Annotated in this window: 47 protein-coding genes and 1 pseudogene (2 of these 48 cut by a window edge); 24 read left to right on the forward strand and 24 right to left on the reverse strand. The window is 70.9% G+C overall.

Annotated elements, in window-relative coordinates; all coding sequences use genetic code 11:
- A protein-coding gene (locus tag ACH49X_RS29590; protein WP_357207807.1) for an AAA domain-containing protein crosses the window boundary here: on the reverse strand, positions 1 to 1,881 show its 5' portion. Its footprint begins 1,482 nt before the window's first position; only the first 1,881 of its 3,363 coding nucleotides appear in the window; the start codon lies at positions 1,879 to 1,881; the stop codon falls past the left edge of the window.
- Between the two features lie 116 nt (positions 1,882 to 1,997).
- The gene (locus tag ACH49X_RS29595) at positions 1,998 to 3,788 is read right to left on the reverse strand and encodes a DEAD/DEAH box helicase (protein ID WP_195082078.1); all 1,791 of its coding nucleotides are present in this window, start codon (positions 3,786 to 3,788) and stop codon (positions 1,998 to 2,000) included.
- Between the two features lie 62 nt (positions 3,789 to 3,850).
- Here ACH49X_RS29595 and ACH49X_RS29600 point away from each other — a divergent pair, with 62 nt between their 5' ends.
- Entirely contained in the window at positions 3,851 to 4,705 is an 855-nt protein-coding gene (locus tag ACH49X_RS29600; protein WP_357110034.1) for a carbon-nitrogen hydrolase family protein, read from the forward strand.
- 12 nt (positions 4,706 to 4,717) lie between these two features.
- On the forward strand, positions 4,718 to 5,341 hold the full coding sequence (locus tag ACH49X_RS29605; protein ID WP_357207809.1) for a phosphoribosyltransferase family protein: 624 nt from the start codon (positions 4,718 to 4,720) through the stop codon (positions 5,339 to 5,341).
- Here ACH49X_RS29605 and ACH49X_RS29610 read toward each other — a convergent pair whose 3' ends face one another.
- The 5 genes from ACH49X_RS29610 to ACH49X_RS29630 all read right to left on the reverse strand — a co-directional run bounded on the left by ACH49X_RS29610 (position 5,342) and on the right by ACH49X_RS29630 (position 9,291).
- Entirely contained in the window at positions 5,342 to 5,866 is a 525-nt protein-coding gene (locus tag ACH49X_RS29610; protein WP_195082075.1) for a gamma carbonic anhydrase family protein, read from the reverse strand.
- A gap of 136 nt (positions 5,867 to 6,002) precedes the next feature.
- Positions 6,003 to 6,824, reverse strand: a complete 822-nt coding sequence (locus ACH49X_RS29615; RefSeq protein WP_357296721.1) for an ESX secretion-associated protein EspG — start codon at positions 6,822 to 6,824, stop codon at positions 6,003 to 6,005.
- Entirely contained in the window at positions 6,806 to 8,119 is a 1,314-nt protein-coding gene (locus ACH49X_RS29620) for a WXG100 family type VII secretion target (RefSeq protein ID WP_357207814.1), read from the reverse strand. Before ACH49X_RS29620 ends, ACH49X_RS29615 begins: the two co-directional genes overlap by 19 nt.
- Positions 8,112 to 8,546, reverse strand: a complete 435-nt coding sequence (locus ACH49X_RS29625) for a hypothetical protein (RefSeq protein ID WP_323124380.1) — start codon at positions 8,544 to 8,546, stop codon at positions 8,112 to 8,114. Before ACH49X_RS29625 ends, ACH49X_RS29620 begins: the two co-directional genes overlap by 8 nt.
- A gap of 34 nt (positions 8,547 to 8,580) precedes the next feature.
- Positions 8,581 to 9,291, reverse strand: a complete 711-nt coding sequence (locus ACH49X_RS29630; RefSeq protein ID WP_195082073.1) for an alpha/beta hydrolase — start codon at positions 9,289 to 9,291, stop codon at positions 8,581 to 8,583.
- A 108-nt stretch (positions 9,292 to 9,399) separates the two neighbouring features.
- On the opposite strand from ACH49X_RS29630, the gene ACH49X_RS29635 reads away from it, so the two are divergent.
- Positions 9,400 to 10,311 carry a hypothetical protein gene (locus tag ACH49X_RS29635; RefSeq protein ID WP_357207817.1) on the forward strand — a complete coding sequence of 304 codons (912 nt, stop codon included), beginning with the start codon at positions 9,400 to 9,402 and terminating at the stop codon, positions 10,309 to 10,311.
- A gap of 266 nt (positions 10,312 to 10,577) precedes the next feature.
- Here the strand turns inward: ACH49X_RS29635 and ACH49X_RS29640 are convergent, their stop codons facing one another.
- Positions 10,578 to 11,549 (reverse strand): YafY family protein, encoded by a 972-nt coding sequence (locus ACH49X_RS29640; protein WP_357207821.1) that lies wholly within the window; start codon positions 11,547 to 11,549, stop codon positions 10,578 to 10,580.
- A gap of 98 nt (positions 11,550 to 11,647) precedes the next feature.
- Between ACH49X_RS29640 and ACH49X_RS29645 the strand changes: the two genes are divergently transcribed.
- Positions 11,648 to 12,787 (forward strand): epoxide hydrolase family protein, encoded by a 1,140-nt coding sequence (locus ACH49X_RS29645; protein ID WP_195082070.1) that lies wholly within the window; start codon positions 11,648 to 11,650, stop codon positions 12,785 to 12,787.
- 7 nt (positions 12,788 to 12,794) lie between these two features.
- Here the strand turns inward: ACH49X_RS29645 and ACH49X_RS29650 are convergent, their stop codons facing one another.
- Positions 12,795 to 13,505, reverse strand: coding sequence for a hypothetical protein (locus ACH49X_RS29650; RefSeq protein ID WP_195082069.1), 711 nt, complete (start codon positions 13,503 to 13,505; stop codon positions 12,795 to 12,797).
- A 204-nt stretch (positions 13,506 to 13,709) separates the two neighbouring features.
- Between ACH49X_RS29650 and ACH49X_RS29655 the strand changes: the two genes are divergently transcribed.
- Both ACH49X_RS29655 and ACH49X_RS29660 read left to right on the forward strand, forming a co-directional pair.
- Positions 13,710 to 14,882, forward strand: a complete 1,173-nt coding sequence (locus ACH49X_RS29655) for an acyl-CoA dehydrogenase family protein (RefSeq protein WP_195082068.1) — start codon at positions 13,710 to 13,712, stop codon at positions 14,880 to 14,882.
- A gap of 9 nt (positions 14,883 to 14,891) precedes the next feature.
- On the forward strand, positions 14,892 to 16,016 hold the full coding sequence (locus tag ACH49X_RS29660) for an acyl-CoA dehydrogenase family protein (protein ID WP_195082067.1): 1,125 nt from the start codon (positions 14,892 to 14,894) through the stop codon (positions 16,014 to 16,016).
- A gap of 39 nt (positions 16,017 to 16,055) precedes the next feature.
- Here ACH49X_RS29660 and ACH49X_RS29665 read toward each other — a convergent pair whose 3' ends face one another.
- Positions 16,056 to 16,484, reverse strand: a complete 429-nt coding sequence (locus tag ACH49X_RS29665) for a hypothetical protein (RefSeq protein ID WP_195082066.1) — start codon at positions 16,482 to 16,484, stop codon at positions 16,056 to 16,058.
- A 349-nt stretch (positions 16,485 to 16,833) separates the two neighbouring features.
- On the opposite strand from ACH49X_RS29665, the gene ACH49X_RS29670 reads away from it, so the two are divergent.
- Both ACH49X_RS29670 and ACH49X_RS29675 read left to right on the forward strand, forming a co-directional pair.
- Complete coding sequence (locus ACH49X_RS29670; RefSeq protein ID WP_195082158.1) at positions 16,834 to 17,058, forward strand: hypothetical protein; 225 nt, start codon at positions 16,834 to 16,836, stop codon at positions 17,056 to 17,058.
- A gap of 90 nt (positions 17,059 to 17,148) precedes the next feature.
- Positions 17,149 to 17,979, forward strand: coding sequence for a GNAT family N-acetyltransferase (locus ACH49X_RS29675; RefSeq protein WP_195082065.1), 831 nt, complete (start codon positions 17,149 to 17,151; stop codon positions 17,977 to 17,979).
- A gap of 24 nt (positions 17,980 to 18,003) precedes the next feature.
- Here ACH49X_RS29675 and ACH49X_RS29680 read toward each other — a convergent pair whose 3' ends face one another.
- The 3 genes from ACH49X_RS29680 to ACH49X_RS29690 all read right to left on the reverse strand — a co-directional run bounded on the left by ACH49X_RS29680 (position 18,004) and on the right by ACH49X_RS29690 (position 22,670).
- On the reverse strand, positions 18,004 to 19,590 hold the full coding sequence (locus tag ACH49X_RS29680; protein ID WP_195082064.1) for a serine/threonine-protein kinase: 1,587 nt from the start codon (positions 19,588 to 19,590) through the stop codon (positions 18,004 to 18,006).
- 3 nt (positions 19,591 to 19,593) lie between these two features.
- The gene (locus tag ACH49X_RS29685; protein WP_357207824.1) at positions 19,594 to 21,402 is read right to left on the reverse strand and encodes a protein kinase; all 1,809 of its coding nucleotides are present in this window, start codon (positions 21,400 to 21,402) and stop codon (positions 19,594 to 19,596) included.
- 125 nt (positions 21,403 to 21,527) lie between these two features.
- Positions 21,528 to 22,670, reverse strand: coding sequence for a protein kinase (locus tag ACH49X_RS29690; RefSeq protein ID WP_323124381.1), 1,143 nt, complete (start codon positions 22,668 to 22,670; stop codon positions 21,528 to 21,530).
- A gap of 123 nt (positions 22,671 to 22,793) precedes the next feature.
- Between ACH49X_RS29690 and ACH49X_RS29695 the strand changes: the two genes are divergently transcribed.
- The 8 genes and pseudogenes from ACH49X_RS29695 (at position 22,794) to ACH49X_RS29730 (ending at position 32,653) form a co-directional block, all read left to right on the forward strand.
- Entirely contained in the window at positions 22,794 to 23,564 is a 771-nt protein-coding gene (locus tag ACH49X_RS29695) for a deoxyribonuclease IV (RefSeq protein ID WP_067804414.1), read from the forward strand.
- 276 nt (positions 23,565 to 23,840) lie between these two features.
- Positions 23,841 to 24,770 (forward strand): TauD/TfdA family dioxygenase, encoded by a 930-nt coding sequence (locus ACH49X_RS29700; protein ID WP_357110063.1) that lies wholly within the window; start codon positions 23,841 to 23,843, stop codon positions 24,768 to 24,770.
- Between the two features lie 319 nt (positions 24,771 to 25,089).
- Positions 25,090 to 26,310: a CaiB/BaiF CoA-transferase family protein gene (locus ACH49X_RS29705; protein WP_195082062.1), complete on the forward strand. Its 1,221-nt coding sequence runs from the start codon at positions 25,090 to 25,092 to the stop codon at positions 26,308 to 26,310.
- Between the two features lie 160 nt (positions 26,311 to 26,470).
- Positions 26,471 to 27,391, forward strand: a complete 921-nt coding sequence (locus ACH49X_RS29710; RefSeq protein ID WP_195082061.1) for a hydroxymethylglutaryl-CoA lyase — start codon at positions 26,471 to 26,473, stop codon at positions 27,389 to 27,391.
- A 55-nt stretch (positions 27,392 to 27,446) separates the two neighbouring features.
- Positions 27,447 to 28,223, forward strand: a complete 777-nt coding sequence (locus ACH49X_RS29715; protein WP_195082060.1) for an ABC transporter ATP-binding protein — start codon at positions 27,447 to 27,449, stop codon at positions 28,221 to 28,223.
- A gap of 34 nt (positions 28,224 to 28,257) precedes the next feature.
- Positions 28,258 to 30,786 (forward strand): ABC transporter permease, encoded by a 2,529-nt coding sequence (locus ACH49X_RS29720; protein ID WP_195082059.1) that lies wholly within the window; start codon positions 28,258 to 28,260, stop codon positions 30,784 to 30,786.
- Positions 30,787 to 31,087: 301 nt separating this feature from the next.
- Positions 31,088 to 31,405, forward strand: a pseudogene (locus tag ACH49X_RS29725) (haloalkane dehalogenase); the annotation flags it as partial.
- 417 nt (positions 31,406 to 31,822) lie between these two features.
- Positions 31,823 to 32,653, forward strand: a complete 831-nt coding sequence (locus ACH49X_RS29730; protein WP_357110071.1) for a phosphatase PAP2 family protein — start codon at positions 31,823 to 31,825, stop codon at positions 32,651 to 32,653.
- Positions 32,654 to 33,178: 525 nt separating this feature from the next.
- Here the strand turns inward: ACH49X_RS29730 and ACH49X_RS29735 are convergent.
- The 5 genes from ACH49X_RS29735 to ACH49X_RS29755 form a co-directional block, all read right to left on the reverse strand.
- The gene (locus tag ACH49X_RS29735; protein WP_357207828.1) at positions 33,179 to 33,940 is read right to left on the reverse strand and encodes a dienelactone hydrolase family protein; all 762 of its coding nucleotides are present in this window, start codon (positions 33,938 to 33,940) and stop codon (positions 33,179 to 33,181) included.
- 271 nt (positions 33,941 to 34,211) lie between these two features.
- Positions 34,212 to 35,369 (reverse strand): VWA domain-containing protein, encoded by a 1,158-nt coding sequence (locus ACH49X_RS29740; protein WP_195082056.1) that lies wholly within the window; start codon positions 35,367 to 35,369, stop codon positions 34,212 to 34,214.
- A 427-nt stretch (positions 35,370 to 35,796) separates the two neighbouring features.
- On the reverse strand, positions 35,797 to 38,148 hold the full coding sequence (locus ACH49X_RS29745) for a DUF5682 family protein (protein WP_397071486.1): 2,352 nt from the start codon (positions 38,146 to 38,148) through the stop codon (positions 35,797 to 35,799).
- A complete protein-coding gene (locus tag ACH49X_RS29750; protein WP_195082054.1) occupies positions 38,127 to 39,227 on the reverse strand; it encodes an AAA family ATPase in 1,101 nt (366 codons plus the stop codon). Before ACH49X_RS29750 ends, ACH49X_RS29745 begins: the two co-directional genes overlap by 22 nt.
- A complete protein-coding gene (locus tag ACH49X_RS29755) occupies positions 39,224 to 42,094 on the reverse strand; it encodes an SWIM zinc finger family protein (RefSeq protein WP_357207833.1) in 2,871 nt (956 codons plus the stop codon). Before ACH49X_RS29755 ends, ACH49X_RS29750 begins: the two co-directional genes overlap by 4 nt.
- A gap of 437 nt (positions 42,095 to 42,531) precedes the next feature.
- Between ACH49X_RS29755 and ACH49X_RS29760 the strand changes: the two genes are divergently transcribed.
- The 4 genes from ACH49X_RS29760 (at position 42,532) to ACH49X_RS29775 (ending at position 46,372) form a co-directional block, all read left to right on the forward strand.
- The gene (locus ACH49X_RS29760; RefSeq protein WP_357110083.1) at positions 42,532 to 44,976 is read left to right on the forward strand and encodes an AAA family ATPase; all 2,445 of its coding nucleotides are present in this window, start codon (positions 42,532 to 42,534) and stop codon (positions 44,974 to 44,976) included.
- A 7-nt stretch (positions 44,977 to 44,983) separates the two neighbouring features.
- Positions 44,984 to 45,472: a hypothetical protein gene (locus ACH49X_RS29765; protein WP_195082051.1), complete on the forward strand. Its 489-nt coding sequence runs from the start codon at positions 44,984 to 44,986 to the stop codon at positions 45,470 to 45,472.
- A 216-nt stretch (positions 45,473 to 45,688) separates the two neighbouring features.
- Entirely contained in the window at positions 45,689 to 46,078 is a 390-nt protein-coding gene (locus tag ACH49X_RS29770) for a YchJ family metal-binding protein (protein ID WP_357110086.1), read from the forward strand.
- An 18-nt stretch (positions 46,079 to 46,096) separates the two neighbouring features.
- The gene (locus tag ACH49X_RS29775; protein ID WP_067804457.1) at positions 46,097 to 46,372 is read left to right on the forward strand and encodes a SelT/SelW/SelH family protein; all 276 of its coding nucleotides are present in this window, start codon (positions 46,097 to 46,099) and stop codon (positions 46,370 to 46,372) included.
- Positions 46,373 to 46,387: 15 nt separating this feature from the next.
- Here the strand turns inward: ACH49X_RS29775 and ACH49X_RS29780 are convergent, their stop codons facing one another.
- Entirely contained in the window at positions 46,388 to 46,609 is a 222-nt protein-coding gene (locus ACH49X_RS29780; RefSeq protein WP_357207835.1) for a zinc ribbon domain-containing protein, read from the reverse strand.
- 471 nt (positions 46,610 to 47,080) lie between these two features.
- Between ACH49X_RS29780 and ACH49X_RS29785 the strand changes: the two genes are divergently transcribed.
- The gene (locus ACH49X_RS29785) at positions 47,081 to 48,676 is read left to right on the forward strand and encodes a carboxylesterase/lipase family protein (protein WP_357207837.1); all 1,596 of its coding nucleotides are present in this window, start codon (positions 47,081 to 47,083) and stop codon (positions 48,674 to 48,676) included.
- Positions 48,677 to 48,696: 20 nt separating this feature from the next.
- On the opposite strand, the gene ACH49X_RS29790 is transcribed toward ACH49X_RS29785, so the two are convergent.
- The 3 genes from ACH49X_RS29790 to rfbD form a co-directional block, all read right to left on the reverse strand.
- A complete protein-coding gene (locus ACH49X_RS29790; protein ID WP_195082047.1) occupies positions 48,697 to 49,776 on the reverse strand; it encodes a sugar phosphate nucleotidyltransferase in 1,080 nt (359 codons plus the stop codon).
- Positions 49,777 to 49,820: 44 nt separating this feature from the next.
- The gene (locus ACH49X_RS29795; RefSeq protein WP_195082046.1) at positions 49,821 to 50,717 is read right to left on the reverse strand and encodes a glycosyltransferase family 2 protein; all 897 of its coding nucleotides are present in this window, start codon (positions 50,715 to 50,717) and stop codon (positions 49,821 to 49,823) included.
- Between the two features lie 227 nt (positions 50,718 to 50,944).
- The gene (rfbD, locus tag ACH49X_RS29800) at positions 50,945 to 51,814 is read right to left on the reverse strand and encodes a dTDP-4-dehydrorhamnose reductase (protein WP_323124385.1); all 870 of its coding nucleotides are present in this window, start codon (positions 51,812 to 51,814) and stop codon (positions 50,945 to 50,947) included.
- A 243-nt stretch (positions 51,815 to 52,057) separates the two neighbouring features.
- Between rfbD and ACH49X_RS29805 the strand changes: the two genes are divergently transcribed.
- The 3 genes from ACH49X_RS29805 (at position 52,058) to ACH49X_RS29815 (ending at position 55,614) form a co-directional block, all read left to right on the forward strand.
- A complete protein-coding gene (locus ACH49X_RS29805) occupies positions 52,058 to 53,482 on the forward strand; it encodes an LCP family protein (RefSeq protein WP_195082149.1) in 1,425 nt (474 codons plus the stop codon).
- Positions 53,483 to 53,485: 3 nt separating this feature from the next.
- Complete coding sequence (locus ACH49X_RS29810; protein WP_195082045.1) at positions 53,486 to 54,208, forward strand: TIGR03089 family protein; 723 nt, start codon at positions 53,486 to 53,488, stop codon at positions 54,206 to 54,208.
- 104 nt (positions 54,209 to 54,312) lie between these two features.
- On the forward strand, positions 54,313 to 55,614 hold the full coding sequence (locus tag ACH49X_RS29815; RefSeq protein ID WP_195082044.1) for a cytochrome P450: 1,302 nt from the start codon (positions 54,313 to 54,315) through the stop codon (positions 55,612 to 55,614).
- Here the strand turns inward: ACH49X_RS29815 and ACH49X_RS29820 are convergent, their stop codons facing one another.
- Positions 55,615 to 56,316 carry a response regulator gene (locus ACH49X_RS29820; protein ID WP_195082043.1) on the reverse strand — a complete coding sequence of 234 codons (702 nt, stop codon included), beginning with the start codon at positions 56,314 to 56,316 and terminating at the stop codon, positions 55,615 to 55,617.
- Positions 56,313 to 57,671: the 3' portion of an ATP-binding protein gene (locus tag ACH49X_RS29825; RefSeq protein ID WP_397071454.1), read on the reverse strand. It continues 213 nt past the right edge of the window; the window shows 1,359 of its 1,572 coding nt (coding positions 214-1,572); the start codon falls outside the window, past its right edge; it ends in the stop codon at positions 56,313 to 56,315. The genes ACH49X_RS29820 and ACH49X_RS29825 overlap by 4 nt, the downstream gene beginning before the upstream one ends.

Consider the following 57,671-nt stretch of genomic DNA (forward strand, 5'->3'; position numbering starts at 1 on the left):
GGTGGCCCGCCGCCCCGCGTCGGTGACCATGCCGTCCGGCATCGGCTGTTCGTAGAAGGTGTAGACAGCGGTGCCGGGGGTGAGCGCGCTCGGGCCAGGGGCGCCGCTGGGACCGGTGCCGATCCGTCCGGTCAGGGTGAGATAGCGCCGCATCGCCGGGCGGTCGGGGCGGCGATGCCATTTGGTGTCGACGGTGCCCCAGTCGGCGACCAGCACGCCCGGCGCGTCCGCCCATTCCTCCACCGGGTGAGTGAGCCGGTCGGCGTGCGCCCACCACAGCGGCTGCCGCTCGCGGCGGTGATAGCCGAGCGTCGCGGCCATCAGCGCGGCGGGATGCAGCGGATCACCTTGCGCGGCGGCGTATTCCGCGAGCGCGGCCTCCAGCGAGGACGGCCGCGACGCCGGTGGCGAAGGGTCGCCGGTGGCGCGCCGTGCGGCCGGTGTCCCGGTCCGGGTGGCGACTGGTTGTTCGGCCGCGCGATCGAGCAACCAGTCGCGCAACCGCAGCACCGTCCGGCAATCATGTTCGTCGGCCGCGCCGGGTCCCGGCAGCAGGCGGCGCAGCCCGTCGAGCCGGTAGGAGGACTCCCCGACGAGCAACGCGCCGCGGACGATCGGATACAGATCGACCAGCACGCCCTCGCGCAGTAGCTCGTCCACCAGTTCCTCGTTGACGCCGTGCCGCCCGGTGCAGCGCAGCAACGCCGTCCGCACCGCCGAGGAGTAGTGGTAGACGTGCAGATCGGGGTCGATCCGGCGGCGTTGGGTCAGGTAATCCAGCACCTGCTCGAGCACGCGGCGTTCGGCGGTCGCGGCACGGCCGGGTTCACTCGAACCGATCGGGCCGCGCAGCGAGAGACGCACGGCGTCGGGGCCGCCGACCTCGACGACGAGCGGGGTGCGCCCGCCGCCCGCGATGGTGAGCGACAGATCGCCGGGGGAGGGCGCGGGCAGCGCCGCGAGCACGGTCGCGTCGAGCACCGCGTAGGTCGGCTCGCCCGAAACTTCGCGCCGCAGCTGGATTGCCGCCTGGTGGCGCAGCGCGGAGACAGTGCGCGGCGGCACGCCGGGAACCGTGATCTCGGTGGTGGCCAGCCGATCGATGGTGTTCACTCCCGCTTCGCGCAGCCGGGCGCGGGCGGCGGGCCGCATGCCGGCCACCAGCAGCAGGTCACGCGCGGCGAAGAGGGCGTCGGCGCAGGTGCGGCAGCGGCCGCAGGCCAGGTAGCGGGGATCGCCCCACTGCACGGGCAGCAGTTCGCCCAGCTTCTCGTCCACGATGCGGTCCACCCGGTCCCTGCGCGCCCGGTACAGCGGGAGCAGTTCGCTCAGCGCCCGGGCGCTGCTCTGCGCGCCGAGATGCAGCCGGACCAGCGGCGCGGTGAGCGCGCCCGAGTGGTCCAGCGCCTCGGCGCAGGCGGCGAGTTCCAGCGCGGCGGCCACCCGGTCGGCGGTCGTGGGCGCGATGCCGTGCACGGTGTAGCGGACCCGATGTTCGGCCCGCACCAGAAAGTCGGCGGAGCAATGGAATCGGCCGTCGAAGAAGGTCGCGCCGTGCACCACGTGTGCGCCGGAGCGCAAGGCGGCGATCGTGTCGGCGTGCGCGGCGGTCAGTGCCGCGACGAGGCGGCTCGGATCGCCCGGTTCGTCCGGCGGCCGGTCGATCTCGACCACCGCGCCGCCGAACCGCGCGCGGTAGTCGTCGAGCAGGCGCCGCCGGACGTCATCGGTTCCGGAGGCGGGCTCGTATCCGGATGCGGTGCCACCGGGGCCGGCCGGGATGGTGCCGAGTTCGGTGTCGAGGGCGCGCAGCAGGGCGAACTCGCAGTGCGCCGCGCGGACGAGATCGACGGCGGTGCAGACGACACGATCACCGAACACGAACAAACGCGGCCCTCCTGTGTCTTCGCGGGACACCCGCTGCCGGCGTGCGCCGAATTACACACGGACCGCAACACTGTAGCTAGCGCGCCTGACCTCGGCCTACCCTGCCCGGCTCAGGAACGCGGCTTACGGCGCTCGGGCCGCTTGCCGCCCTCGCGCTCGCGACGCTGGCCGCGGCTGAACGCGCGATGCTGCGGCGCACCCTGATCCAGTTGCAGCTGGATGAGCACACCACTGATCCGCGTGCGCCGCAACGCTTCCAGCGTTTCCTCCGGCAGTTGCGCGGGCAGTTCCACCAGGCTGTGGTCGGGGCGGATGCTGATGTGCCCGAAGTCGCTGCGGCGCAGGCCGCCTTCGTTGGCGATGGCGCCGACGATCGCGCCGGGCACCACGCGATGCCGTTTGCCGACGCTGATGCGATAGGTCGCCAGCTCGGTCCCGGTGGCGCGGTGGTGGGTGCCACCCTGCCGCTCCTCGTCGAAACGCCGGACGGGCCGCTCGCGCGGCGTGCGGTCGCGCTGCGGGCGCTCCACCGGCTCCGGCTCGGGCTCCATGAAGAAGTTGTCGCCGTCGTAGGAGCCCACCGCCAGCGCCGCGGCGATGTCGGCCAGCGGAATGTTGTGCTCGCGCTCGTAATCCTCGATCAGCTTGCGGAACAGCGGCAGGTTCGACGAGGTGAGGTTCTCGGTGATGGCGTCGCCGAACTTGCTGACGCGCTGGGCGTTGACGTCCTCCACGCTGGGCAGCTGCATCTCGGTGAGCGGGTGCCGGGTGGCCCGCTCGATCGACTTGAGCAGATGCCGCTCGCGCGGTGCGACGAACAGCAGCGCCTCGCCGCTGCGCCCGGCCCGTCCGGTGCGGCCGATGCGGTGCACATAGGACTCGGTGTCGTGCGGGATGTCGTAGTTGACCACGTGCGAGATGCGGTCGACGTCCAGCCCGCGCGCGGCCACGTCGGTGGCGACCAGGATGTCCAGCGCGCCGGACTTGAGCTGTCCGATGGTGCGCTCGCGCTGGTTCTGCGCGATGTCGCCGTTGATCGCCGCGGCGGAGAACCCTCTGGCGCGCAGCTTCTCGGCGAGTTCCTCGGTGGCCTGCTTGGTGCGGACGAAGATGATCATCGCCTCGAACGACTCGACCTCGAGCACCCTGGTGAGCGCGTCCAGCTTGCGCTGGTGCGATACCAGCACCCAGCGCTGGGTGATGTTGGTGGCCGTCGAAGTCTTCGCCTTGACCGTGATCTCCACCGGATCGTGCAGGTACTGCTTGGAGATCTTGCGGATCGCGGCGGGCATGGTCGCGGAGAACAGCGCCACCTGCTTGTCCGACGGAGTGTCGGCGAGGATGCGCTCGACGTCCTCCTGGAAGCCCATCTTCAGCATCTCGTCGGCCTCGTCGAGCACCAGATACTGCAGCTGCGACAGGTCGAGCGTGCCCTTCTCCAGGTGATCGATCACCCGGCCCGGCGTGCCGACCACCACGTGCGCGCCGCGGCGCAAGCCCGACAGCTGCACGCCGTAGCTCTGCCCACCGTAGATGGGCAGTACGTGCAGGCCGGGAATGTGCGCGGCGTAGCGGCCGAACGCCTCGGCGACCTGGATCGCGAGCTCACGGGTCGGCGCGAGCACGAGGGCGCGCGGGGTGCGACCGGTGGCTTCGAGCCCCATCAGGATCGGGATGGCGAAGGCCGCCGTCTTGCCGGTACCGGTCTGCGCGAGACCGACGACGTCGGCGCCGGAGAGCAGCGGAGGAATCGTCGCGGCCTGGATAGGCGACGGCGATTCGTAACCGACGTCGGCGATGGCCGCGAGGATGCGGTCATCGATCCCCAGATCGGCGAAAGACGGGCCGTCGGTGTCCCTGTCGTTGTCGCCAGAAACGCTGTCGACCTGATTGGTGCTCATTGACCAGGAGTTTACTGCCTCGTACTGGTCGTCCCGGCCACCGCCCCAATACGGTGAGACCTATGCAACTGGACAACTCGCCCGCGCATCGCGATGTGACGCCGGATCAGCTGGACGTTGCGGTCGTCCAGTTCGCCCCGTCGACCGACCCCGTGCGCAACCTCGCCATGGTCCGCGACCATGTGCGAACGGCCGGTGAGCGGGGCGCGCGCGTGGTCGTCGCACCGGAGTACTCGATGTTCGCCGTGACCCGGCTCGACGAGCGGGTCGTCGCCGTCGCCGAGCCGCTGACCGGCCCGTTCGTCACCGGCCTCGGCGCGATCGCCCGCGAGTTCGGCGTGTTCCTGGTCGCCGGAACCGTGGAACAGATCGCGCCCGGCGGCGACCGCATCCGCAACACCTTGGTCGTGCTCGGCCCCGACGGCTCGCTCGTCACCCGGTACCGCAAGGTCCACCTCTACGACGCCTTCGGCCACCTCGAATCGGACGTGGTCGAGCCGGGCGTGCTCGAGGCGCCCGCCACCTTCACCGTCGGCGATGTGACATTCGGCATGCAGACCTGTTTCGATCTGCGCTTCCCGGAAGGCGTGCGCCGGGTCGCCGCCGCGGGCGCGCAGGTGCTGCTGCTGCCCGCCCAGTGGATCCCCGGACCGGGCAAGGTCGACCAGTGGACCACGCTGGTGCGGGCGCGGGCGATCGAGAACACGATCTACGTCGCGGCCGCCGACCAAGCCGCTCCCCGGGGCGCGGGCGCGTCGATGATCGTGGATCCCGCCGGTGCGGTGCTCACCGAACTCGGCGACGAGCCGGGCGTGCTGACCGCGGGCATCGACCTGGCGTATCTGAGCAAGGTGCGCACCACCAACCCCAGTCTCGCGTTGCGCCGATTCGCGATCACCGAGCGCACACCGGAGTAGCGTTCGGAATCGATGGTCTACTCCGATCGGACCTCGGCGGGGCACGCGCTGGGTGCGCATCTGGAACACCTACGCGCGGCGGACCCGCTGGTGCTCGGACTGCCCCGCGGTGGAGTCCCGGTGGCCGCCGCTGTCCGCAACGTGATCGGCGGTGACCTCGACATCCTGCTGGTCCGCAAGCTGGGCGTGCCGTGGCAGCCCGAGCTGGCCCTGGGGGCCATCGGCGAGGACGGTGTCCGGGTGCTGAATCAGGACGTGCTGGCGCACACCGGGATAACGCCGAAGAAGGTGGACTCGATCGAGGCGCGGGAGCGCGCCGAACTGGAGCGGCGCAGGCAGGTGCTGCGCGGCGCGGCGCGGCCGATTCCGCTGACGGAGCGCACGGTGGTGATCGTCGACGACGGCATGGCGACCGGCGCCACGGTGGTGGCGGCCTGCCGGGTCGCGCGCTTGCACCGGCCCGCGCGCGTCGTGGCCGCCGTCCCCGTTTCCTCGACGGAGGCGATGCGCCGGGTCGCCGACGAGGCCGACGAGGCGGTCTGCCCGTGGGTGCCACGCTCGCTCGGCGGCGTCGGCGGCGCCTACCGCGATTTCCACCAGCTCGAGGACGCGGAGGTCACCGCGCTGCTGTGCTGATCAGATCTCGCTGATGCCCTTGCGGTGGCGTTGCGCGAGTTCGGCGTAGAAGCCCGGGTTGAGCTGGACCCACATCTGCGCCTGGGTGCCTTCGATCGGCCGCTTCACCTCGGCGGGGGATCCGGCGGCGAGCACGCCGTCGGGGATCTCCGCGCCGGGCGGCACCAGCGAGTGCGCGGCGATCATGCTGCCCGCCCCGATCTTCGCCAGGTCCAGCACCGTGGTCCCGTTGCCCACGATGGCCTCGGCGCCGACGGCCGCGCCGTGGAACACCACGCTGTGCGCGATCGTCGCGCCGGGGCCGATCTCCATCGGCACGTCCGGCGGCACGTGCAGCACCGCGTTGTCCTGGATGTTGGCGCGTTCCCGGATGACGATCGGCGCCAAGTCCGCGCGCAACACCGCGCCGTACCAGATCGAGGCGCCCGCCTCGACCCGGACATCGCCGATCAGAGTCGCCGTCGGCGCGACGAACGCCGTCGGATCGACCTGCGGCCGTTTGCCTTCGAATTCGTAGAGTGGCACTCGTACACCGTAAATGGTTCGCTCGCCCCGACCTGGAGCGGTATGCGGCGCGGCTCGGCGGCGAATCCGATGTCGGCCGAGGTGACGCTGCCCCGTACGTCGTCGCCGGCCGACTCGCATCGGGCCTGCGAATGGTTCAGTGCGCGGCGTACGCCGTAGAGGTGCGCGCGGCCGCTGCCACCAGCGGTCGGAGCTGGGCGGCGAGACGTTCCGCGGTGACGGCGACGACGTCGACGTCCGTTCCGGTGCGCACCGCGTACCGGCCGTCGGCGACTACGTCGATCCAGCACAGCACGCCGAACGGGCGCAGCTCGCCCGCGCCGCGGCGGGCGGAGACGACCATTTGGCCGATGCCTTCGCGCGGCTGCCGCAGCAGCCTGCGGATCCGGGACGGAGTGGATGGACCGGCGACCGGAACGGTGACCAGGTTGCGGCTGTCCTCGCCGACCTGGGAGAGGGGAGCGGTCAGGCGCGGGAGCGTGCCGGGGGCGTTCTCCGGGAGCATCGAGACGATCCGCGGGCACAAGGTCTTCGAGCTGCCCGCGAACAACCGCACGTCGCCGCCGCGGTCGGGTGTCGCGCCGGGGCGCTGCGCGGCGACCACCGCGACGTTCCCGGCGGCGGCGCCGAGGATACGGATCGGCCGGGGTTGCGGCCCGCTGCCCGTCGCAGGCGATCCGCCTTTGTCCCGCTGCGCCGGGTCGGGCGCGTCACGCTGACCGAACACCTCGACCCGCAGGTCCGGTTGGGCGAGGATGCGCAGCGCGGCTTCCAGATCGGCGTCGAGCACCTGATCACACCAGCGATCGAGCGCGGGAAGCTGGGCGGTGCGTTCCGCGGTGTCGCGTGCCGACAGGCGCACGGCGAGTGGATAGGGAATGCGATCCCCGTCGGTGCGTGACCAGGCCAGCGCGAACTGGTCCGGGGTCAGCGTCCAGTTCACTCGTACTCGGTCCATTCGCCGAGCACGGGCGGCGTGGTCGGATCGAGCGACCCGATCAGTTCACCGCCGTCGTCGGAGGGCTCGAGGAAGGTGGGGAGATCGTCGAGGTCGAACTCGTCGTCCTCGTCGTCGATCGGCGCCAGCCGTGCGCTCGCGGCGTTCGCGGCCACGCTCGAACCCGAGCGCGGGGTGTCGGCGGCGGCCACCGCACCGCCCATCAGGCCGCCCACCGCTCCGGCGCCGAGACCGGTGACCGCCGCGTCGGAGCCGTCGTCGTTCTTGCGCCGCTCGTCGCGCTTGCGCTGTTCCTCGGGCGGAACCTGGCCGCCGACTCCGGGCACGGCGGGCACCGTCACGGGCTCGCTCGTCACCGAGGCGGGCGCGGTGGCCGGACCCGGAGCGCCGGCAGCGGGCGCGGTGGGGAGAACGGAGGCAGCCGCGACCGTCGGGAGCGCCGCCGTCGCGGCGGATACGAGTCTTGGTGCGTTCGGAGCCGGTGCGACGTCCGCGACCGTGGCGGCGGTGGTGGTCGGCGCGGCAGCGGCGGCGGGGGACGTGGCGGGTGCCTCGGAGCTGGGCGTCGGATCGGCAGGCGTCGCGAGGACGCCGTGCTCCACCGCGTGGATCGGCTTGGGCGCGTGTGTCCCGGACGAAGTGGACGGGGCTTCCGAGGCGACCGGGATGGTTCCGGCGATCTTGCTCGTCGGTGTGGCGGTGGGCGCCGGGGCGGCCGGTTGGTCCGATTCGTCGGGGAAGGCGGGCACATCGGTGCCGGTCCGCGCGAAGACTCCCGCGTAGATGTCGTTCATCGCGCGCACGACGTCCTGGCGGGCGTGCTCGCTCGCCTTCTGCCCCTCGACATTGCTGGTCGCCCGGGACGGATCCAGCAGCGCCGCTCCCAGATCCGGTGCGCCGGTGGGCGGTTCGTTCACCGCGGCGCGCAGCGCCTCCGCCGCGTCGCTCGCCTGCCCGAGGCGCTGGGAGACGACCGCGAACACGTCGGCCAGATCTTGTCCGCCCTGCTCGAACACGCGCACCACCGCGTCCGCGCTCTTGGCCGCCGAGCCGCGCCAGCCGTCGGCGATGGCCGCGCGAATCTCGGCGTGCGCCTGGAAGACGGCGTCGGCGAGGTTCGCCGCCGCGTCGCTCCATGCCTGCCGTCCGCCCGCGAGCACGGCCGGGTTCAGCAACTGGACCTTGGCGTGGATCTCGTCGTGGGTGAGGTTGTCGAACACTTCGACGTTCGGGGCGTACGCGGGGTCGGTGCGCCGGTGGGTGGCCCGCTCGCCCGCGCGCGGCATCTCACGCATGCGCGGCTCCCGTCGCGTCGATCCGTTCGACCGCCCGCGCGAGCGCCTCGTCGGCCTGCCGGTAGACGGCGGCCGCGGCGCGGAAAGTCTGGGCGAGCTCTCGTGCGGCGGCGGCGTAGTCGCGCAGCCGGGCGATCGCGCCGTCGGCCTTGCGCTCGAAACCGGCGCGCAGCGCGTCACCGGAGGCGAACCCACCGAAGCCGGGCAGTGCGGTGGCGGCACTGAGGACGCTGATCTGCTCCTCGACCCGATCGGCGAGCAACTCGTACTGGCGCGCGCACCGTTCGTGCGCGCCGTCGGCGACCAGCAGGCTGTCGATCCAGAGCGATCCGTCGTCGACCGCACGGTTCAGCGCGGCGATGTCGACGCCGGGGGCGGTGACCTCCGCGGGCGGCTCTCCGCCGTACCCGTTCTCCTGCGATGGCATCTGCGCCGTCCCCCTTCCTCGTCCGAAGTGCGGTTCACGGGTGTCGTGCCAACCCCACGACGACACCCTGCATCCAATCCGCGATGTCGGCAGTGACCCGCGCGTGCACCGGCTCGTGCAGCAGGTCGTGCCCGGCGTCGATGTACTCACGTAAATGTACCGATTCGTGGCGGCTAGTCCAGACCCTGATCGCATCGATCGGCGCGCGCCGATCGTCGACGCCGTGCACGGCGAGTACCGGAAGACCCTGCGGCAGCGGCGTTCCCGGCGCGCCCGGCGCACCGCCGCCGAGCGCGCGTTTCGGAACGCCCGAAAGCACCAGTCCCGCCAACGTTTCCGGGGGCAGGGCGGGACGCAGCGGATAGTTCCGTTCCAGCGCCGCCGGACTCGTCGCGCCTGCCTGCTGCGGCACCGCTGCCCCGAGCATGCCCAGCGCGGTCACCGCGCCGAGCGAGTGGCCCATCAGGATCAGGGGCCGGTCGCCGCGTGCTAGTTCGACCAGCCGCGTCGCGTCCGCCACCAGTTCGGCCAGCGTGCCGGGCTTCTCCGGATCGCCCTCGCTCAACCCGTGCCCGGCGGTGTCGAGGGCCCACACCTCACCGGCGGGGTGCAGGGCGCGCGCGAAGCGGTGGTAGTGGCCGCTGTGCTGGCCGATACCGGGCAACAGGACCACGGTGTAGCGGGGGTGTTCGATCGGCCACCGCCGATAGTGCATCCGGCCGCGGGCGCCGTCGAAAAATGGCATCCACCGATAGTGCCAAAGATCGTGACGCGCATGGGACCGCGCGATTCCGCGCCGGAAACGGCTAAGATCCGCGACGACTCCTACCGACCCGAGCCCGAGGTGCCCGCGTTGCGAACTCTCCGCCGTCGAGGCGTCTTCCTCTCGTCCGCCGCCGCGCTCGCCCTCACCGGGGTGTTCGCGCCGAGCGCGGGCGCCGTGCCGCCGATCGCCGCTTGCGACCCCGCCGGCGCGGTCACGGCCGTCGCGGCACAGGCGCCGGTGCTCGACTGGGCGGAGAACCTGGGCTACGACGCGCAGGGCAACCTGTGGGTCTCGCGGCTCTACCGCAACGAGGTGCAGCGCTACGACGCCGCGGGCGCGCTCACCGCGACCGTTCCGGTGGAATTCCCCGGCGCGGTCCGGCTCGGCCCCGACGGACTGCTGTATGTCGTCTACGGCGACGCGCCGGTCAGCGTCATCCGTCCCGGCGGCGTGGTCCGGTTCGATCCGGCGGCGGCCGTGCCGCAGCCGGAGGTCTTCGTCTCCGGGCTCACCATGCCCAACGGCGCGGCGTTCGACCCGAACGGCAACCTGTACGTCGCGAGCATTTCCGGTGTGGTGAAGGTCCGTCCCGACGCATCCGTCGATACCGCGTGGAGCGCGCCGTCGGCCGGACTGGCCGCCAACGGCGCGGTCGTGCACGACGGCGTGCTCTACGTGACCGCCAACGGCGGCCCGCTCGGCCGTGTCATCCGCATCCCGCTCGACGCGCCCGCGTCCCGCAGCACCGTCGCCGACCTGTCCGCGCGGCTGGCGGGCCTGCCGGATTTCGCCGACGACCTCTTGGCCGATCCGAGCGGCATCCTCTACGTCACCACCCTCACCGGCCAATTGGTCCGCGTCGATCCCGCCACCGGCGCCACCTGCACCGTGCTCAACGGCCAGCCGCTCACCGCGGTGGCCGCCGTCCCCGGCCGTCCCGGAGAAGTGATCGCGAGTACGGAATCCGGGGCTCTGCTTCGAATCAATCTGTCCCGCTGAATCCGAGCCGCGGGCGGGCTAGAACTTCGCGCGGGCAGTATTCGCTGCGGTCGCCCGACGGCTCCGCGTGCTGTCGCTACTCCAGGCGCCATGAACGGCCCGGCAGCGAATCGGGCGAACGGTGGCCCAGCGCCGGGGGTGTGCCGCACGAGTAGGTTCAGGCGCTGCCGCGCGATCCTCAGCGCGCTGACACGTTTTCTCCGGTTCAACAGACACGGCCCGGCGCGTATAACCAGTGCCGTCACCGGGGTAGCGGCGCGTCGAGGTCATCGGGGTGCGTTGCGGGTTGCCCGCTCGGCGCGACCGGCGATGGTGCGCAGGTGGGCGATGAGTTCCGGGGGCTCGTGGACTTCGAAGTCCGTTTTCAGCGCGAGGAGCCGGTGGGCCAGCCATTCCGGCGCGTCGTCGCGCAGGGCATCGATCCGGCAGGTGTCGGCGTCGATCGCGACGACATCGCCGGGGTCATCGCCCAGCCGTCCCGTCACCTGGTCGGCGGAAGCGTGGATGGTCACGCGGAGCCGGAAGGACGGTGTGCCCCAGTCGGCGCGGCGGCCCGCGACGTAGGCGGCGGCATCGGCGGCGGGCAGTGGGCGCGGGGTGAAGCGGGCGGCGGTGGGCTGCGGACGGTCGATCCGGTCGACGCGGTAGACGCGCCAGGCGGCCCGGTCGAGGTCGTAGCCGACCAGATACCAGCGCCGCCGCGCAGGCACGAGGCCGATCGGCTCGGTGTTGCGCTTGGTCTCGGCGCCCGCCTCGTCGCGGTAGGCGAAACGCACTCGCTCCCGGTTGGTCACGGCCGCCGCGAGCGTGGCGAGCACGCCGGGATCGGCGGCCGGTCCGCCGGCGGCGGGCGGGGTCAGCGCGGCGGCGAGAACCCGCACTCTGCGCCGCAGCTTCGCGGGCAGCACCTGCTCGACTTTGGCCAGCGCACGCACCGACGCCTCCTCGATCCCCGCCACAGCGGACCCGGCGGCGGCTCGCAACCCGACCGCTATGGCGACGGCCTCGTCGTCCTCGACCAGTAGCGGCGGCATCGCCGTGCCCGCCGCAAGACGGTAACCGCCCGTCGCGCCGAGCGTGGCCGTCACCGGATAGCCGAGTTCGCGCAGCCGATCGATGTCGCGGCGCACCGTGCGGTCGGTGACGCCGAGTCGTTCGGCCAATTCGCTGCCCGGCCATTCCCGGGGTGTCTGGAGTAGCGACAGCAGGCGCAGCAGTCGGGCGGGAGCGTCGTTCACGACTTCAGAGGATGCCGTAAATCTAGGACTTGTTCGGTCCTAGTTGTTTCCTAACGTCGTCGCCGTACCGCAGCACCGACCGCCGAGGAGGCATACCGATGACCACCGCCATCCGCCCGTTCCGCATCGAGGTCCCGCAAACCGACCTGGACGACCTGCACGAGCGGCTCGCCCGCACGCGCTGGGCCGCCCAACTGCCCGGCGCCGGTTGGGATCGCGGCGTGCCGGTCGACTATCTGCGCGAGCTGGCCGATTACTGGCGCACCGGGTTCGACTGGCGGGCACGTGAGGCGGCGCTCAACGAGTTCCCGCAGTTCAAGACGCGCATCGACGGGCTCGACGTGCACTTCCTGCATGTGCGCTCGCCGGAGCCGGACGCGATGCCGCTGATCCTCACCCACGGCTGGCCGAACACCTTCGCCGAATTCGCGCAGACCATCGGCCCGCTGGCCGATCCCCGCGCGCACGGACTGGATCCCGCGCAGGCGTTCCACGTCGTGGTGCCCTCGGTGCCGGGTTTCGGCTTCTCCGATGGGCCGCGCGAGCTCGGCATGACACCGGCGAAAGTGGCCGCGATGTGGCTGACGCTGCTGGATCGGCTCGGCTACCGGCGCTTCGGCGCGCAGGGCGGCGATCTCGGCGCCTACGTCACGCCCGAACTCGCCGTCGCCGCGCCGGACCGGGTGATCGGCGTGCACCTCGACGGCGGGATCGGAATGCCCACCGAGGCGGACGTGCCCACCATGACGCCGGACGAGCGCGCCGAGTGGGATCTCATGCAGCGATGGATGACCGGTGGGGTGAACCACCACGTCCTGCTGCACGCCGCACCGCAGACCTTCGCCCATGCGTGGACCGACTCCCCGGTGGGTCTGCTCGCCTGGCTGATGCAGAAGTTCACCGAGTTCGCCCCGCTCGCCGACCGGGTGGAGGACGTGATCGATCGCGACCAGTTGCTGACCAACGTCAGCCTGTACTGGTTCACCGGCACCGCGGCCTCGTCGTCATGGCCGATGTACAACGGCCTCGGTGACGGCGGATTCACCTGGCCGAAGGGACAGAAAGCGGTGCCGACCGGCACCTACGGCGGCGGCTCCGCGCTGATGCGGCGGCTCGCCGAACGGGACAACACGATCGTGCACTGGCCGGAGGGCAACACCGGCAACCACTTCATCGCGATGGAACACCCGGACGCGCACGTCGCCGACATCCGCGCGTTCTTCGCCGCCGTCCGGTAGGCAGCGCCTACGGCGTCGGGGTGGGCTCGCCGCCGGAGCCGCTCGGCGCGGGCTGGGCCGGGGCGGGAGCCGGGGCCGAAGGCGGCGGAGCCGGGTTGTCCGGGACCGTGAACAGACCCACGGTGGGAGTCATCACGCAGTGGGCGAACGGGTAGTCGATGATGCCCCACATCGAGGCGAGCACCGTGCCGGGCCCGCTTCTGACCGTCTTGGACAGCGTCGGCATGCGGTACTCGGTCAGGTCGTCGAGCGGGTCGATGCCGCTGGCGCCGGTGTTCACGTTCACCCAGGCGACGACGAGCCCGGAGGCAAGGGGTGCGCCGGAGTGCGAGGGGGTGGCGCTGAACCGCAGCTCGCCGGGGGCGACGTTCAGGTCGCGGCCGTTGCCCGTCCCTTCGGTCGTCGCGGCGGCGATGATCGTGGTGATCGGCCCGTTGCTGCCGCAGCCGAAGGTGGGCGCGGCGTAGGAGAACGGGGTGAACACGCTGGACACCTCGCGCAGGTGCGCGGCGCCGATCAGGCCCGCGTAGCGGGTGAGCGCGGCGACGCCATCCTGGGCGGACGGGTCGGCGCCCGCGATCTCGGTGAGATGGGCCAAGCCGATGTCCACCGGGTCCCGGGGCTGCTCGGCGGTGGCGGGCGCGCAGAAGGTGAGGACCGCGCCGATGCCGAGGGATGCCGCGGCGGCCGCGGCGCGTGCGATGGTCCTGCCGTTCACTCGTTCTCCTCGATACCGAACCCTGTGGGCACCCGGCCCACCTGCAGCAACGTACCAGCTCGCCGCGGTCGCCGTCCCGGGGAGCGGCGCGGAAGACGCCGCAGCAGGCGACGCTGATGTCCCTTCCTTGTGATCCACTCGACAATGGAGGACTACCGGGGGGTAGGTTTGACTCGGACGTACGAGACACGCAGGGAGATGCGTATGAAACTATCCTTGTCCCCCGACGACGTCGCCTTCCGCGACGAACTGCGCAAGTTCTATCGGACCGAGATCCCGGCCGACATCCGTGAGCGCGTCCGGGACGGCCGTGAGCTGTCCCGCGACGACATCGTCACCGCGCACAAGATCCTCAACGACCACGGCCTCGCGGTGCCCAACTGGCCCGTGGAGTGGGGCGGCAAGGATTGGACGCCGATGCAGCGCCACATCTGGCAGGACGAGATGCAGCTGGCCTCGGTGCCGGAGCCGCTGACGTTCAACGCGCAGATGGTCGGCCCGGTGATCGCCCACTTCGGCTCGCAGGAGCTGAAGGAGCGTTTCCTGCCGCCCACCGCGGCGCTGGACATCTGGTGGTGCCAGGGCTTCTCCGAGCCGGACGCGGGTTCGGATCTGGCGTCGCTGCGCACCACGGCGGTCCGCGACGGTGATTCCTACATCGTCAACGGCCAGAAGATCTGGACCACGCTGGCCCAGTACGCCGACTGGATCTTCTGCCTGGTGCGCACCGACCCGAGCGCGGCGAAGAAGCAGGCGGGTATCTCCTTCCTGCTGTTCGACGTGAAGTCGCCCGGCGTCACCATCCGCCCGATCAAGCTGATCGACGGCGGGTACGAGGTGAACGAGGTCTTCTTCGAGAACGTGCGGGTCCCCGCCGACCAGCTCGTCGGCCAGGAGAACATGGGCTGGACCTACGCGAAGTTCCTGCTCGGCAACGAGCGCACCGGCATCACCGGTGTCGGTCGCACCAAGGTCAAGCTCGGCGTCGCGAAGCAGTACGCGGCGAAGACCAAGTCGGGCAACGGCACCCTGCTGGAGGACCCGATCTTCGCGGCGCGGATCGCCGAACTGGAGAACGAGCTGCTCGCGCTGGAGCTCACCCAGCTGCGGGTGGTCTCCAATTCCACCGACGGCAAGCCGAATCCGGCCTCTTCGGTGCTGAAGCTGCGCGGTTCGGAACTCCAGCAGGCCGCCACCGAGCTGCTGCTGGACATCGCCGGGCCGGACGCCATCCCGGTGGGCGCCGACGACATCGCCTCGCCCGGCTGGGCGCAGCGCAGCGGCCCGTCCTACCTGAATTACCGCAAGACAACCATCTACGGAGGCTCCAGCGAGGTGCAGCGCACCATCATCGCCTCCACGATCCTCGGATTGTGAGGCGCCACCATGGATTTCGATCTCACCGATGAACAGGTCATGCTCCGCGACACGGTCCGTGACCTGCTCGCCCGCAACTACGACGCCGAATCACGGCTGAAGGTGGTCGACTCCGAACTGGGCTGGAGCCGCGACGTGTGGCGCCAGCTCGCCGAACTGGGCGTGCTCGGCCTGAGCTTCGCCGAGGAGGACGGTGGCGTCGGCGCAGGTCCCGTGGAGACCATGGTCGTACTCGAGGAAGTGGGCCGCAGGCTCGCGCCGGAGCCGATCCTGGACGCGGTGCTGGTCCCCGGTGGCCTGGTCGCCGCGGCGGGCAGCGCCGAACAGCGGCAGCGGATCCTGCCCGAGGTGGCCTCGGGCGCGAAGCTGCTCGCCTTCGCCCATGCCGAGCCCGGGGTGCGCTGGCCAGCGGCCGAGTTGGCGACCACCGCGACGGCGCAGGGCGGTTCGTACACGCTGACCGGTGTGAAGAACCCAGTCGCGCACGGCGACAGCGCCGACGAGCTGGTGGTCAGCGCCGCGCTGCCCGAGGGCGGGGTCGGCCTGTTCCTGGTCGCGCCGGACGCCGCGGGTGTGGTCCGCAAGTCCTACCGCACGGTGGACGGCCAGCGCGGCGCGCAGCTGGAGCTGACCGACGCGCCCGCCGAGCGGCTCGGCGAAGCGGACGCGACCGGGGCGATCGAGTCGGTGCTCACCCACGCGCAGGCGAGCCTGTGCGCGGAGTCGGTCGGCGCGATGGAGGAAGCGTTGCGGCTGACCACCGACTACCTCAAGCAGCGCAAGCAGTTCGGCGTCACGCTGTCGAAGTTCCAGACGCTCACCCAGCGCGCGGCCAACATGTACGTCTCGCTGGAGCTGGCGCGCAGCATGAGCCTGTACGCCACGGCGTCGCTGGCCGACGGGGCCGGCGATCCGGTGATCGCGTCGCGCGCACGGCTGCAGGTCGGCCGCGCGGCCAGGCACATCGGGCAGGAGGCGATCCAGATGCACGGCGGCATCGGCGTCACCGCGGAGTACCCGGTGAGCCATTACGTGGCCCGGCTGACCGCGATCGAACGCACCCTCGGCAGCGGGCTCGAGCACCTGCGGGTGCTCAGCTCGCGGGTCGGCGAATACGAGCTGCCCGAACTGTGAGAAGTGGCGCGGTGGTGCGTGCCTGCGCACCACCGCGTCTCACTGGTCGTCCCCCGGCCCGCTCCGCAGTTGCGTGGGCGCCTCGTCCGTCGAGTCGCTGCTCGGCGCTCGCGCCGCGGTCGGCCTCGGCTCATCCGGCGGCGACGGCTGTGTGGTGTCCTCGTGCGGATTCCCCGGGGACGGCTCGGCGGTGGTGCTGCTCATGAACCCCGCGAACGGGGTCGGGCGCCGCTGGTCGGCCGGTGCGATCCGCCAGGTGGGCGACGGCGGGATGACGACCTTGGGGGTGGTCGAGCCGGTGGTGTCCTCGTGGACAACGGGTTCGGCGTACTCGCCCGCCTTGAGCGGTGGGGGCGGCACGTAGGTGTCCTGTCGACCGACGCCGCAGGCGCCGATCAGGACGAGTCCGATGGAAACCGCTCCCGCGGCGATCGCCGGACCGGCGATCTTGGCCCTGCTGCTCTCCAACGGTGACGCTCCTCGTGTGTATCGAGTGGACTCACCTTACTCGAGGCCGGTCGGTCGGGCGAGGCGAGTGGGTCGCTGGGGATACGCCGGACGGCGTATTTAAAACAGTTCTGATTCAGATATCGAATTGGTCTCTTCGGCGTGTCGTGGGCACGTGTCGCTATCTTCCGGCGTCCCGGAGTCGTAGCGTGTGTGAGCAAAGTTACGCGTGAGACGCCGGTTCAAGGATGAGAGACACGTTGTGTGAGAACGTGATAGTGGTTCTCTGACCGGCGTCATCGAGGAGTAGATGATGGGAGCTTACTCGACAGCGTCGCGGCGTGGTTCGTCCCGCGCCGCAGAAGATGGCGTGTCGGCAACGGCACAGCATCTCGCGTCGAACCAGCAGGGCCGTTCGCTGTCCACGATCGTGTCGCGGACGCTCGCCTGGCTGATCTTCATCGGCGGACTCGTCGGGGCGGTGCTCGGCATCGCGGGCCTGCACGTCGAAATCACGGTCGCCGGACTCATTCTCGCCTGCACCGCGGGACTGGTTCTGCTCAAACTCCGCGAGGGTGGCGGCGAAGCGGACTGACCGGAAACCGGCCGGTCGCCTGCCGACCGGCTCGGCGTCGAGCGTGAGAAATCAAGGCGCGCAACAGTTCAGGCGCCTACCGTGATCTGTATGAGGATCGAGATCACCACCGACGCCGCCGAGTTCCGCTCGGTCGCGGGGGCGTTCCTGCTCCGCGATCCGCTGCGGCACACCGTGCTCACCACGAGCGTCGCCAACCATGTCACGGGCCTGGATGCCCCGGCCGAGGCATCGCGTTTTCTCTCCGTCCACGGCGAGGACGCCGCGGTGATCGGCGCGGCCATGCGCGTGGCGGGCCGCGACGTGTATCTCGGCGCGCTACCGCCGGACGGGATTCCCGCGGTGGCGCGCGCGCTGGCCGAGGTGGTGCCCGAGAACTCGGGCGTCGAGGGCGTGGTCGCGGACGCCGCCGCTTTCGCCGAGCAGTGGCAGGGTCTGCTCGGGAAGGGCTTTCGCGAGTCCTACCGCGCTCGGCTGCACCGGCTCGGCGCGCTGCGCCTCCCGGACGTGGCCGGAGCGCCGCGCCGCGCCCAAGCCTCCGACGTCGCGCTGTGCGTGGACTGGATGGCGGCCATGGAGCAGGAGTCGGGCGCGGGGCCCCGGCTGGACGAGGCCGCGATCCGGCGCCGGGTGGAGGCCGGCCGCTGGTGGTTGTGGGAACGCGAGGGAGAGCCGGTCAGCCTTGCCGCGCATCAGATTCCGATCCAGGGTTGGTCGCGGATCGGGCCGGTGTACACCCCGCCGGACGCGCGCGGGCACGGTTACGCCTCCGCGGTGACCGCGCACGTCGCGCAGCTGCTGCGAACCGAGAACCTGGACGTGTGCCTGTTCGCCGACCCCGCCAACGCCACGGCCAACCGGATCTACCGAGCGATCGGTTTCCACCCGACCCACGAGTTCGCCCACTACGTGTTCGAATAACCGGCGCCGCTCCCCAGGGGGAACTCAATTCAGCGGCGCGGATTTCCACCAATCCATGAACTCGGCTTCGGTGGCGATGAATCCGGCGCTGTACATCAGCATCGCCGCCCGGCTCGGGTCTGCGGGGAAGGCGGTGACCATTCGCGGGCGCAGGTTCCGGCTGTCGTGCAGGGTGTAGTTGGTGTAACTGCGTCCGCTGTCGTTGGCGGCGGTCGCGCGATCGTTGGCCGGTAAGGCGGCGAGTACAGCCTGCGTGTCGTCGGGGGAGCCGTACAGGTAGAAGTCGAAGGACGCCTTGTTCGGCCCGCCGAAGCAGCTCCACATCATTACCCAAGGGCCGAAATCGGGATCGTCGTGGTCGCGCGTCGTCGCGTCGTCCGGCCCGTGGGCGAAACAACCGGCCTTGTTGTATCCGGTGCCGGAATGCACCAGGCGCTCGGGGGAGGTCTCCGGCAGCATGCCGGGGAACGCGGCGCTCAGCTCCGCCGCGCGTGCGCCGATCGTGGCCCGGTCCGTGGTGGCCGCGCCGCTCGTCGTCGGGCGCTTGGTGGTCGGCGGCGTGGTGGCGTCGGTGCGCTGCGCTGGCACCGTGGTTGCCGGTGCGGCGGAACCGGACGGGGTGTCGCGGAACGAGGCCGCGACGAGCACACCCACCACGCCGAGCGCCATCAGCAGACCGATCCCGGCGCCGATCGAGGCTCTCCGCCGGGGACGCCGTGCCTTACCCGGCGCGAGGACCAGGGGATCCGCGTGGATCGCGGGCGTGGGCCACGGGGCGGCGGGTGCGGCCAGCGCCTGCCATGCGGCGGCCGCGAACTCGGCGCACGAGTCGAACCGATCGGCCGGACGCTTGGCCATCGCCTTGGCCAGCACGCCGTCCAGCGCGTGCGGCAAGCCGGGCCGCAGCCTGCTGACCTCGGGCGGCGGCGCGTTCAGATGCCCCTGGATCACCGCGACCGGATTGGTGGCGTCGAACGGCACCGTGCCGGTCAGCAGCCGGAACAGCGTGCAGGCCAGCGAATACTGGTCGGCGCGGTGATCCAGTGGTGCGCCGGACAGCTGCTCCGGCGCGGCGTAGGCCAGGGTGGCGGTGAAGGCGCCGGTCTGGGTGAGCCGTCCGGTGTCGTCCCGGAACCGAGCTATGCCGAAGTCGGACAGGAACACCCGCTCCTGATCCCCTTCGACGCGCTCGAGCAGGATGTTCGCCGGTTTCACGTCGCGGTGCAGCACCCCTCGGCCGTGCGCGAAGTCCAGCGCCTCGGCTGTCTCGGCGATGATCCGCACCGCTCGCTGCGGCGGCAGCGCCCATGCCTCCAGCGCGGCGGCGTCGATGCCGTCGATGTAGCGCATGCAGATCCACGGCTGGTCACCCTCGACGCCGCGGTCGAACACCGTGACGATGTTCGGGTGATCCAGTCGCGCGACGAGGTCGGCCTCCCGCTCGAAACGGACGCGGGACTCGGTGTCGTCGAACAGGTCCGGGTTCAACAGCTTCATCGCGGTCAACCGGGGCAGCCGCGGATGCCGGGCCAGGTACACCGATCCCATTCCGCCGCGGCCGAGCAGGCGCTCGATGGTGTATCCCGCGAAGACCTCGCCGGTATTCGGCATCGGTCAGTTCAGCGGAGCCGAGCGCCACCAGCGCAGCAGCTCGTTGACGGTGGTGTGGGAGAAGCCGTCGGTGTACATCAGGTACTGGGTCCGATCGGGGTCGCCGGTGAACGCGGTGACCATCTTGGCGCCGTCGTCGACGTACTTGTAGTTGGTGTAGGACTTTCCGCCGTTGGTGTCGGTGGATTTGGCGGCCGACGAGGGCAGGCCCTTCAACACCGCCTGGACGTCGGCCGGGGTCTTGTAGACGTAGATGCGGTAGTACGGATCCTCGTTGTTGCCGCCCTTGAAGCAGCGCCACTGCGCGGCCCAGTCGCCGAAGTCCGGTTCGCCCTTCGACGGTGACGGCGGCGAACTCGGCGAGGCCAGCCAGCACTCGGCGCCGTTGTATCCGACCTCCTCGGTCTTGGAGGCGGGCACCATGCGCGGGAACTCCGCGCTGACCGACTCGGGGGTCGCGTCCACCAGATTCGGCTTCACCGCCGAAGTGGTCGTCGTGCCCGCGTTGTTCGAGCCCGAATCGGAGACGGCGCCGATGATGCCGAGCACCACCACGATCAGCACGACCACACCCACCACCAAACCGATGATCAGGCCGGTGTTCTTCTTGGGCGGCGGCGCGGCCGAGGGATGGACGTGCGCGCCGTGCGGCGGGGCGAAGGTGGAGAAGCCGGTCTGCTGCTGGGGAAACGGGTTGGCGGCCGTCGGCTGCGGCGCGGGACCGGTGTGCGGGCGCGAGTTCACCACCGGCGCGGGCGGCGGAGTCGCCGGCGACGCCGAGGCGAGCGCGTTCGGTCCGCTGGTCTGCGGCGTGTGCACCTGGTGGCCGGGGCCGCTGACGTAATGGCCTTGCGCAGCCGGATATGGGGAACCCGTGGTCGGAATATGCGGCCCGGTCGCCGGGCGCGGCCCCGCCGTCGGGTGCTGCGGGCCGGTCGCCGGGCGGGGACCGCCCACCACCGGCATCGACGGCACGCTGGAACCGGTCAGCGCCTGTGCGGCGGCCGCGGCGAATTCCGCGCAACTGCCGTACCTGTCGTCGGGGCGCTTGGCCATCGCCTTGGCCAGCACGCCGTCCAGCGCGAAGGGCAGGCCCGGCCGGACGCTGCTCAGCGCGGGCGGCGTGCCCTGCAGATGGCCCTGGATGACCGCGGCGGGGTTCGTCGCGGAGAACGGGCCGGTGCCGGTGAACAGCCAGAACAGCGAGCAGGCCAGCGAATACTGGTCGGAACGGTGATCGAGCGACGCGCCGGTGAGCTGTTCGGGCGAGGCGTAGGCCAGCGTCGCGGTGAAAGTGCCGGTCTGGGTGAGATGACCGGTGTCGTCGCGCAGCCGCGCGATGCCGAAGTCGGTGAGATACACCCGTTCACCGCGACCGGCGGTGGAGCGGGCCAGCAAGATGTTCGCGGGTTTCACGTCGCGGTGCAGCACCCCGTTGCCGTGCGCGTAGTCCAGCGCGTCGGCGGTCTCCTTGATGATCTGTACCGCGCGCTGCGGCGGCAGCGACTTCGGTTCCACCGAGGCGGCGTCGATACCGTCGACGTACTGCATCGAGATCCACAGCTGCTCGTCCTCGAGCCCGCGGTCGTAGACCGTGACGATGTTCGGGTGATCGAGCTGGGCGACCAGATCCGCCTCCCGTTCGAACCGCGCCCGCACCTCCTTGTCGAAGAACATCTCCCGATTCAGCAGCTTCAGCGCGGTCATCCGCGGCAGCCGCGGATGTTTCGCCAGATAGACCGAGCCCATGCCACCGCGGCCGAGTTGCCGCTCGATGACATAGCCGGCGAAAACGTCACCGCTGGCCAGCATGACTGCTCCACTTCCCGCCGCCCGCCGGGACCCACCGGCGAACAGGCGTACAGCAAAAGAACGCGTGGCCGGAGATGGGCCCGACCACGGAAAACATCGAAACCATAGCAGTAGTCGCGCCTTGCCTATCGCTCGTCGAGCGTGGTGGCGCGCGGGCGATCGACGCGGGCCGCGCCGTCCGGCGGAGGCCGTGGGTCCGGAGGTTGCTGGTGCGGTCGCACCGCCGAGCCCGGGCGCATGGGAAGGTTGGGCAATTCGATCAGGCCGGGATGCGCCGGGCGGCGCGGCGGCAGAAAACTCGGGCGCGGTGTGGACGGCCGAGGGGTTCCCTGCGGGATCGGCCGGTGCTGCGGCGCGGCCGGGGCCGTGCGGTACGCAGGCGCGGTCGGGTATCCGTCGGAGTGGATGCCGTGCGGCGCGGTCCGAGGCGCAGCATGTTCGGCGAGGGCGTGTTTCGCCGCGGTGGCGAATTCGGCGCAACTGGCGAATCGGTCCTCGGGCCGCTTGGCCATGGCTCGAGCCAGCACCGGATCCAGCGCGGGCGGCAGGCCGGGACGTGCACGGCTGAGCATCGGGATCGGCGCGTACAGATGGCTGTTCACCACCGCCGCCGGGTTGGCTCCCGGATACGGCGGCGCCCCGGTGAGCATCCAGAACAGCGTGCACGCCAGCGAGTACTGGTCGGCGCGGTCGTCCAGCGGCCTGCCGATCAATTGCTCCGGGGCGCCGAAGGCGAGTGTCGCGGTGATCGTGCCGGACGAGCCGATCGTGCTCTCCGCGCCCCGGATGCCCGCGATCCCGAAATCGGTGAGCAGCACCCGTTCCGGTTGCCCGATCGGCGCCTTGGCCAGCAGGATGTTGGCCGGTTTCACGTCGCGGTGCAGCACCTGGTTCGCGTGCGCGAAGTCCAGCGCCGCCGCGGTGTCGGCCACGATCTGCACCGCGCGCCACGGAGCGAGCACATCGACGTCGGCGCAGGAGGCGTCCGCGCCCGGCACGTACTGCATCGAGATCCACAACTGCTGGTCCTCGGCGCCGCGATCGAACACCGTGACGATGTTCGGGTGATCGAGGCGCGCCACCAGATCGGCCTCGCGTTCGAAGCGGCGGCGGATGTCGGTGTCGGCGTAGAGTTCGCGTTTGAGCAGCTTCAGTGCCGTCAGGCGGGGCAGCCGAGGATGCCGGGCCAGGTACACCGTGCCCATACCGCCATGGCCGAGGACGCGTTTGACGACGTAGCCCGCGAAGATCTCGCCGGTCTGCAACACCGTTACACCCCCTTGTCGAGTCGAGCGCGCGGACACTATCCATGTATCTCGATGAGCCATCGCGATGCAACAGTCGCGGCGCGACGTCGATTGTCGTCGGTAGCAGCCAGTACTGTGGCCCGCATGCGCATTGGAGCACACGTCCGGCTCGACAGCGACCCGATCGGCTTCGGGGAGAAACTCGGCGCCGACGTCATCCAGATGTTCGTGGTCGATCCGCAGAGCTGGGACAAACCCACCCCGCATCCGCGGACCGAGGAGATCCTCGCCAGCCCGATCGAGGTCGTGGTGCACTCCTCCTATCAGATCAACGTCGCGAGCCTGAACAACCGGCTGCGCATGCCGTCGCGCAACGCGGTCGCCCAGCAGGCGAAGGCGGCCGCCGACCTGGGCGCGTTCGGTCTGGTGGTGCACGGCGGGCATGTGCGTTCCGACGCCGAACTCGAGACCGGGATCGACAATTGGCGCAAGCTGTTCGAGCGTCAGCAGGACAAGGGCGGTTTCGCGGTGCCGATCCTGATCGAGAACACCGCGGGCGGCAACCACGCCATGGCCAGGCATTTCGATTCCATCGCCCGGCTGTGGGACGCGGTCGGCGATTACGGCGCCGGATTCTGCCTCGACACCTGCCACGCCTGGGCGGGTGGCGAGGAGCTGATCGGCGTCGTCGACCGGATCAGGGCGATCACCGGCCGGATCGACCTGGTCCACCTGAACTCCTCGCGCGACGAATTCGACTCCGGCGCCGACCGGCACGCCAACTTCGCCGACGGCACCATCGACCCGCAACTGCTCGCCGAGGTGTGCCGCACGGCGGACGCGCCGGTGGTCCTGGAGACCCCGGCCGACGGCCTCGCCGAGGACCTGGCTTACCTCCGCGAGCACTGTGGTTGATTTGCTGTGCTGGTTTGGCCAGCGCCTACGGCGCTGGGTGTTCGCGGCCCCGGGAAGTCTCGCGTCCGAGCGACCGAGACTCGCGACTACGTCGCATGCGCTCGGTGCGTGAGCCCGACCGCAAGTCGGTGCCCGGATCGGCTCGCGCTCGGTGGGCCGAAGTGGCGGTTCCTGCGCGCCGTTTGCGATCAGCGCGACGAAAACCCTGGTCAGCGGGGTTGTTCGAGTGGTCTGCTCTCCGGAGCAGTAACCGATCTCGACAGCGAAGGTGATCTCATGACGGTCGCACCCGCCATCCCATCCACGGCCTCGGTGACCAGGCTCGGCGCTCGTATCGGCGCGCGGATCGACAACGTCCGGCTCGGCGGCGATCTGGATCCGGCCACCGTCGACGTGATCCACCGCGCGCTGCTGGAGCACAAGGTCATCTTCTTCCGCGGGCAGGACCACCTCACCGAGGACGGGCAGTACGAGTTCGCGCAGTTGCTCGGCGCGCCGACCACCCCGCACCCGACGGTCACCTCGCACGGCGTGAAGAGCTTGGCGATCGATTCCGAGCACGGCCGCGCCAACAGCTGGCACACCGACGTCTCCTTCGTCGACCGTATCCCGAAGGCGTCCATCCTGCGGGCGGTGCACCTGCCCTCCTACGGCGGCGCCACCACCTGGGCATCCACCGTCGCGGCCTACGAATCGCTGCCGGAGCCGCTCCAGCGGCTCGCCGACTCCTTGCGCGCGGTGCACACCAACGTCTACGACTACGCCCGCGTCGAGGAGACCCCGCGCCCCAACACAGCCGCGTACCGCGCCGAGTTCGAGTCCACCTACTACGAGACCGAGCACCCGGTGGTGCGCGTGCACCCCGAGACCGGGGAGCGGGCGCTGCTGCTCGGCCACTTCGTCAAGCACTTCGTCGGGCTGTCCAGCACGGAGTCGCACGCGCTGTTCCGGCTGTTCCAGGACCGGGTGACCCGCCTGGAGAACACCGCCCGCTGGAACTGGGAGCCGGGCGACGTCGCCATCTGGGACAACCGCGCCACCCAGCACTACGCCATCGACGACTACGACGACCAGCCGCGCAAGCTGACCCGCATCACCCTGGCCGGCGACGTGCCCGTCGGCGTCGACGGCTCGTCCAGCACCATCATCGCGGGCAACGCCGAGCACTACTCGATCATCGAGGACACCCAGCTGCTCGCGTCCTGAAACGAGGACCCCGCATGGTTGTGAGGGGCCATGCGGTATCCCCGTGTCACCGTGCGCGCGCTCTCCCACGGGACGCGAGGGTGGGACATACGCAGCTCTGCCGGGTGCTGCCCCAACATCCTCGGGACGACCCAGCCCAACCCGGCCCCGCCGGGTGCGAGTCTTACGAGCGCCGTTCGCGGCCCGTCTCGCGGCCGGGTGACCGAAGCGCATGCGACGTAGTCGCGAGTCTCGGTCGCTCGGGCGCGAGACTTCTCGGGGCCGCGAACACCCAGCGCCGCAGGCGCTGGCAAAACCAGCACAGCCCATACTGGTTGCCATGAGTATTCGGCCGCTGGACGGGGTGCGCGTCCTGGAACTCGGCAATTACATCGCCGCGCCGACCGCCGGGCGCATTCTCGGCGACTTCGGCGCCGAGGTGATCAAGGTGGAACGCCCGAAGGCGGGCGACGAGCTGCGCAACTGGCGGCTCTACGGCGGTGACACCTCGATGCTCTACCGGACGATCAACCGGAACAAGAAGTCGATCACCCTGGATCTGCGCACCGAGGCGGGGCGCGGGATCGTGCTCGACCTGATCCGGCGCTGCGATGTGCTGCTGGAGAATTTCCGGCCCGGCATGCTGGAGAAATGGGGCCTGGGCCCGGAGGTGCTGAACGAAGCGAATCCGGATCTGGTGATCACCAGGATCTCCGCCTACGGCCAGACCGGGCCCATGTCGGAGCGTCCGGGGTTCGCCGCGGTGGCCGAGGCGGTCGGCGGCCTGCGGGAACTGGTGGGCGATCCGGATCGTCCGCCTGTGCGCACCGGCGTCTCGATCGGTGACTCCATCGCGGGCATCTACGCCGCGTTCGGCACCGTGATGGCGCTGTTCCAGCGCGAGCGCCGCACCGAGGAGGATGGGCCGGTGCCGCTGCGCGAGCGCGTCATCGACGTGGCGCTGAACGAGGCGATCCTGTCGGTGATGGAGTCGCTGGTGCCGGACTATCTGGCCTACGGCATCCAGCGCGAACGCGTCGGGGGCCGGATGGAGGGCATCGCGCCGAGCAACGCCTACCCGTGCGCCGACGGGACCAGCATCATCATCGGCGGCAACGGTGACGCCATCTTCCAGCGCTACATGGCGGTCATCGAACGGCCCGACCTGGCCGCGGATCCGGATCTGCAGGACAACGCGGGCCGCTGGCGCAATCGCGAGCGGCTGGACGCGGCGATCGGGGAGTGGACGGTCAGGCACACCCGCGCCGAGGCGCTGAAACTGCTGGACGCCGCCGCGATTCCGTGCGGTCCGATCTACACCGCGGCCGACATCGTGGCCGACGAGCAGTACCGGGCACGCAATATGATCCAGTCGTTCACCGTGGACGTCGGCGCGCAGGAGCCGAAGGAGGTCGGTTTTCCCGGCATCGTCCCGGTGATCGGCGAGCGATCCCTGCCCATCCGCAGCATCGGGCCCGACCTGGGTGAGCACACCCGGGAGGTGCTGTCCGGTCTGCTCGGCATGAGCGAGGCCGAGATCGACGCGTTGGAGGCGCGATGAGCACGCGGCCGCACGACCGGAGGCGTCCGAAGGGCCGCGATGCGGGAGAGCCGCGCTCGCCGGGCGCCAGCAGGCCCGTGGTCCAGCCGAATCCGACCGGGGCGGGCGAGAAGCCGTGGGGCGGCGTGATGTGCGGCCACCACCGGGCGCGGGAGCAGCGATGACCGCGCCGGTGTTGCGCGATGTCACGTTGCGCGACGGCCTGCAGCTGACCGGAAAATTGCTCCCCGTGCAGCGCAAGGTGGATATCGTGCGGCGCTTGCTCGCGCTGGGGGTGCCCGCGCTGGAGATCGGCTCGATGGCCCGCCCGGACCTGGTCGCGCCGATGGCGAACACGATGGAGCTGGTCGCCGCGTTGACGCCGGAGGAATTGCGCCGTTGCTGGGTGTGGGTGGCGACGCCGCGCCACGTGGAGAAGGCCGCCGCGGCGGGAGTGCGGAATTTCCAGTACTGCTTCTCGGTCTCCGACGCGCACAACCGGGCGAACATCGGACGCGACACCGAGGCCAGCGTCGCCGCCATGCCGGATGCGGTGCGCTTGGCGCAGGAGGTGGGCGGCTCGATCCAGCTCTGCTTGGCGACGGCGTTCACCTGCCCGTTCGACGGCCCGGTCGATCCGGAGCGGGTTTTGGCCATCGCCCAGGACCCACGCACCGAGGGCGCGGACGACATCGTCCTGGCCGACACGCTCGGACAGGCTCACCCCGGCGAGGTGTCCGCGCTGGTGGCGGCGGTGCGGGACCGGACGCCGCCGCGGCGGATCGTCTTCCACGGCCACGACACCTGGGGCATGGGCGTGGCCAACACCCTCGCCGCCGTCGCGGCGGGCGCGGACATGGTCGACGGCGCGCTGGGCGGCCTCGGCGGCTGCCCCTTCGCGCCCGGCGCCAGCGGCAACACCGCCTCCGAGGACATCCTCTTCGCCACCAGACCGGACTGGTTCACCCCCGCCACCTTGGCCGCGCTGGTCGGCCTCTCGGAAGAACTGCTGGCCGAACTCGGCGAACCCAACCGCTCCCGCGCCTCGGAAGGCGCCCGCTCCGAAGCGTCCGCCTTCGAGTGGGTCGTAGGTAGGGCTTGAAACACAGGGTGTTCCCTGATGGCGTGTGACGGCTCGGCCGGTAAGACTGGACGGCATGACTTCGCAAGCTTTGGGTGCCGACACCGCCGAACTGGCGGCCTCGACCGATGTCGCGGCCCACGCTATCGAACTGACCAAGGTCTACGGATCGGGTGATACCCAGGTCAGGGCATTGGACGGGGTGTCGGCCGAGTTCGCGAAGGGCGAGTTCACCGCGATCATGGGTCCGTCCGGATCGGGCAAGTCGACGCTCATGCACTGTCTGGCCGGGCTCGACAGCGCCAGCTCGGGCACCGTCCGCATCGGTGACACCGACCTCACCACGCTGTCGGACAAGCAGATGACGCGCCTGCGCCGGGACCGGATCGGGTTCGTCTTCCAAGCGTTCAACCTGGTGCCGACGCTGACGGCGCTGGAGAACATCACGTTGCCGCTGGACATCGCGGGCCGCGCACCCGATCGCGAATGGCTGGAGACGGTGGTGCGGCGGCTGGGGTTGGTCGGCAGGCTCACCCACCGTCCCAGCGAGCTGTCCGGCGGACAGCAGCAGCGGGTGGCCTGCGCCCGCGCGCTCGTGGGTAAGCCGGACATCATCTTCGGCGACGAACCGACCGGCAATCTGGACTCGCGCTCCTCGTCGGAGGTGCTGTCGATCCTGCGCGCCGCGGTGGACGAGTTCGGGCAGACGGTCGTCATCGTCACCCACGAACCGCACGCGGCCGGGTTCGCCGACCGGGTGGTCTTCCTCGCCGATGGTCGCATCGTCGACGAGATGCGCGATCCGACCGCCGACACCGTGCTCGACCGGATGAAAGCGTTGGAGCAGGCGTGACCGGCGGTTCGCGGAAGATTCGGGGGCGGGCGTGATGGCCGGAAGTCCGATGCGCAAAGTCGCGCTGCGCAATCTCGCCGCCCACAAGGTGCGGCTGGCGCTGACCCTCTTGTCGGTGGTGCTCGGCACCGCGTTCATCGCGGGTTCGTTCGTGTTCACCGACACCTTGCAGAGCACTTTCGACGGGATCTTCGCCAACGAGGCGAAGGGCGTCGACGTCCGGGTGAGCCCGAAAGAACGCCAGGCGCAAGGCGTTCCGAACAACGTGGTGGACGAGCTGGTGAAGTATCCCGGCGTCCGCACGGTCGCGCCCAGCGTGAACGGGCCGGTGGTGCTGCTCGATCCCACCGGCAAGAAATCCGTGCAGACCGGAGGCGCGCCGACGTTCGGCAGGTCGTACCTGCCGCCGGAACAGGCCGTCGCGGAGCCGGAGAAGTTCCTACAGGGCGTGCCGCCCGCCCGGCCCGGTGAGATCGCGATCAACACCGGCGGGGCCGAGCGGGCCGGGCTGAAGATCGGCGACCGCACCAAGATCCTCATCCCGTCCCAGCCAGAGCCGATCGACGTGACGCTCACCGGCGTCTACGAAATACCGTCCGACACGGGCGGTCTCATCGGGGTGCTGTTCGACGACACGCAGGCGCGCAAGCTGTTCACCGACGGCCTGCACGTCGCCTACGTGGATTTGGCGGCCACCGGCATCCCCGGCGACGAGTTGCGCGACAACCTGGCCGAGGCGCTGCCCGGCTACAAGGTGCAGAACGGCGATCAGGTGCGGGCCGACCTGAAGAAGGAAGTCTCCAACGCGCTCAACTTCATCAACTACTTCCTGCTCGCCTTCGGCGCGATCGCGCTGATCGTCGGCACGTTCATCATCTACAACACCTTCTCGATGATCGTCGCGCAGCGCTTGCGGGAGCTGGCGCTGCTGCGCGCGGTCGGCGCGAGCAGGCGGCAGGTCGGCACGTCGGTGGTGGCGGAGGCGTTCGTCATCGGCTTGATCGGCAGTGTGATCGGTCTGGCGGGCGGGGTCGCGCTGGCATTCGGATTGTCGGCGGTGCTCAATGCCTTCGACCTCGGGTTGCCGACCGGATCGATGGCGGTGCGGCCGCGCACCATCGTGGTCGGGCTGCTGGTCGGCCTCGCGGTGACGATGGTGAGCGCCTACGCGCCCGCGCGGCGTGCCTCGCGCATTCCGCCCGTGCAGGCGATGCGCGAGGAGTTCGCCTCCACCGGTGACTCGCTGCGCCTGCGCACGATCCTCGGTGCGGTGCTCGCGGTGATCGGTGCGGCGCTCGTCGTGCTGGGCGCGCAGCGCACCGGCGGCACGGCGGCCGCCACGGTCGGAGTGGGTGCGCTCGGGCTGATCTTCGCCGTGCTGCTCGCCGCGCCCGCGTTGTCGCGGCCGCTGGTCGGCGGGCTCGGGGTGCTGGTGCGCCCGTTCGGGCCGATCGGCCGGATGGCGCGCAACAACGCGGCCCGCAATCCGCGCCGCACCGCCGCGACGGCGTTCGCCCTCACGCTGGGCCTCATGCTGGTCTCGGCGATCGGCATGCTGGGCGCTTCGGCGAAGGAGAGCGTCGGCGTGCTGGTCGACAAGGGCGTGCGGGCCGATTACGTGCTGGCCGGACCGCAACTGCTCGGTGTGCCGTTCGGCGCTGCCGACGCCGCGCGCACCAAGGTGCCGGGTGTGGCGCAGGTGGTGGGAATGCGGGGCGCGCCGTTCAAGCTCGGCGACGATCAGGTGTTCGTCACGTCGCCGGACGGTCCGCTGGGGGGCGTGCTGAACTACGAGATCGTGCGCGGTAGCGACACTCTCGGCGCCAGGGACGTGCTCGTGTCCGAGGACGAAGCGAACGACCGTGGCTGGAAAGTCGGTGAGCAGGTGACCCCCACCAGCGTCGACGGCAAGAAGGTTCCGCTCACCGTCACCGGGGTGTACAAGAAGAACCCGTTGCTGGGCCCGATGGTCGTGTCGCAGACGGTCTATGACGAGGTGGTCCCGCTCAATTTCCGGACCAACTTCCTGGTGCTGATCAAGGCGCAACCGGGCGCGAACATGAGCGCGATGCGCGCCGACCTGGAGAAGGCCACCGAGCAATTCGTCGTGGTGCAGGTGCAGGACCGCGAGGAGTTCAAGGGCGCCCAGGGCAAGCAGATCAACACCCTGCTGGCCATCCTGTACGGCTTGCTCGCCTTGGCGGTGGTGATCGCGATCCTCGGCATCGTCAACACCTTGGCGCTGTCGGTGGTGGAGCGGCGTCGCGAAATCGGCATGCTGCGCGCGGTCGGTATGCAGCGCGCCCAGGTACGCCGCACGATCTATTTGGAGTCGATGCTGATCGCGGTGTTCGGCGCGATCGTCGGCATGGTGCTCGGGCTCGGCCTCGGCGTCGGATTCCTGCGCACGCTGCGCGATCTGGGGCTCGACCAGATCGCCATCCCGTGGAGCCAGCTGGTCCTGGTGCTGATCAGCTCGGCCGTCGTCGGAGTGCTGGCCGCGCTGTGGCCCGCGGTGCGGGCGGCGCGCACGCCACCGTTGGCCGCCATCGCCGATCTGTGACGGTCCGTGCGGCGCGCGATGCTCGTGCGCCGCACGGAAGCGAGCCCTCGCGTGCTCCGTGGGGCCGTGACCCGCCGAGTCGAACAGCGCACCCGGAGGAAACGCCAAGGCGTGACAGGCGGGTCTCGTGGCACGAGCCGGACACCGGGGAGTGCGCCGATCACGGCGGCCCGTCACGAGTCCAGCCCAGAAGCGGCCAGTTCACTGGCGGCGGCGGCGAGTCGCGGTGCCCCACAGGTAGTCTGGCGGCGGAGGGAGGGGCCGCGTCCTGCTCGCGGAACTGGGAAGCAAGCTCAGCACGGCCGAGGCCGACCACTACCGCGCCGTACAGCCCACCGCGGAAGCCCGTCGCGGACTCGCCGTGCTGCCCAGAGAGATTCGCGCCGCGCGCCCGCTGCTGGACCAGCTGGCCAGGGACGTGCCCGCCCTGCTCGGCGACAAGCCGGCCCTGCTGGTGTGGGGGATGCGGGACATGGCGTTCCGTCCGAACGCCTATATCCCGCGAATGCGTGCCACCTTCGCCGATCTCGACATGGTCGAGCTGCCACGCGCGCGGCACTTCATTCAAGAACACGCACCGGACGCGATCACGGCGGCGATCGCCAAGCGTTTTCCGTAAGCACCGTCGACGGAGTTCAAACCGAGCAGGCCGATCACCCGATGCCGAGCCCGGTCGGTTAGCCCGATAGGGGCGAACAGTGGCGCGGCATCGCCACCGGCTACGACCGGCTCGCGATCTTCCGTGGGGATCTCGTCATGGCACCGCATTGTCGAATGGCTCCGGCCGGCATGAGACGTGGGCGCACCGTGACGGGCGGCCGGGTGCTGCGTTCCGCATGTGCGGCAGTGTCGTCGGTAGGCCGCGAAGATCACGAGATCGCCTGTGCTGCAAGCGAACTCGGATCCGTGCGCGGTGCTGTATGCCCCGTCACATCTTGCTGAAGTTGTCCGTTCGTTGGTGCTAGTTTAAACGGAGGTTACCACTCCACTTAACTCTCGGTAAACGGCCTGATTCAACGGGGAAGGAGGCCGAGTGATGGTCGCTGTGGACTTCGGGGGCGCGGGCGCCGGGCTCGGGGTCGCGCCGGGCGGAGTCGCCGAACGGGTGCGAGCGGCCGTGCGCGGGCGCGGCGGCGAGGCCGCCGGGCAGCTCCTCCTCATCACGGTGCTCTACCTCGGCTATCGCGCGGGGCGGCTGATCACCGCCGACGACACCGGGCGCGCCCTGGTCAACGCGCACCGCCTGCTCGGACTCGAGGACCGGCTCGGCCTGACGGACGAGCAGTCGGTGCAGGCGTTGTTCGTCAACCGCGAATTCCTCGCCGTTCCGGCCAATTTCTATTACGCCGGCGCGCATTTCACCGTGGCCGTCGGAGTCCTGCTGTGGTTGTGGACGTTCCGGCCGGAGCACTATCGCTGGACCAGAAATCTCATGGTGGCGCTGACCGGGACGGCGCTCGTGGTGCACATCCTGGTTCCGCTCGCACCGCCCCGCATGCTGCCCGACCAGGGGTTCGTCGATCTCGCCGCGCGATACGGTCAATCCGTCTACGGCGACGCCGATTCCGGCGGTCTGTCCAATCAGTTCGCGGCCATGCCTTCGCTGCACGTCGGCTGGGCGCTGCTGCTCGGCGTGGCGGTGGTCGCCGCCACCCGCACGCCGTGGCGCTGGCTCGCGCTGGCCCATCCGGCGCTGACCACGCTGGTGGTGGTGGGCACCGCCAACCACTACTGGCTGGACACCGTCGTCGCCGTCATGTTGCTGGCGGTGTCGGCCGTACTACATCCCCTCGTGGTGCCCGCGGCGGCGACGGCATGGGGCGTGATGGGTCCCGTTCCACCGAACCCCGTGCCGACCAGCCCCTGACGGCCCGCCACACGCCCGGCGGCGCTGACCGGAAAAGCGCTGCGCCGCGCGTACCATCGCAGAGCCGTCCTAGTTCGCCAGTCCGGACAAGGAGTTGCCATGGAACTGATGACCATCGCGGATTTGCTGTCTTCGCTGGCGATTCAAGTGTTCGCCCTGTTGGGCGGGTTCCCCGGGGGTTATCCCGGCTGACCCGCTCCGGCCGTGGGCTTTCGCGCCGCGCTTCATCGCGGCGAGTGTCTCCCGCATGAGCGCGGACATGTCCCGGCCGGTGAGTGCCGATTCCGATGAACGCAGCGGGCCGCGGTGGGAACCAGTAAGTCCAGGTCACCGCGGCCCCGGCGTTCTGACAGGGAAACACGGAAGGCGCGGCCGCAGCACTGCGGCCCGGTGATCCGCAGATCACGTAGCGGACAGGGGGCGCACCCACGGGTCGACCCCACCCACGCCGAGACGTACTTGTCCCCGCGGCGGTGCGGGCGCAGCGCCGGGCGCGACGGACGCTGGAGACCAGGCCGGAGCGAACTACCGGCGCAGATTGCGGTCGAACAGGGCCAGCAGTTCGCGGTAGTGCCGTTCAGCTGCCTCGGGATCGTAAGCGGAAGTATCGGCTTGGGTGTAGCCGTGTTGCGCCCCCTCGTAGACCTCGGTCCGGTGCCGGACGCCTGCGGCCTCGAGCGCCTTGTCGAACTGAGCGATGTGCTCCGCGGTCATGTGGTGGTCCTCGCCCGCGTGGGCGAAGTACAACTCGCCGGTGATGTTTCCGACGGTCAGGTGCGGACTGTCCGGCGTGTCGGTGACGAGCGGTCCGCCGTGGAATCCGGCCACCGCGGCGACCCGCTCGGGGAACATCGCGGCGGCCAGCACCGCCAGCCGCGCACCCATGCAGTAGCCGGTGAGGCCGATCTTCTTTCCGGCGACCAGCGGCGAGTCCGCCAGCCACGCGAGGTAGGCGGCGACATCGGAACGCAAGAGTTCCGGTGTCAGCTCACGAATCATCGGGAAGACCTGTTGAAAGATCTCCGGCCGCTCCGCTGGATCGATGAAATCCGGCAGCTCGACCACGGGCGCACGCCCGTGCCGGTAGTAAGCGTTCGGCAACAGCACGGTGTAGCCGTGGTCGGCGATACGATCGGCCAACGACCGCAGGCTGGGCCGCAGCCCGAAACCGTCCTGGATCACGAGCACACCCGGATGAGCGGCGCCGTCGTCGGGGTAGGCGACATACGCGTCTGCGACACCATCGGCCGTCTGAATGTCGATCGTCCTACCCTGCACCGCAGTCATCGTTTGAATTCTCCTGTCGCCTGGATCGTTTCGAACGTACCTCGAGCAGCATCGGCCGATTCGACTCGCTACCGGTTGCCGGAGCACCGACCGTGGAGCCCTTTCTGCCCGCCACGCACCGGTAGCGGAGCGGTTCGGCGCGTCACTGTGGAGGCGACGAAGTCCACGTCGTCGGCGTAGCAGGCGATGATGGCATCGAGGTCGCGTGCGTTCCATGCTGCCAGCCAGGCGTCGGCGTGGGCTCGGGCTTCTATCGGCCGCGCTGCCTGCGCTAGTGCTGGGTGGCGTTGGCGTGGGCCCAAGTTTGGACGTCGCCGCGGTCGAGAGCCAGTGCGAGCAGTTCCGGGAACTTGTCGGGGGTGCAGGCGAAGGCCGGGATGCCGAGTGCGGCGAGGGCCGCGGCGTTGTCGTGATCGAAGGCGGGCGCGCCGTCGTCGGAGAGGGCCAGCAGCACGACGACCTGGACGCCGGACTCCTGCAGCGAGCGGACGCGGCGCAGCATCTCGTCGCGGATGCCGCCCTCGTAGAGATCGGAGATCAGGACGAACAGCGTGTCGGCCGGGCGGGTGACCAGGGACTGGCAGTAGGCGATGGCCCGGTTGATGTCGGTGCCGCCGCCGAGTTGCGTGCCGAACAGCACCTCCACCGGGTCGTCGAGTTTGTCGGTGAGGTCGACGATCTCGGTGTCGAAGACCACCAGCGAGGTGCGCAGCGACCGCATCGACGCGAGCACCGCGCCGAACACCGACGCGTACACGACGCTGGCGGCCATCGAACCGGACTGGTCGATGGCAAGCACCACGTCCCGCCGCACCGCCTGGGTCTTGCGGCCGTAGCCGACCAGGCGTTCGGGCACCACGGTGCGATGCTCGGGCAGATAGGTGGCGAGGTTCTTGCGAATCGTGCGGTCCCAGTCGATGTCGCGCAGTTTCGGCCGGGTGACGCGGGCGGCGCGGTTCAGCGCGCCCGAGACCGCGGCGACGGTCTGCGCCGCGATGCGCTGCTCGATCTCCCGCACCACCTTCTCCACCACCATGCGCGCGGTGGCCTTGGTGGTCTCCGGCATCACCCGGTTCAAGCTCAACAGGGTGCCGACCAAGTGCACGTCCGGCTCCACCGCCTCGAGCAGTTCCGGCTCGAGCAGCAATTGGGTGAGATCGAGCCGCTCCACGGCATCGCGCTGCATGACCTCGACGACGGAGGCGGGGAAGTAGCTGCGAATATCACCGAGCCAGCGGGCCACGCGCGGCGCCGAACCCTGCAAACCGCCGGTGCGCTTGCCGGGCGAGGTCTCCTCATCGGTGTTGTACAGCGCCGACAGCGCCCGGTCCATGGCCGCGTCCGTGCCGGAGCCCAGCCCGCCCAGTCCTTCCTCCGCCGCCGCGCCGAGCACCAATCGCCAACGCCGGGACTGCGCTTCGTCGGTCATGCCGCGCCCTTCCGGGTATGAGCGGCGACCTCGCTGCGGTCTCGCCGGACTGCCTGTTCCCTCAATGTGTATCCGATCTCCGCACGGGCGGGGCCCTGCGTGGTCACGCTCCGCTGCCGCATGGCCTGACTGCTCATGCCGCGTCCTTTCCGGCATGCGCGGAGGTCCCATATAGACGCTGAGCTGCCGCCTCCGGTCCTGATCCGCTCACACTGTCCCCGCCTTGCGGTGTGGGCGAAGGCGGCGTAGTAGTGCTGCGCGGTCCTCCGCGGGTCCGCTCGCTCGTTCTGGGTGCGCTTCCGGGGATGGGCGGTCCTTGCGCGGTGGTGCTGCGCTGTCGCCTGCGGGCCTGGGCGGCTCGTGCTCTGTGTGCTTTCGGTATGGACGGCGTGGTGCTGCCGTGAGACCGACCTCCATGCTTGGCCGCTCATACCGTGACCCCCAGAATCTCCGCTGCCGTCCGCACCGCGATTGTGGCGCGATCGGCGTCGATGCCTGCGACGGCCGCCGTGGGGGAGACCGATCCGCCGTCGCGGACCGCCTGCCCGATGGCGCGGCGCTCACCCGATTCGAACGCGCCGAAGGTGCGGCGTAGCAGCGGCAGCGTCTCGACGAACGTGTCGTCGCCGAGGCCGCGCAGCCAGTCGTCGATGAGCCGCAACAGCTCCCGATCGTGCACCAGCAGCAGGCCGCGACCGCCGAGGAAACCGTCGATCCACGCCGCCTTGGCCGCGGCGGTGGCGCCCACCGACAGCGCGGCGGACAGCCTGCGCGCGGATTCGGCGTCATCGATACGGCCCGCGTCGGCGAGCAAGCGGACCGCGCGCCCCACCAGAGCGCCGTGCACGTCGTCGCGGTCGGCGATCCGGCGCAGCGCGGCGAGCCAGGCGCCGGTGGCCCAGCCGTCGTCCCTGGTGTGGATGGCGGTGTGCGCCGCGTCCAGCAGACCGCGCAGCTCGGTGGCGGCGTCGGTGTCCAATCCGGTGACCGCCGCGGGCAGGCCCGCGCAGATGCGCACCAGCAACCCATCGGCCACGTGGGCGAGCGCTTTGGTGTCGGTGCCGCGTACGTCGCCGTAGCGCAGCGTGCGGATCAGGCCGGGCAGCGCGGCCAGCAGGTGGGTGACGTCGTGGTCGAGCGCCGCGGTGGATTCCAGCCGGGCGATCAATCCGTCGGTGGCGCCGCCCAGATCGGCCAGCAGCGCGACTTCCAACGCGGTGGTCAATTCGCCGACCGAGCGGTCGGCGCGGCTCGCGGTGTCGAGGATCTTCGCCTCCGCCGCGGTGCGGATGGTGGTGCCCCAGCGCGAGGCCTCGATGATCGAGATCGCGTACTCGGGATGCCACTGCAGCGTCCAGGTTTCCCGGAAGGTGCCGGTGCTGCGCACGTCGCTGATGGTGAGCGTGCCCCACTCGATGTCGAGCACCCGCAGCCGGTGCAGCAGGCGCGACCGCGCGACCTCGCGTTCCTTGCGCAGATCCAGGTCGACGGTGCGGATCGAGGGCTCCTGCTTCATCCGCAGCGACCGGATGGTGGCGCGCAGGTCCGCGTCCAGCGGCACGGTCGGCGTCTGCTCCGGAACGGCGCCCAGCGCCTCGCCGACGACGAGTTCGCCGATCACCAACCGCAGCATCGTCTCGTCGCCGCCGCACAGCACCGACCGGGTGGCCTCGGTCACCTCCGACAGACCGGCCAGCGGGCGACCGCGCAGCGCGGCGAGCGTGTCGGCGAGCCGGACGGCCTCGATGACATGCGCGCTGGAGACGGGCAGATCGTGGGCGCGCAGCACACCGGCGACCTTGGTCAGCCAGCGGGCGATCGGCTGGGCGGTGGCGGTGAACAGGTGGTGGTACCAGCCCGGCGAGGTGACGCCGGCGCCGTAGCCGGAGGTCGTGGACAGCCGCGAGTGCGTCCACGGCACCCAGGTGAGCTTGGCTTTGGTCTTCGGCAGGCCTTTGAGCAACCGGGCGTCGGGCGCGGCGGGACCGAGCGCGCCGGTGAGCGCGGGCGCGTGCCACGCCCCGCACACCACCGCCAGCCGCCGGACGCCGTCTCTGAGCGCTTTGCGCATCGTCTGGCGCATGTAGGCCTCGCGCCGCAGGGTGTGGGCGTCGACGACGAGGAGTTCCGGTGGTTCTGGCACGAGGGTCGGTTCGGCGACCGCCTCCGCGACCGAATCCAATTCCGGCGCAGTGGCATTCGTGGCTCGATCCGGTCCGGGTCGCACGGTCGAAGGTCGGTCGCTCACGGCGCCACCCGACTCGGCGGATTCCCGCAGCGCGCCCATCGCCTCGGTGATCGCGTCGAACGCGGCCGCGTCCGGCACCGATTCCACGACGGCGTCCCACCAGCGTTCGGCGTCGTCGTAGCCGCCGGCCGCGGCCAGCGTGGCGAGCGGATCGAACCGGTCACCGGGCTCGTCCTCCGTCGCCAGCGTGACGCTCGCGGGCAGATCGCAGAACCGCACGGGCACCTCGTTGTCGGCGGCGTAGCGCAGCGCCTGCCATTCGGGGGAGAACACCGCGTACGGCCAGAACGCGGCCTTGGCGGGGGCGTCGGGAACATACGCCAGCAGCGCGACCGGCGGGGCCATCCCTTCCGCGGCGACGAGGCCGACCAGCGGATCGGCGTCGGCGGGCCCCTCGATCAGGATCATGTCGGGCCGGAACTGCGCCAGGGCCAGCCGCAGCGAGCGCGCCGAGCCGGGACCATGGTGGCGGATGCCGAAAACCCTGGTCACGGGGTCTGCTTCGGAGGTCACCCGGTGACCTCGCGGCAGGCGCGGTAGAAGTCCGCCCAGTCCGGTCGCTCGCGGACGACGGCCTCCAGATACTCCGTCCACACCACGGCGTCGGCTACCGGATCCTTGATCACCGAACCGAGCACCGCGCCCGCGATGTCGGAGGCGCGCAGCACACCGTCGCCGAAGTGCGCCGAGAGCGCGATGCCGTTGGTGATCACCGAGATCGCCTCGGCCGTGGACAGCGTCCCGGACGGCGACTTCAGCTTGGTCCGTCCGTCGGCCGTGCTGCCGGAGCGCAGCTCACGGAAGACCCGCACCACTCGCCGCACCTCTTCGGCCGCCGCGGGCACGGCGGGCAATTCCAGCGCCGAACCGAGTTGCTCGACCCGCCTGCTGACGATGGCGACCTCCTCGTCCTCGCTCGCGGGCAGCGGCAGCACCACCGTGTTGAACCGGCGGCGCAACGCGGAGGACAACTCGTTCACCCCGCGGTCGCGATCGTTGGCGGTGGCGATGACGTTGAAGCCCTTGGCCGCCTGCACCTCCGTGCCGAGTTCCGGCAGGGGCAGGGTCTTCTCGGACAGGATGGTGATCAGCGCGTCCTGCACGTCCGAGGGGATGCGGGTGAGCTCTTCGATCCTGGCGATGGAGCCCGTCCGCATGGCCGTGAGCACCGGCGACGGCACCAGCGCCGCGTCGCTTGGCCCTTCCGCGAGCAACCGCGCGTAGTTCCAGCCGTAGCGGATCGCCTCCTCGGCCGTGCCGGAGGTGCCCTGCACCAGCAATGTCGACGCGCCGCTGATGGCGGCGGAGAGATGTTCCGACACCCACGTTTTGGCGGTGCCGGGCACCCCGAGCAGCAACAGCGCCCGGTCGGTGGCCAGCGTCGCGACCGCCACCTCCATGAGCCTGCGCGGGCCGACGTACTTCGGGGTGATCACGGTGCCGTCGGCCAGGGTGCCGCCGAGCAGGTAGGTGACCACCGCCCAGGGCGACAGCCGCCACGACGGCGGGCGGGGCCGGTCGTCGGCGGCGGCGAGGGCGCGCAGCTCGTCGGCATACGCCTGTTCGGCGTGGGGGCGCAGCAGGCCGGGCGTCGGGTCGGTGGTGGTCACTGCAACTCCTCGAGCATCATCGAGCGGTGAATGAGGTCATGGGCGAGCTGGTCGAAGGCCCGCTCCCAGGCGGGATCGTCGCATTTGCCGGCCACCGCGGACAGCGTGCTCGCTGCGGCGACCGGGAGGTGCACCGAGGCCGCGGCGAGCAGCGACCGGTGCGCGCTCGGTGCCGCGCCGTGCGTCTCGGGACGCCGCGCCGCCGCCCGCGCCCGTTCGAACAGCAGCAGCACCACGTGCTGGGCCAGCGCTTCCGGCCACGGATGGCCCATCGCGGGCAGCAGCGCCTCGATCTCCGACAGCCACGACCCGTCCAGCCGCACCAGGTGCGCGGTCCGGTCCGGCAGCGGAAGCAGCGCGAACAGCTCCCGCCTGCGCAGCATCGCCAGGTCGGTGGGCACGCCCGCTTCGAACAGCGCGCGCGCCCACGCCGAGTCGCGTTGCGCCAGTGCGGCGTCCACCCAGCCGTCGAAGATCGGCTGCCGGAACCGGTCCTCGATCGTGGCGCGCACCGCCTGCCGCGGCGTGCCGAGCACGTCGGCCCAGTGCGCGAGCGGGGTGGCGGCGACCACCTGCCGGAGCCGGGCCGCGGCCACGTCGGGCGCGCCGTTCCAGCGGTAGGCGAATTCGACGGTGCGGTCGGTGATCCCGTCGCGCTGCGCGGCGGCGTCGGGCCGGTCCGGCAGCGTGAGCACCACGTTCGTGTGCAGCATCCGGTGCTCGGCGCGGATCCAGGCGCTCGCCCGCGCCCGCATCCGCTGCGAGAACGCCGAGTCCGGCAGCAGCGCGAGCAGTCCGGCTGCGGTGCGGCGCACATCCGCGCGCCGGTCGTCCAGCGCCGTTTCCAGCAGGGGCTCGTCGTCCGGGCCGAGTGCGTCGGCGAGCACGGCCAGCAGTTCGGCCTTCAGCGGCCCGGATTCCTTCGGCCACGCCGCGGTGAGTTGTTCTCGTGCCGCGCCAGGGTCGGCGCGCCGAAGGCCGGCGAGCCAGTCGCGCCGCTCGGGTGGCCGACCGAAAAGCCAAGTGTCCGAAAAAGTTTCGTCATCGGTGGACGGCAGCCGCACCAGGTCGCGCCAGGCCGGATGCCGGGCCGCCAGCCAGCTGCCGCGAGTGCCGGCGAGGCGCAGCAGCGGCTCGCGCAAGGTGGCATTGATCTTCGCGTGCTCGAGCAGTTGCTCGCACAGCGCGTCCGGCGCTCGATAGTCGTGCGGCCGCGCCGCCTCGAACCATTCGGGCAGGAACGCCGAGCGTTCCCGCAGCATGCGCGCCAGGCGTACGGCGGCGGGGCGCGGCAGCGCCGGACGGGGATCGTCCGCCGCGGGCTCCGGCGCCGCCGCGGTGGCGGGCGCTACGCCGCCGCGAGTGTAGAGGTCTTGCAGCGCGGCGGTTTCGAGCAATCGCGACGCGGGATCATGCGGCAACCGCTCGGCCGCTCGCGCGATCGGGGGCGCCAGCGCCGCGAGGTCCGGTGCACGGCGGGCGGTGCCGAGCAACGCGACGGAGGTGAGACCCGCGCTCCCGGTCGGCGCAGGCTGCGGGTGGGTCGCGTCGGGGACGAATGTCTCGGTGGGTGCCAGATCGATCACCTCACCCGCGGTGAACACCGAGATCGGCTCCAAACCGTCGGCGCTCCACTCGCCGGCCACCGTCACCGGATGACCGCCGGAGACGGCCAGCAGCGTCCACGGTTGCTCACCCGGCCGGATCGGCAGCGCGGTCCCGTCGGATTCGGTGACGTACCAGCCCTGTTCCGTGCGGGTGGGCACCACGTCGGCCAGGAGCATCGGCCACGAGCGCAGCCACGGATCGGCCCCGAGCGCGGACGCGTGCGCGGCCAGCGCGGCGGCGATGGTGGCCGGGCGGTCGCGGTCGGCGGGCAGCGTGGTGAATGGTTCGGCGGCGCTGTGCCGTTCGCCCCACAGCGCGCGCAGCGGCGCGGCGCCGGGATAGAAATGGAGCTGGGCGTCGGCCAGTTGCCCCAGGGCGGGAACGTCGGCGGGGAAGCCGGGGGAGCCGAAGGAATGGTCGACCACCACCGCCCAGCGCCTGCTTTCGCGCCCGTACAACCAGGTGCGCCGGGTGTAGAGGCGCTCGTCCTCGGTGATCCGCGCGCCGAACACCATCCATCGGTCGCGGACCGGTACTTCGGCACGCACCGCCTCTGCCGGATTGGGATAACCGACGTGGGTGCGGATACTGGCGCGCAGCGCGGGCGGCGCCGCGTCGAGCTGCCGGTGCGCGGCGATCAGCAGGTGCATGCGCGCGTACTCGCGCAGCATCACCTCCGGCCAGTCGTTTCTGGTGGCCACGACGGCCGGGAGCCTGCGCAGCGCGGCGGCGAGGCCGGGGGCCTGCGCGTCGACCATCCTGGCGGCCACGGCCTCGAAGGCGCGATAGGAGCGATCGGCCTGCGCGAGGCCGGTGCGCACCTGATCACCGAGCCAGACGTCGAGTTCCTCCAACCCCGCCGTCACCCGCACTCGGCGCTGTTCGGCGGTGGCCGGATTCGGGGTACGTGGCCGGTCGGCGGACGCGGCGGCCCGTGCGGTACGGCCGCCGATCCACGCGGCCGCGTAGTCGGCGGTCTCCGGCGCGACGGCGACCTCGCCCGCGGACCAGCGCAGCAACAACGACAGCGCGTGCTTACAGGGAAACTTCCGGCTCGGGCAGGAGCAGCGGTACGCCGGGCCGGACAGGTCGACGATCGTCTGATAGGGCGTGGCGCCGCTGCCCTGGCACCGGCCCCACAGGGCGGTGCCGTGCTGCCCGCTCTCGCGCCAGCGGCCCACCAGCTTGCGCGCCGCCGACAGCGAATTCGCGTCCGGCGCCAGCGCCGTGACCTGCTCTTCGGTCCACGGCGTCGTCATCGGCCCGCTCCGGCTCGCTGCTGCCTCATCGCCTTCCTTCATTGCTCGGTTGACCGGATTTCTACCCCAGCGCACCGACAAGTGCCGCCACCGGTGCGGCCTCGCGCGCGGAACCGCTTGTCCCGGTTCCGCATTCGCCGTTCGCGTAAATCTTGCGCCGATCGGGCCGCTCTGGCATTCTGTCCTGTTCGGCTCGACCGAGCCACCCGGACCGGGTGTAGACACCATCGAGGCTGCCCGCCGGGGTTGGCGCGAGGGGTGGACATCGAGACGCGGCGCAGGCGTTTCGATGACCATATCCATCCCCGCGGGCAGATTCGCTCGGGCACGATGCGCGATCCGGACGCTATCGGGTAGCGTTTCGCACAGCTTCGACAAGGCGCCGCGCACGGGGTCGGAGGACGTGCTGCGGCTCGATGGTGGAGGGGATTTTTCGCATGCGCCTGGATCCCGACGCTGTCCAGGCCGCCGGTTCCGCGGACGCGCCGCCGCGGCTCTCGGAGGTGGTGGCCAGGCGCCTGGCCGAGGATCCAGCGGTCACGCCGTCGGTCATGCGGACTGTGTTGCGCGCCCTCGGCGCCGCCGAATCAGCCGACGCCGCAACGGCATTCGATCACTCCGGGATCTTCCTCAGCGCCATCCGGGTGTGCGGCTTCCGCGGCATCGGCCCCGAGACCACGTTGCAGCTGCCGCCCGGCCCCGGCCTCACCCTCGTGGTCGGCCGCAACGGCAGCGGCAAATCCAGTTTCGCCGAGGCGGCGGAATTGGCCATGACCGGAGGCAACCGCCGGTGGGACGGTCGATCGGCGGCGTGGCGGGAAGGCTGGCGCAACCTGCACGACGGCACGGCCGCCCGCATCGAGCTGGAGTTGCTCACCGCGGGCGCCACGCCGCGCCTCACCATCGCCAAGGAGTGGGCGGCCGACGCGGACCTGCCGGACGCGCAGTGGACCCAGCGGTATCCGCCCGAGCCGCCGACGGAATTCGACACCGATCGCTGGGCCGCCCAGCTCGAGCTCTACCGCCCCTTCCTGTCCTACAGCGAACTCGGCGCGCTGGTGGACGGGAAGCCGAGCGATCTGTTCGACGCGCTGCACCAGCTGCTCGGCCTCGACGAACTCACCCTGGCGCAGGAACGGATCCGGATGCGCCGGCTCGAGCTGGAACGCGCCGTGCGGGATTCGCGTCAGGAACGCCTGGAACTGCTCGAACTGCTTGCGTCCGTGGCCGACGACCGGGCGGTGCGGGTCGCCGGGCTGCTGCGGCCCGCGCAGCCGGATCTGGCCGCGGTCGGCCGGGAAGTGCTCGGCGCGGTGGACGACCCGGCCGGACCGGACGGTCTGCGCGCGATCGTGCGGCTCGCGCTGCCCGAGGACGCCGAAGTGGAGGCCGTGGCCACCCGCCTGGAGGAATGGGGCGCTGCGCTCGCCGCGGGAACCACCGCCGACGCCGAAGCCGATCTGCGCCTGCTCGACCTGCTGCGCAAGGCGCGGGAACATCAGGCGGCGAGCGGGCCGTGCCCATGCCCCGTGTGCGGCCGCGGCGCACTCGACGCTGCGTGGGCCCGCGAGACCGATGCGGCGATCGAGCGGCTGAGCGCCAGGGTGGACGCGCTCACCACCGCCAGGGTCGAACTCGGCAACGCCGTGCGGGCCGCGCGGGCGCTTCCCGACCTCGTTCCCGCCGAGCTGGATTTCGACCCGCGCAACCCGCCGTCGGTCGACACCACGGCGGTGCGCGAGGCATGGGCCGAGTGGGCCGCGCTGACCACCGCCGAGTACACCGAGGACCTGCCCGCCCGGCTGCGCGCGGCGCACGCGCGCCTGGTGGACGAACTCGACCTGCTGCAACAGGGCACGCGCAAGGAACTCGACCGCCTCGACGAGGTGTGGACGCCGCTGGTGCCGCGGATCGTGGCCTGGCTGGAGGGCGCGCGCGAGGTGGCCGCGCACGCGCCGGAGCTGCGCACCGTGAAGAAGGCCGAGGACTGGCTGAAGTCGGCCACCGCGGGCCTGCGCGGCGAGCGCATGACGCCGCTGGAGACGACGGCCAGGTGGGTGTGGCGCACGCTGCGGCAGCAGAGCAACGTCGAACTGGGCGCGATCCGTCTGCAGGGCAACGCGGGCACCGCGCGCCGCGTGCTGCTCGACGTGACCGTCGACGAGGTGGACGGCGCCGCGCTCGGCGTGATGAGCCAGGGTGAGCTGCACGCGCTGGGCCTCTCGCTGTTCCTGCCGCGCGCCACGGTGGAGCAGAGCCCGTTCCGCTTCGTCATGATCGACGACCCGGTGCAGGCGATGGACCCGGCCAAGGTGGACGGCCTGGCCCAAGTGCTCGCCACGGTCGCCTGGACCAGGCAGGTGGTGGTGTTCACCCACGACGAGCGCCTCGCCGAGGCGGTGCGCCGGATGCAGCTCGACGCGACCGTGCTGGAAGTGCAGCGCCGCGACCGCTCGGTGGTCGAGGTGCGGGTGTCCAGCGACCCGATCCGCCGCTACCTCGACGACGCCCGCGCTCTGGTGCGCACCCCGCAGTTGCCCGCGGCGATCGCCGACGAACTGGTGGCCACGTGCTGCCGTTCCGCGGTGGAAGCGGCCAGTCTGGCCAGGGCGCGGCGCAGCTTGCTCGCCGCGGGCATGGACCACCAAGAGGTGGAACGCCACATCGATGCCGCGCATTCGACCCGGGCGAAGGTGGCGCTCGCGGTCTTCGGGGTCGGCAGTAGGGTCGACGACTTGAACAAGAACCTCATCGCGCGCGAGGGCCGGTGGGTGGTGGACGCGCTGCGCGACGCCACGGCGGGCGCGCACGTGCCGATCGGGCGCGATATGCGCGAGCTGATCGGTGAGACCGAGAAGTTCGTCGCGTGGCTGGCCCGGTGAGGCGCCGGTGACCGGGCGGCGCAGGCCGGTCGGCGCGCGCCGTGGCCCAGGGGGCGGCGGGCGCGCGACCCGGCACGGGCAGCGGGGGCGGAACAACGGCCCGCCCCGTTCGCGCGGGAATCGGCCGTCGGTCGCCGAGCGGCTGGAAACGGTCGATCTGCTGCTGGCGGGATCGGTGACCGCCGCGGGCGGGCTGTGGTCGAGGGCGACGGCCTGGATCCTGCGGATCGCGCTGGAGCAGGCCGTGGACGAACTGTGGTCGCGCCTGGCGCCCGCGCTGGTCCGCTGTCCGATGCGGGCGCAGTTGATCGCGCTGCGCGCCTTCGCGGGACCGGACGTGGCGGCGCGCGTGGCCGTGCTCTGGGCAGCGCTGTCGCGCGCGGCCCACCACCACGATTACGAACTCGCTCCCAGCGTCACCGACCTGCGCCGTTGGCGGGAGCAGACCGTCGCCTTGGCCGCGGACCTCGCGGCGGTGCAGGCGCGCCGGGATTGATTCCGGGTGGACGCCGGGTCGGCAAGACCGGCGGCAAGCGGATCGGCTCGGAAGCGGTGGCGACGTGCCTGCGGCGGGCGCCGTTCAGGCCGGAAGGATGATCATTAGCCGGAGATGGCGGGAAGCGTGTGCCCACGGAGACGCGTGTAGGCCGGACGGGCAAGGCGTGTGCGGATCAGGAGCAGAGATGGCAGTGGGGTTCGGAAAGGACGCGGCATGAATGCGGCGCGGCGATGCCCGTGTGGGCGTGGTGAGGCTTTCGACGACTGTTGCGGTCCGGTGCTGAGCGGCGAGCGTCCCGCTCCCACCGCCGAAGCGCTGATGCGCTCGCGCTACACCGCGTTCGCGGTGGGCGACGCCTGCTATCTGCTGCGTTCCTGGCATCCGCGCACCCGCCCGCGCGAGCTGACCCTCGATCCGGCCCAGCGCTGGTTGTTCCTCGAGATCACCGGGACCGATCGCGGTGGACTGTTCGACGACAGCGGCACGGTGGAGTTCGTCGCGCACTACCGGGACGCCGACGGCCGCGGCTCCCTGCACGAGACCAGCAGGTTCGCCCGGTCCGAGGGCGCGTGGGTCTACCTGGACGGCACGCACGAGGACTGAGCGGTAGCGTCAGCGGGCATGGCACGCGTCGCGATCGAGTACTGCACCCAATGCCGCTGGTTGCTGCGGGCGAGCTGGATGGCACAGGAATTGCTCAGCACGTTCGCCACCGACTTGGACGAAGTCGCGCTCCGGCCCGGTTCGGGCGGGGTCTTCCGGATCACCGTGGACGGCGAACAGATCTGGGAGCGCAAGGCCGACGGCGGATTTCCCGACATCGCGGTGCTGAAGCAGCGGGTGCGCGACCGGGTCGCACCCGAGCGCGACCTCGGTCACGCCGACCGGCGCGACTGACCCCGCGCCGGAATCTCAGCCGCAGCAGCCGCCACCGCAGCAGCCGCCGCCCGCCGGTGGCGCCGCCGGAGCCGGCGCGGGAGCACCGCCTCGGGAGACGGTGGCGAAGGTGGTCAGCAGCTTGACCGTGTCGTCGTGGCCGATCGGGCAGGTCGCCGGCGCCGACGACTGCGCCATCGGGCGGGAGACCTCGAACGTGTCGCCGCAGCTGCGGCACCGATAGCTGTAACTCGGCATCCGCTCAGTTTAGGGCTTGCGCCGCGGGCAGCTCGTCGTTCGGGGGGCGAGTCCTGGAGATGTCCGCGGGCTCGGTGGTGTTGCACGAGGCTCGCCACCGCGGCGGACCCCGATCTCATCGCGGTGGTGGGACCGTTGTCGCAGACCGGCACGCACGCACAGCTGCTGGGCGAGGACGGGCCGTATCGCCGATTGGGGGCCGCGTACGTGGGCGACGAGACGGCGTCGGTCGGCGACCGGGAATCGGAGGCCGCGACCTCACCCCGCTCCACCCGCGCGACGGGAGCACCCTCCTGGCTATCGCAAGTTGCCGTGGGTTCCGGCGGTCGCCGTGACCGATTCGACACCGAGGCCCGTCCGACGGCCTGAACAGCGGATGAATGGGAGTCGACGCGGCAATGTCATGGCATCGCGACGTTGTCGTCCTGATCTTCGACGTACTCTCGAAAAAGAAGTATGAGGAGGTCTGCGATGCGCGCTCAGTTCTCCGAGGCGGTGCCCGGTCCCGACGGTTGCGCCGAGCCCATCGCGCGAACGGCTTACGGCGACGTGCGCGGCGTGCGCGAAGGGTCGGTGTCCGTCTGGCGCAGCATCCCCTACGCGGCGGCCCCCACCGGTCCGGCCAGGTTCGCTCCGCCGCGGCCCCCGCAGCCCTGGGAGGGAGTGCGCGACTGCACCGCGTTCGGGGATATCGCGCCGCAGACGATGGGCACCATGGTTCCCATCGACTCGGGCCTGACCATGGGCGAGGATTGTTTGTGGCTCAACGTCTGGTCACCTCGGCCGGAAACCGGCGAGCCGACCCGTGGCGGGGAAACCGAACCGCGCCCGGTGCTGGTCTGGCTGCACGGCGGCGCGTACTGCCTCGGCACCGCCGCGCAACAGATCTACGACGGGCGCAAGCTGGCCGCGACCGGTGACGTGGTGGTCGTCGGGGTCAACTATCGGCTCGGTGCGCTCGGCTTCTTGGACCTGTCCTCCCTCGGCGCCGACTTCGCGCCGAATCTCGGCCTGCACGACCAGATTTCCGCACTGGAGTGGGTGCGCGACAACATCGCCGGGTTCGGCGGCGATCCAGACAACGTCACGCTGTTCGGCGAGTCGTCCGGAGCGGGTTGCGTCACCGCGCTGCTCACCGCGCCGCGCGCCGCCGGGCTGTTCCACCGGGCGATCGCGCAGAGCCCGCCCGCGACCACCGTGTTCGGGCAGGAACGGGCCGCGAGGGTGGCGCGGCGGTTCCTCGAACTGATCGAGCTGCCCGCGACCAGGGCCGAGGAATTGCTGGACTGCCCGATCGAGCGGATCGTGGCCGCGGCGGGCGTCCTGCTCGACGAGATACCGCTGCGGGAACCGGGCCGGCTGGCCGCCGCGCCCGTGGTCGACGGCGATCTGCTGCCGACCTACCCGATCGACCGGTTCCAGCGCGGACTATCGCACCGGGTGCCGTTGATCATCGGCACCAACAAGGACGAGGCGTCGCTGTTCCGGCTGCTGCGCTCGCCGATCATGCCGGTGACGCCGGACGCGGTGAACGCGATGCTGCGTGACGTCGCGGCCGGTCACCCTGAGCTGTCCGCCGAGCGCATCGCCGAGATCACCTCGGCCTACCCGGACCTGAACAAGGCGCGCGGCGCGCTGGCGATGTCCACCGACGCGGCGTTCCGGATGCCGGCGCACTGGGTGGCCGACGGCCACGCCGAGCACTCGCCCACCTGGATGTACCGCTTCGACTACGCCACCCCCATGCTCAGGGCGGCCCGCGTCGGTGCTGGTCACGCCACCGAATTGCCTTACGTCTTCGGCAATTTCGGCACGCTGAACCTCGACCCCACCTTCTGGCTCGGCGGGCGCAAGGCGGCCATGGAGGTCTCCGGGCGCATGATGCGCCGCTGGCTGGCCTTCGCCGCGCACGGCGTGCCCGCCGCCCTCGACGGCTCCAAGCACTGGCGGCCCTACCGGCTCGGAGCCCGCGCCACGCTGCTCATCGACAGCGTCGATCGGGTGGTCGACGACCCCGACCGCGACCTGCACACCGCCTGGGGGCAGCAAGCCGTGGGATTCTCCTAGCCGCGTGCGGGGTCGGGGCCTCAGACGTCGGTGGAGAAGCGGATGCCGCCGTCGGGAATCTCCACGCCGGGCCAGACGCGGGCGCCGCGCAGCAGTTCGCAGCGTGCGCCGATGTTCGCGCCGTCGCCGATGACGCCGTCGCGGACCAGTGCGCGGGGACCGATGCGCGCCCCGAAGCCGATGATGGTGCGTTCGACGGTGGCGCCGGCCTCGATCACCGCGCCGTCGAAGACGACCGCGCCGTCCAGGCGCGCGCCCGCCCCGATCTCCGCGCCGCGGCCGACGACCGTGCCGCCGATGAGCAGCGCGCCGGGAGCGACGCCTGCGCTGGGATGCACCAGCGATTCACCGCGCTGCCCCGGCAGGGCGGGGGAGGGCGCGATGCCGCGAACCAGGTCGGCGGAGCCGCGGACGAAGTCCTCGGGGGTGCCCATGTCGCGCCAGTAGGAGGCGTCGACGTAGCCCTGGACGCGGGCGCCCTCGGTCAGCAGCGCGGGGAACACCTCGCGCTCCACCGACACCGGGCGCCCGGCCGGGATCTTCTCGATGTACTCGCGGCGGAAGACGTAGCATCCGGCGTTGATCTGATCGGTCGGCGGGTCCTGGGTCTTCTCCAGGAACGCGGTGACCCGGCCGTCCGCGTCGGTGGGCACGCAGCCGAACGCGCGCGGGTCGCTGACCCGGACCAGGTGCAACGTCACATCCGCGCGGGTGGACTCGTGCGTGTCGAGCACCGCGCCGAGGTCGGTGCCGCCGAGCACGTCGCCGTTGAACACCATCACGTTGTCCGCGCGCAACTTGGGCAGCACGTTGCGGATCGCGCCTCCGGTGCCCAGCGGCTCGGTCTCGGTGACGTACTCGATCTCCAGGCCCAGCTCGGAGCCGTCGCCGAAGTGCTCTTCGAACACCTCGGCCTTGAACGACGTGCCCAGCACCACGTGGGTGATCCCGGCCTCGGCGATCCGGGCGAGCAGGTGGGTCAGGAACGGGAGCCCGGCCGTCGGCAGCATCGGCTTGGGCGCCGAGAGGGTCAGCGGCCGCAGCCGCGTTCCCTGCCCGCCGACCAGGATCACCGCGTCGGTGCCTGCATTTCCTGCCATCGAGCTCCCCTGTTCACAAGGTCGTTTCTTGCCGGCGTCGCCGGTCACCCGGCGTCGCGCGCCTGCTGGCGCAGGGCAGATCGAACCGCAATCCGTGAGCGGATCGCAAGTCCGGCCCGCAGCGCCAGCCGCAGCGGAGCCTGCCACCAGTGCGGATGCCGGTCGGCCTGGAACCGGTAGGCGCTGGCGTGGTGGGCGGGCAGCATCTTCTCGGGATGACGTCCCGCCGCGTGACCCTTGGCGTGGGTGACCTCGGCGTCCGGCACGAAAACGTTGTGCCAGCCCGCCTTGCCCATCCGGTCACCGAAGTCGACGTCCTCCATGTACATGAAGTAGCGGGAGTCGAAGCCGTCGATCGAGTCGAACGCCGCGCGCCGCACCAGCAGGCACGAACCCGACAGCCAGCCGACGGCCCGCTCGGAGATCTCCTCGTTCTCCTGCCGGTAGCGGCGGGTCCACGGGTTGGACTTCCACACCGTGCCCAGGATCGCGTGTCCGGCGCCGTCCAGCAGGCCGGGCACCCGGCGGGCCGACGGGTACACGCTGCCGTCCGGCTCGAGCACCAGCGGCCCGAGCGCGCCCGCGCGCGGCCAGCGCTTGGCGGCGGCGAGCAGTTTGTCGATGGAATCGGTGCCCCAGCGGATGTCCGGGTTGGCGATCACGATGAACTCGATCGCCGGATCGATCTCCGCGACCGCCCGGTTGATCGCGCCGCCGTAACCGATGTTGCCGCCGGTGCGCAGCAGCCGCACGTGGGAATTGGCCTCGGCGACCAGCTCCGGCACACCGTCCACCGAGCCGTTGTCGGCGAGGATCACCTGAGGTTTCTCGGCGGTGGCCCCGGCTAGCGTGCTGATGAAGTGCTCGAGGTGTTCACCCGGCGAGTAGGTCACCGTGACGACGGCCAGGCCCGCGGGCGCGGCGGATGCGGAATCACTCACGACAGCCAACCTTAACGGGCGCGGGCGCGAGCCGTCCCCCGATAGTCCGCGCATGGTCGCGGGGATGGCGGACCGCGCCGCGGGCAGGCAGTCGGAAGGCGTGTGCCGATGATTCGCGAGGGCTCCCAGTGGTGTCGGGAGACCTGATGACAGCAGTCGCCGGGCGTGTGCTGATGATTCGCGGTTGGCCGCAGCAGCGGCGGAGGGCTTGATTGAGGAAGGTCGCCTCAATCGGACCGCCGCGCCAGGGCGTCGCTCAGCGCGGCCTGCCAATCCCGCAGCGGCGTGAGCCCCGCGTCGTTCCAGGCGCGCGGCGACAGCACCGAGAACGCCGGGCGCCGTGCGGGTCTGGGGAACGCGGAGGAGTCGCACGGCCGGACGCGTTCGGGATCGGCGCCGACCCCGGCGAACACCGCGCGGGCGAGTTCGAACCGGCTGGCCCGTCCGGCGTTGGTGGCGTGCAGCACCCGTGGCGCGTCCGGTCTGCCCGCCAATTCCAGCAGCGCGGCGGCCAGGTCGGCGGCGTAGGTGGGAGAGCCGACCTCGTCATCGACCACGTCGACGGTGTCGCGTTCGCGCTCCAGCCGCAGCATCGTGGCGACGAAATCGCCGCCGCGCCCGGTGTATACCCACGCCGTGCGCACCACGTGCGCGTCCGGGCAGCGGCTCAGCACCGCCTGTTCGCCCGCGAGCTTGGACGCCCCGTACACGGAGGTCGGTCCGGTCACATCGGCAGTGTCGTACGGCCGATCGTGGGTACCTGGAAAGACGTAATCGGTGGACAGATGGATCAGCCGGGCGCCGACGTCAGCGCAGACGCCTGCGAGCACGGCCGGTCCGGTGGCGTTGCCCGCGTACGCCGCCTCGGCTTCGGTCTCGGCCAGGTCGACGGCGGTATAGGCGGCGCAGTTCAGCACCACGTCGCCGGGCGCGAGTACCGCGCGCACGGCGGCGGGGTCGGTGATGTCGAGTTCGGCGCGCCCGTAGCCGCTGGCGGCCGGAGCGAGACGCCGCAGTTCCCGGCCCACCTGTCCGTTCGCCCCGGTGACGACGAGGCGAGCGGGCACGGTGGACGCGGGCGCGGTGGGGTCGGTCACGGGCGCAAGTCTGGCACGCCGCCACGTTCTCGGTTACGGCCGTTCGCGACCACCTTTCGATAGCCTTGTGCTATCGGGGGATCCCGAAATCGGGCGGGGCGAGCGGTAACCAGGGTGGCGGATCGGTTGCGCACGCGTCGCCGGTACACCGAGTTTCGGCGAGAGGATGCGGACTTGTCGCAGCGGAGGGGCACATCGGCGGCGTCGCGGGCGACCGGGTCCGGCGACCGGGCCTTCGGGCCGTTGCGCTCGCTCGCCGTGGCCGCCGCCGTCACCGTGCTGGTGCTCACCGGTTTCGCCTGGCACAGCGTCGACGGGCTGGTCGCGAACATCGAGCGACTCGGCGATCTCGGCCTGGGCGGCAGTCGCGACGGCGCGGTGGACATCCTGCTGGTCGGTGTGGACAGCCGCACCGACGCGCACGGCAATCCGCTCTCGGACGCCGAGCGCGCGATGCTGCACGCCGGCGACGAGGTGGGCACCAACACCGACACCATCGTCCTGCTGCGCGTGCCCAACGACGGACGCTCGGCCACCGCGATCTCGATTCCGCGCGATTCCTACGTCAACATTCCCGGCCTGGGGATGGGCAAGATCAACTCCGCCTACGGCGCGACGAAGGCGACCCAGTTCCAGAAGCTCCTCGACCAGGGGGCCGCCAACGACGAGGCGGAGCGGCAGTCCACTCAGGCGGGCAGACAGGCGCTGATCAAGACGGTGGCCGGGCTCACCGGCATCACCGTCGACCACTACGCCGAGGTGAGTCTGCTCGGCTTCGCGCTGCTCACCGACGCCGTCGGCGGAGTCGAGGTGTGTCTGAAGAACCCGGTCGACGAGTGGATGTCCGGCGCCAGGTTCCCCGCGGGACGGCAGCGGCTGGACGGCCCGCGGGCACTGAGTTTCGTGCGCCAGCGCCACGACCTGCCGCGCGGCGACATCGATCGCATCGTGCGCCAGCAGGTGTTCATGGCGCAGCTGGTGCAGCAGGTGCTCAGCGCGAAGACGCTGGGCAACCCGGCCAAGCTCCAGCAACTCAGCGAAGCGGTGGGGCGGACGATCGTGCTGGACGAGGACTGGGACGTGCTGGCCTTCCTGCAACGGTTGAAGGACCTGTCCGGCGGTCAGGTGAAATTCGAGACCATTCCGGTCGCCGACCTCAACGGCGAGACCGGCAACGGCGAATCGGTGGTCAAGGTCGAGCCCAAAGCGGTCAAGTCCTACGTCGCCTCGCTGGTCGGCGACAACCCCGCCCCGCGCAATGCCGAGACGGGCTTCGATCCCGCGACGGTGACGGTCAGCGTCTACAACGCGGGCGGCATCGGCGGGCTCGCGGCCGAGGTCGCGCAAGCGTTGAGCGCCAAGGGTTTTCGCCAAGGCACGGTGTCCAACTACACCGGCACTCGCGTCACCGGCAGCCGGGTGCTCGCGGCGGACACCGCGAGCCCGAAGGCGCAGGCGGTGGCCAAGGCGCTCGGCGGGCTGACGGTGCTCGCCGATCCGGCGCTGTCCCCGGATTCGGTGAGTGTCGTGCTGGCGAGCGACTATTCTGGTCCGGGCTCGTCGGCGAGCCGGATGTTCGATCTGTCCGGAACGTCGACCGCGGCCACACCAGTCCCGCCCGCTCCACCGATCGACGCAGGCCAGAACGGACCGAAATGCGTGAACTGAACCATGCGTGACATCGACCAGGCACATACGCTCACCGAAGCGGTACTCGATCCCATCCTCGCCCGCGAACCCGCAGGCCCGCGCGTCACCTACTACGACGACGCCACCGGCGCGCGCATCGAGCTGTCCGGCGCGACGCTGGCGAACTGGGCGGCCAAGACCGCCAATCTGATTCGCGACGAGTTCGGCCTGAGTCCCGGCGCGCGGGTCGCGGTCCTGCTGCCTGCGCACTGGCAGACCGCCGCGGTGTTGCTTGGCTGCTGGTGGGCGGGCACCGAGGTGGTGCTGCAGCCGGACCGGGACGCCGATCTGGCCCTGGTCACCCCCGACCGCCTGGACGAGGCCGACGGAGCGGGCGAGGTCGCCGCGCTGTCGCTGGACGCCATGGGTTCGCCGGTGCGCGACCTGCCGGTCGGCGTCACCGACTTCGCCACCTCGGTGCGCGTGCACGGCGACCAGTTCCTCCCGCGCGGCGCCGGCGTCGCGCTCGACGGCATGCCGGTCAAGGAGGTGCTCGCCGAGGCGCGGAAATCGGCCATGCGCCAGGGCTTCGCCGAAGGGGACCGGGTGCTGTCGAGCACGCCGTGGGACACCCCGGCCGAACTGATCGACGGATATCTCGCGGTGCTGGCCGCGGGCGCGTCGCTGGTGCAGGTGGTCAACCCCGATCCGGCGCTGCGTGAGCGGCGCATCGCTTCGGAGCGGGTGACCGCGCAGCGCGGCTGAGCCGCTCCTACCACGGTATAAGCGCCGGATCCGACCTGAGGACGTTCCACAACCGCGCACGGTTCCGTACGGTGGACTCATCGCCACGACGACGAGGTTGGACTATGAAGCCGCATTATTGGTTCCGCTGGTTGTCCGTGCAGGGCGCGCCTCGTCTCGTCCTGCGCACGCAGGCGCGCCGCGGTGATCCGTTCGCCGAACTGATGGCAGGCCAGGCCGGCTTCGACGACCCCTATCCGCTGATCGAGCGCTTGCGCGGCGAGACAAGGCTGCTGCGCACCCCGATCGCGTTCGCGACCTTCGACCACGAGCTGTGCCGCTCCATCCTGCGCGACAGCCGCTTCGGCGTGCGCACCACGGAGAGCTTCAACATCCCCAAGCCGTTGCGCAAGCTCGCCGAGCGTTTCCCGCTGCCGCCGAATCCGGTGGAGCCGCCGTCGATGCTGGTGATCGACCCGCCGGAACACACCGCGATGCGCAAACCGGTGGCATCGGCGTTCACCCCGCGCGCGATCCGCAGGCTGCGCGACCGCGTCGAGACGGTCACCGAGGAATTGCTGGACGGTCTGCCCTCCCACGGTTCCGCGGACCTGATCCACTCGTTCGCCTCCCAGGTGCCGATCGCCATCATCTCGGAGATGCTCGGCTTCCCGGACGAGGACAAGGCGCTGTTCCTGAACTGGGGCGACCAGATGACGCCCCTGCTCGACGTCGGTATCCCGTGGCGCGCGCACCGGAAGGCGATGCGGGCCATGGAGGTGATGAACGACTATCTCGACCGGCACATCGAGCGGTTGCGCCGCGAGCCGGGCGAGGACATCCTCAGCAGCCTGGTCACCGCGGGTGAGCTGGACTCCTACGCGCTCAAGGCCACCGCGAGCCTGCTCATGGGCGCAGGCTTCGAGACCACGGTCAACCTGATCGGCAACGGTGTCGCGCAGTTGCTGGCCCATCCGGATCAGCTGGAGCTGCTGCGCGAAGAGCCGGAGCTGTGGCCCAACGCCGTCGAGGAGATCCTGCGCTTCGACTCCCCGGTGCAGACCACGGCGCGCACCGCGCTGACCGACGTGGAGATCGACGGCGTCCCGGTGCGCGCGGGCAACACGGTGGTGCTGTCGCTGGCGGGCGCCAATCGCGATCCCGCGGTCTTCGCCGATCCAGGACGGTTCGACGTCGGGCGCGAGAACGCGAAGGATCACCTGTCGTTCAGCAGCGGCGTGCACGTCTGCCTGGGAGCGAGCCTGGCTCGGATGGAAGGCGTGTACGCGCTGCAAGCCCTGTTCGACCGGTTCCCCGACCTGCGCCTGGACGGACCGCTGCGGCGGCGCGCGTTGTTCACCCTGCACGGGTACGAGCGGATGCCGGTGCACCTCGGCCAGCGCGCGCAGGCCCCGGAGCCGGTCTGATCAGCCCGTGGTCTTCCACACGTAGCGGGTCTTCGGACGTCCGGCCCGGCCGTAGTCGGAGCGGCGGACGACCAATCCGTCATCGGCGAGCTTCTCCAGATAGCGCCATGCGGTGATGCGCGAGACCCCGATCGAGGTCGCGGTGTCCGCGGCGGTCACGCCCTCGGCCTCGGCCGCGCGCACGGCGCGGGAGATCTCGTCGAGAGTCTGCGGCGCGACGCCCTTGGGGGTCGTCGCGCGCTGGTCGGTGGTGCGCAGGGCGCTCAACGCCCGGTCGATGTCGTGCTGGGAGATGGCGCTCTCACCGGCCGGCAGCGCGGTGCGGAACTCGCGATAGCGGTCCAGCTTGTCGCGGAAGGCGGCGAAGGTGAACGGCTTCAGCAGATACAGCACGACGCCGTGCGACACCGCCGTGCGCACCATGGCCAGATCCCGCGCGGACGTGATCGCGATGACGTCCGGGCGCGGCGCGAGACCGGTCAGCGCGGCGGCGACGTCCAGGCCGCTGGCGTCAGGGAGACCGATGTCCATCAGCACCAGGTCGATCGGTGTGCCCTCGGCCGCCGCGTCGGCCGCCGCGCGCATCGCCTCGCGCCCGGTGTGGGCGATGCCGACGGGTGTGAATCCGGCGATGCGCTCCACATAGGCGCGGTGAGCCTCGGCGATCAGCGGCTCGTCCTCGACGATCAGCACACGGATCATCGTGCCTCCTTTCGTGGGATCGTCACGGTCACCGCGCTTTCGGGATCCCGTTCGGTGCGAATGCTTCCCCCGTGCCGGGCCACCAGCCGGTGGACCAGCGCGAGACCGAGCCCGTGGTGGTCGGCCTTGGTCGAATAGCCACGCTGGGACGCACGCGCGAACATCTCCGCCGACATCCCCGGACCGCTGTCGGCGACCCGGATGTAGAGCGTGGAACCGTCTCCCGCGTCCGCTCGCTGGTGGCGCAGCGTGACCTCCACCCAGCCGGACGTGCTGTCCGCCGCGGCATCGATCGCGTTGTCGACGAGATTGCCCACCAGCGTGACGGTTTCGTGCGGCGACAGCGGGTCCACCGAGTCGAGCGCGGTGTCGTCGGTGATGGTCAGCTCGATGCCGCGTTCGGCGGCCTGGTTCACCTTGCCGAGCAGCAGCGCGGCCAAGGCGGGCGCGCCCACCGCGGCGAACAGCCGATCGATCAGCGACTGGGACAACTCGAGTTCCGCGGTGGCGAACTCGACGGCCTCGCGGTGGCGGCCCAGCTCGACCATGGTGACCACGGTGTGCAACCGGTTGGCCGACTCGTGCGCCTGCGCCTGCAACGACGCGGCGAAGCTGCGCACCGAGTCGAGTTCGCCCATCACCGCTTGTAACTCGGTGTGATCGCGGATGGTCATCACGGTGCCGATCGCCCGGCCTTCCCATTCCACGGTGTCCTGGTTGACCAGCAGGATCCGGTCGGTGGTCACGTGCATCTCGTCGCGGACGGTGCCCCAGCTCATCCGTTGCAACGACAGCGGCAGGTCGCTGCGGCGCACCTCGCCCGGGGGCAGGTCGAGCAGGCGGCGCGCCTCGTCGTTGACCACTTCGGCGTCCTCGCCCGACGCGCCGAACACCACCAGGCCCTCGTGCACCGAGTGCAGCACGGCGTCGTGGTGCTCGTACATCGCGCGCAACTCGTCGGGCGCCAGGCCGTGCGTTTGCCGACGCAGCCTGCGGCTCAACAGGAACGAACCACCCGCGGCCAGCACCAGCCCGGCCCCAGCGACGCCGAGGATCACCGGGAACTGGGTGGCGACCTGGTCGCCGATCTTCGCGCGGGTCACCCCGGCGGAGACCAGGGCGACGATCCGCCCGTGGTCGTGCACCGGCGTCACCGCCCGGATGGACGGACCGAGCGTGCCGGTGAACGTCTCGGTGAAGGTCTCGCCCGCCAGCGCGCGATCGATGGTGCCGCTGAACGGCAGTCCGATCATCGCGGGGTTGGTGTGCGTGTAGCGGGTCCGGTCGGGCGCCATGACCACGATGAAATCCATGCCGGTCTCGTGCCGGATCTCCTCGGTCACCGGCTGCAGCAG

It is taken from the genome of Nocardia sp. NPDC019323 (assembly GCF_044389845.1).
GTDB classification, from domain to species: Bacteria; Actinomycetota; Actinomycetes; order Mycobacteriales; family Mycobacteriaceae; genus Nocardia; species Nocardia implantans.

Coding starts and splice junctions, on each gene's coding strand:
- ACH49X_RS29780 (WP_357207835.1), bottom strand. CDS start 46,609: ATGCCGAGTTACAGCTATCGGTGCCGCAGCTGCGGCGACACGTTCGAG.
- ACH49X_RS29615 (WP_357296721.1), bottom strand. CDS start 6,824: ATGGACCGAGTACGAGTGAACTGGACGCTGACCCCGGACCAGTTCGCG.
- ACH49X_RS29790 (WP_195082047.1), bottom strand. CDS start 49,776: ATGGCAGGAAATGCAGGCACCGACGCGGTGATCCTGGTCGGCGGGCAG.
- ACH49X_RS29595 (WP_195082078.1), bottom strand. CDS start 3,788: ATGAGCACCAATCAGGTCGACAGCGTTTCTGGCGACAACGACAGGGAC.
- ACH49X_RS29625 (WP_323124380.1), bottom strand. CDS start 8,546: ATGCCATCGCAGGAGAACGGGTACGGCGGAGAGCCGCCCGCGGAGGTC.
- ACH49X_RS29730 (WP_357110071.1), top strand. CDS start 31,823: ATGGTCGCTGTGGACTTCGGGGGCGCGGGCGCCGGGCTCGGGGTCGCG.
- ACH49X_RS29645 (WP_195082070.1), top strand. CDS start 11,648: ATGACCACCGCCATCCGCCCGTTCCGCATCGAGGTCCCGCAAACCGAC.
- ACH49X_RS29755 (WP_357207833.1), bottom strand. CDS start 42,094: ATGACGACGCCGTGGACCGAAGAGCAGGTCACGGCGCTGGCGCCGGAC.
- ACH49X_RS29735 (WP_357207828.1), bottom strand. CDS start 33,940: ATGACTGCGGTGCAGGGTAGGACGATCGACATTCAGACGGCCGATGGT.
- ACH49X_RS29660 (WP_195082067.1), top strand. CDS start 14,892: ATGGATTTCGATCTCACCGATGAACAGGTCATGCTCCGCGACACGGTC.
- ACH49X_RS29700 (WP_357110063.1), top strand. CDS start 23,841: ATGACGGTCGCACCCGCCATCCCATCCACGGCCTCGGTGACCAGGCTC.
- ACH49X_RS29760 (WP_357110083.1), top strand. CDS start 42,532: ATGCGCCTGGATCCCGACGCTGTCCAGGCCGCCGGTTCCGCGGACGCG.
- ACH49X_RS29600 (WP_357110034.1), top strand. CDS start 3,851: ATGCAACTGGACAACTCGCCCGCGCATCGCGATGTGACGCCGGATCAG.
- ACH49X_RS29695 (WP_067804414.1), top strand. CDS start 22,794: ATGCGCATTGGAGCACACGTCCGGCTCGACAGCGACCCGATCGGCTTC.
- ACH49X_RS29705 (WP_195082062.1), top strand. CDS start 25,090: ATGAGTATTCGGCCGCTGGACGGGGTGCGCGTCCTGGAACTCGGCAAT.
- ACH49X_RS29810 (WP_195082045.1), top strand. CDS start 53,486: ATGCGTGACATCGACCAGGCACATACGCTCACCGAAGCGGTACTCGAT.
- ACH49X_RS29815 (WP_195082044.1), top strand. CDS start 54,313: ATGAAGCCGCATTATTGGTTCCGCTGGTTGTCCGTGCAGGGCGCGCCT.
- ACH49X_RS29675 (WP_195082065.1), top strand. CDS start 17,149: ATGAGGATCGAGATCACCACCGACGCCGCCGAGTTCCGCTCGGTCGCG.
- ACH49X_RS29655 (WP_195082068.1), top strand. CDS start 13,710: ATGAAACTATCCTTGTCCCCCGACGACGTCGCCTTCCGCGACGAACTG.
- ACH49X_RS29685 (WP_357207824.1), bottom strand. CDS start 21,402: ATGCTGGCCAGCGGTGACGTTTTCGCCGGCTATGTCATCGAGCGGCAA.
- ACH49X_RS29785 (WP_357207837.1), top strand. CDS start 47,081: ATGCGCGCTCAGTTCTCCGAGGCGGTGCCCGGTCCCGACGGTTGCGCC.
- ACH49X_RS29680 (WP_195082064.1), bottom strand. CDS start 19,590: ATGCCGAATACCGGCGAGGTCTTCGCGGGATACACCATCGAGCGCCTG.
- ACH49X_RS29605 (WP_357207809.1), top strand. CDS start 4,718: ATGGTCTACTCCGATCGGACCTCGGCGGGGCACGCGCTGGGTGCGCAT.
- ACH49X_RS29710 (WP_195082061.1), top strand. CDS start 26,471: ATGACCGCGCCGGTGTTGCGCGATGTCACGTTGCGCGACGGCCTGCAG.
- ACH49X_RS29820 (WP_195082043.1), bottom strand. CDS start 56,316: ATGATCCGTGTGCTGATCGTCGAGGACGAGCCGCTGATCGCCGAGGCT.
- ACH49X_RS29740 (WP_195082056.1), bottom strand. CDS start 35,369: ATGACCGACGAAGCGCAGTCCCGGCGTTGGCGATTGGTGCTCGGCGCG.
- ACH49X_RS29775 (WP_067804457.1), top strand. CDS start 46,097: ATGGCACGCGTCGCGATCGAGTACTGCACCCAATGCCGCTGGTTGCTG.
- ACH49X_RS29720 (WP_195082059.1), top strand. CDS start 28,258: ATGGCCGGAAGTCCGATGCGCAAAGTCGCGCTGCGCAATCTCGCCGCC.
- ACH49X_RS29620 (WP_357207814.1), bottom strand. CDS start 8,119: ATGCGTGAGATGCCGCGCGCGGGCGAGCGGGCCACCCACCGGCGCACC.
- ACH49X_RS29715 (WP_195082060.1), top strand. CDS start 27,447: ATGACTTCGCAAGCTTTGGGTGCCGACACCGCCGAACTGGCGGCCTCG.
- ACH49X_RS29630 (WP_195082073.1), bottom strand. CDS start 9,291: ATGCCATTTTTCGACGGCGCCCGCGGCCGGATGCACTATCGGCGGTGG.
- ACH49X_RS29770 (WP_357110086.1), top strand. CDS start 45,689: ATGAATGCGGCGCGGCGATGCCCGTGTGGGCGTGGTGAGGCTTTCGAC.